The sequence below is a fragment of the Amycolatopsis sp. NPDC004772 genome, assembly GCF_053601215.1.
This window is the reverse complement of sequence record NZ_JBSGBK010000075.1, coordinates 1-43,745: the sequence shown is the minus strand read 5'-3', so window position 1 is coordinate 43,745 and position 43,745 is coordinate 1. Positions and strand designations below refer to the sequence as shown.

Below are 43,745 nucleotides of genomic sequence, written 5' to 3'. Positions count from 1 at the left end.
GTGTTGATCACACCCCACCGAACGCCACATTGGGTGCGTCCAGCGCACCCAACGCCACATTGGGGCGCTTCTAGGCTTGTTGTGCCCGGGTGACGAACGGCGCCGGATCCGCCAGGACGCGGTGGATGACGCGGCCGGCCGCGCCGAGCGTGGCCGCGTCGCCGCCGAGGCGGGAGGCGGTCAGGTACGGGGGCGTGCCGCGCAGGCCGCCGAGGCGCTTGGCCAGGACCTCCGACACCGGCCCGGACAACCACGGGTACAGCTGCGTGAACACCCCGCCCAGCACGATGCGGTCAAGGTCCAGCAGGTTCACCGCCGAAGTCAAGGCGATGCCGAGCGCTCGCCCGGCCGCCGCGCACGCCGCCAGCGCCGTCTCGTCGCCGCGCTCGAGAGCGGCCAGCAACGCCGGGACCGAGGCCGCCTTCCCCGCCGCCAGCAAGGCTTCCTGCCCGGCGTAGGTCTCCAGGCAGCCACTGCCGCCACACCGGCACGGCGCTCCCTCCGGGGCGACCACCACGTGCCCCAGCTCGCCGGCCAGGCCCGTCGCGCCCGAATACAGCGTGCCGCCGACCACCAAGCCCGCGCCGATGCCGATTTCCCCGGACACGTAGAGGAAGTCGCGTTCGCCGTCGCCGTACCAGAGCTCGCCCAGCGCCGCGAGGTTCGCCTCGTTGTCGAGCTCGACCGGGATCGGCAGGCGCAGCAGGTCGGCCGGGCGGACGTCCTGCCAGCCGAGGTTGGGCGCGCTGAACAGCACGCCGTCGCCGACCGGGCCGGACACCGCCAGCACCGCGCCCGCCGCCTCCAGCCCCAGCCGGTGTGCCTCGGCGAGGGCCTCCGAAGCCAGCTCCTGCAGCTCTCCCAGCACCTTCTTGGGCCGTGCGCCACGGTTGTCGCGATCGCGGCGGACGGCGACCCGGACCGCGCCGGTCAGGTCGAGCACGCGCACCGCGAGGTAGTCGACGTTGATCTCCAGCCCCAGCGACGCCACCCGCGCCCCGCTCAGCACGACCTCGACGCCGGGCCGGCCGCGTTCGCCCGCCCGCGCGGGGCCCGTCTCGGCGAGCAGGCCGGCCTCCACCAGGTCGCCGACCAGCTTCGAGACGGTCGACTTGGTCAGGCCGGTGACCTCGGCGAGCGCGGCCCGGGTGAGCGGGCCCCCGCGGCCGACCGCGCCGAGCACGACCTCGAGGTTGCGGGCGCGCATCTCCTCGTGCCGCACGGCCTGCGTCATCGTGTCCTCCCGCGAAGCACTGTAACCCCGGCCTCTTGACGCCGGGGACCCCCGCGGCGCATATTTAGTCTACAACGTGAACTAAATGAAGGGACAGTCATGAGCGACTACGCTCCCCAGCCGGCCGACAAGTTCACCTTCGGCCTCTGGACCGTGGGCTGGCCCGCCAACGACCCGTTCGGCGTCGCGACGCGGGCGCCGCTGGACCCGGTCGAGAGCGTGCACCGGCTCGCCGAGCTGGGCGCCTACGGCGTGACCTTCCACGACGACGACCTGCTGGCCACCGAGCCGGACCGCGACAAGGCGATCGAGCGCTTCCGCAAGGCGCTCGCCGAGACCGGCCTCAAGGTCCCGATGGCCACCACGAACCTGTTCACCCACCCGGTGTTCAAGGACGGCGGCCTGACCAGCAACGACCGGGACGTCCGCCGGTACGCGCTGCGGAAGGTGCGCCGCAACCTCGACCTGGCGGCCGAGCTGGGCGCCGAGACCTACGTCGTCTGGGGCGGCCGCGAAGGCGCCGAGTCCGACGCGGCGAAGGACGTCCGCGCGGCGCTGGACCGCTACAAGGAAGGCCTCGACCTGCTCGCCGACTACGTCGTCGAAAGGGGCTACAACCTGCGGTTCGCCCTGGAGCCCAAGCCGAACGAGCCGCGCGGTGACATCCTGCTGCCGACGATCGGGCACGCGCTGGGCTTCATCTCGCAGCTCGCGCGGCCGGAGCTGTTCGGGCTCAACCCGGAGGTCGGCCACGAGCAGATGGCCGGGCTGAACTTCGTGCACGGCATCTCGCAGGCGCTGTGGCAGGGCAAGCTGTTCCACATCGACCTCAACGGCCAGCACGGCCCGAAGTACGACCAGGACCTGATCTTCGGCCACGGCGACCTGAAGAGCGCGTTCTTCCTGGTCGACCTGCTGGAGAACGGCGGCTACGAGGGCCCGCGGCACTTCGACTACAAGCCGCTGCGCACCGAGGACGCCGCGGACGTCTGGGTGTCCGCGGCCGCGAACATGCGGACGTACCTGATCCTCAAGGAGAAGTCGGCGGCGTTCCGGGCCGACCCGGAGGTCGTCGAGGCCCTCGCCGCGTCGCGGGTCCCGGACCTCTCGACGCCGACGCTCGCCCCGGGCGAGACGTTCGACGACGTCCTGAACGACGAGTTCGACCTCGACGCGGCGGCCGCGCGCGGCTACCACTTCACCCGGCTCAACCAGCTCGCCCTGGAGCACCTGCTCGGCGTGCGCTGACCGGCCGCTACGCCGCGGGAAGCACTCCCGCGGCGTAGCGGATCGCGCCCAGCAGGAGGGCGCGGAACGCCGGATCGGCGTACGACTCGCTCGTGTGGCCGAGTCCGGTGTAGAACGCCCGGCCCCGCCCCTGCGGGTGACACCAGGTGATCGGGTGGTCCGCGCCCATCCCGCCACCGGTGTAGCTGGACTCGTCCAGCGTCTGCAGGACGTGCACCCGGCCACGCGGGTTGGTGCGGAAGTCGTACAGCTCGTCGGTCCGGGTCCACACCGGCGGCAGGTGGGCGGTCGCCGGGTGGGTGCCGTCTTCGGTGACGAACCGGGCCTGCTGGATCTCCGGGTGCGTCTCGAACCAGGCGCCCACCAGCTCCCCGTACCAGGGCCAGTCGTAACCCGTGTCGGCCGCCGCGTGGACACCGACGTATCCGCCCCCGCCCTCTACATAGGACTCGAACACGGTCCGCTGCGCCGCGTCCAGGACTTCCCCGCTGGTCGAGAGGAACACCACCACGTCGTGCGCGGCCGGGGTGAACGCGTCCTCGGTCGCCGTGACGTCGAAGCCGTGCGCCGAGCCCAGGTCCCGGATCGCCCGGATCCCGGCCGGGATCGAGTCGTGGCGATACGTCATCGTCTTGGAGAACACCAGCACCTGCACAGGGAACCTCTTCACTCGGCGGGAACGGCGGCGGCCAGCAGGAGGTCCTTGACCTCGGTGGCGTGGATCTTCTCGCGGGCGAACGCCGGGTCCGAGCACAGCAGCACGGGCCCGTCCTCGGGCGCGTCGGGCAGCCGCCCGTGGCTGCCGCGCACCGGAGCCGGATCGAGCGGCACGACCTGCATCGAGTACCGCAGGCCCAGCTTCTTGCGGGCCAGCGCGGCCGCCGCCTTCAGCTTGACCTTCGGGTCGCGCGGGTCGAAGAACAGCTCGGCCGGGTCGTAGCCGGGCTTGCGGTGGATCTCGACGGTCTTCGCGAAGTCCGGCGCGCGGTCGTCGCTGAGCCAGTAGTAGTAGGTGAACCACGCGTCCGGCTCGGCGATCGCGACCAGCTCGCCCGCGCGTTCGTGGTCGACGCCGAACCCGGCCTGGCCTTCCCGGTCCAGTACGACGTCCACCCCGGACAGCCCGGCGACGATGTCCCGCACCCGCGCGAGGTCCGCCGGATCGGTGACGTAGACGTGCGCGACCTGGTGGTCGGCGACCGCGAACGCCCGGGACGTCCACGGGTCCAGGTACTCCATGCCCGCCTGGACGTACACGGAGAGCAGGCCTTCGCGCCGCAGCGCCCGGTTGACGTCGACCGGCCGGCTCGCGTTCGTGATGCCGTATTCCGACAGCGCGACGACGGTGTGCCCGCCCGCGGCCGCTTGGTCGAGCAGCGGCTGCAGGGCCGTGTCGAGCTCCCGGGCCGCCGCCGCGGCCTCGGGTGCGTCGGGGCCGAAGCGCTGCAGGTCGTAGTCGAGGTGCGGGAGGTAGACGAGCGTGGTGTCCGGCTTGTCCTCGGCCACGATCTTCTGCGCCGCGGCGATGATCCACCGCGACGACGTGATCGACGCCGTCGGGCCCCAGTAGGTGAAGAGCGGGAACTCGCCGAGGGTTCCGACCAGGCGGTCGTGCAGCTGCGGCGGGTGCGTGTAGCAGTCCGGGGACTTCTTGCCGTCGGCGTGGTAGATCGGCCGCGGGGTCACCGTGAGGTCGGTGGCCGCGCCCATCGCGTACCACCAGCAGACGTTCGCGACCCGGTGGCCGGGCTGCGCGCGGCGGGCCGCGTCCCAGAGCTTGTCCCCCTGCACCAGCTTGTTGTGCTGGCGCCACAGGAACACCTCGCCGAGTTCGCGGAAGTACCAGCCGTTGCCGACGATCCCGTGCCCGGCCGGGGTGCGCCCGGTGAGGAACGTCGACTGCACCGGGCAGGTGACCGCCGGGAACACCGTGTCCAGCTGCGCGGTGAAGCCCGGCTCGGCCGCCTTGCGCAGGTTCGGCATGTGCGGGAGCAGCCGCGGGGTGAGCCCGACGACGTCGAGGACGAGCAAACTCATGCGGACACCTCTTCCAGGCCCAGGGTGGTCAGTTCCCGCCGGGTCCAGTCCAGCTCGGCCGCGATGCCCGCGACCAGCCCGGCGTCGTCGGCGGGTGCGTCCGGGAGCACCTGCCAGGTGTAGGTCTCGGCTTCGACGTGGTCGGTGCGCGCGGCCGCGCCGCCGAACAGCTCGGCCAGGGTGGCCGCCAGCATCGGCCGGGTGGACGTCAGCGGCGGCGCCGGGTCGGCGTGCAGCGGAACGTGGAAGTGCACCCGCCACGGCCGCTTTCCGGGTAGCGCGCCGGCCAGCGCGAGGTCGAGGTCGTCGGCTCCGGGTGGCGCTCCTTCGGTGCTCTGGTGCAGGAACCGGGGCTCCACGAACGAGGCCAACGCCGTCCGCGTGACGGGATCGGCCGGATCCGGAGCCTCCAGCGCGGCCGACGCCTGCAGCTTGACGACGTCCAGCCCGGCCGCCTCCAGCCGTCCCAGAGCGGCGGCCGGGTCTTCGAAACCGACCGCGAGGTGGCAGGTGTCGAGGCAGACGCCGAGCCGGTCCTTGTCCACTTCGGACAGCAGTGACGCGGCCTGCGCGGTCGTCTCGATGATGCAGCCGGGTTCCGGCTCGAACGCCACCCGCACCGGCCGGTCCTGCGCGGCGAGCCCCTTGGCGAGGGCATCGAGCTGCCCGTCGTCGCCCCGCCACTCCGTGCGCCAGCCGAGCGGCAGGGTCGACACGCTACCGCGCACGGCGTCGTCCGGCATCAGCTCGCCGAGCAGCCGCGCGAGGTCCAGGGTGTACCGGGTCCGCTCGGGCGTCGACCAGTCCGGGCGGTACACCTTGTGCTTGACGACCGGGTCGTGGAAGCCCTGGTAGGGGAACCCGTTGAAGGTGACGACCTCCAGGCCGCGCGCCGCCAGCTCGCGTCGCAGGCGGGCCACCGCGCCCGGGTCGGCGGCCAGCTCGGTGGCCACCGGCCGGGCCAGCCACAGGCCGAGCCCGAGCCGGGCCACACCCAGGCGCTCGCGGACCGGCTCGCCGAAGCGGGCCAGCTGGGCGAGCACGCCGTCGAGGTCTTCGGCCTGGTGGACGTTGGTGCAGTAGGCGAGGTGGACCAGCGTGCCGTCCCGGTGGCGGAACCTCACTTGCGCGCCCCCCGCAGGATCGAGTTGCCCGCGAACTCGGCTTCCGGAGGCACTTCGTCCAGCGACAGCCGCCCGCTCTGGCCGTAGAACTCGACGGGGTTGCGCCACAGCACCCGGTCGACGTCGTCCTCGGTGAACCCGGCGGCCAGCATCGCGTCGCCGGTTTTGCGGGTCTTGAGCGGGTCGCTCTTGCCCCAGTCGGCGGCCGAGTTCACCAGCACGCGCTCGGTGCCGTACTCCTGCAGGATCGCGACCATCCGATCCTCGTCCATCTTCGTGTCCGGGTAGATGGAGAAGCCCAGCCAGCAGCCGGAGTCCTTGGCCATCGCCACGGTCAGCTCGTTGAGGTGGTCGAGCACCACGCGCTCCGGCGCGATCCCCGACTCGCGGACGACGGCGATGCTCCGCTCGGTCCCGGCCGCCTTGTCGCGGTGCGGGGTGTGGACCAGGGCCGGCAGGTCGTGGGCGATCGCCAGGGCGAGCTGCGCGGCGAACGCCTTGTCCTCCTCCGCGGTCATCGAGTCGTAGCCGATCTCGCCGACCGCGACCACGCCGTCCTTCTCCAGGTACCGCGGCAGGAGTTCGAGCACCGGGACGCAGCGCGGGTCGTTGGCCTCCTTGGGGTTGAGCGCGATCGTGCAGTGGTGGGCGATGCCGAACTGGCTCGCGCGGAACGGCTCCCAGCCGACCAGGGCGTCGAAGTAGTCGGTGAAGCTGCCGACGCCGGTGCGCGGCTGGCCCAGCCAGAACGCCGGTTCGACCAGCGCCCGGACGCCGGCGGCGTGCATGGCCGCGTAGTCGTCGGTGGTCCGCGAGCTCATGTGGATGTGGGGGTCGAAGATGCGCATCAGCCGTCCTGTTCGTTCAGCAGGGTGCGGAGATCGGCGGGGACTTCGCGGCCGGCCGCGGTGCGTTCGGCGGCGAAGGCCCGCAGCATGCGGAGCAGTTCTTCGTCGGTCCGGCGCTCCAGGCCGGCCACGGCGGCCAGGGGGATGCCCATGAAGACGCACTTGAGGACGCCGTGGCGGTAGGCGGCGTCGCCGAGGTGGGTGGCGGCGTACTCGCCCATCGCCGCGGCCACCAGGCGGGTGTCGTTGGTGCGCAGCGCGTCCGCGACCAGCTCGATCCCGGCGTCTCCCGTGTCCACAACGGACAGTCCATCGAGGACCGCGCGCTTTTCGGCCGCGTCGCCGTATCGGTAGAGCTCGGGCATCTGCGCGGCGGCGCCGGGTGCCGCCTTGAGCAGCTCCACCCGGGCCGTGTCCGCCGCCGTCCGGCCGACCCGGCGCCCGACGGCGGGGAACACCGTCTGCAACGCCTTCGCGTCGGCGGCGACGTCGGAAAGCGCCTTTTCCAGCCAGGCGTTCACGCGGTCACCGCCTTCCGCAGGAACTCCAGGGACTCGCGGGCGATCCTCGGGGCCGCGTGGCTGTCCCGCGGCAGTTCGACGGCGACGAGGCCGGAGTACGGCTCGAGGGCGGCCAGGACCGGCGGGAAGTCGATCTCGCCGCGCCCGAACTCCAGGTGCTCGTGCGTGCCGCGGCGCATGTCGTCGATCTGGACGTTCACCAGCCGCGGCAGCGCCCGGCGGACGCAGTCGGGCACGGACGCGGACTCGGTGCACCGGCAGTGCCCGATGTCCAGCGTCAGCCCGAACCGGTCCGGGTCGCCGAGCCTTGCCGACAGCTCGAAGTACCCGTCGAGATCCTCGACGAGCATGCCGGGCTCGGGTTCGAAGCCGAGCCGGACGTCGTGCTCGTCGGCGGCCTTCAGCACCTCGGCGCACCCGTCGACCAGGTACGCCCAGGCCTGCTCGCGTTCGAGGTCCGCCGGTTTGTTGCCGCTCCAGAAGGAGACCGCGTCGGCACCGAGGTCCGCGGCGATCTTCACCGCCCGCGTCAGGAACTCGACGCGGCGCGCGCGGTCGGGGTCGAGGAACGTCGGCGAGTGCTTGCGCCAGGGGTCCAGCAGGAACCGCGCGCCGGTCTCGATGACGACGGCGAGGCCGAGCCGGTCCAGGTCGGCGGCGACGTCGGCGACCCGGCGGGCGAGGTCCGGCCCGAACGGGTCCAGGTGCTGGTGGTCGAGGGTGAGCGCGACGCCGTCGTACCCGAGGTCGGCCAGCACGCGCAGGGCGTCGGGGAGGCGGTGGTTGGCGAAGCCGTTGGTGCCGTACCCGAACCTCATGTCGGCGACACCTTCCGGCCCAGCACCCGCGCGACCGGGAACGCGGCGGCCACGGCGAGCGCCGACCGCCACGCGCCGGCGCGGGCGATCAACCCGGCCTGCAGCGGGATCATGCCGTGGATACCGGCCCCGACCGCCCGCCGGATCTTGCGCCCGGCCGGGTCGCGGACGGCGTCGTACTGCGCGCCGCCGGTGGTCACGGCGTACGTCCCGAGCAGCGCCGAGGACAGCAGGCCACCCCGGCCGGCGGCGACCCCCACGCCGGCCGTCGCGACCAGGGTGGCCGCGGGCAGCGCGGGCCCGGCACCGTCCACTTCGGACCGTGACAGCGTTGTCACGGCGTAGGTGTGCGCGCCGACGGTCAACGCCGCGGGCAGCGCGGGTCTGCTCCCGCCCGCGCCGAGCAGGACGTCGAGGGTGCGGGCGGCGGCCATCGCGGCCGGGCCCAGCACGGTGTTCTTGAGCGCGAAGTCGTAGGCCCACACGGTCGCGGCCAGCGGCAGGGCGACCCGCAGGGCCCGCCGTCCCCCGGCGGCCGCGGCGATGGCCAGCCCGCCCGCGGTCAGCCCGGTGGCGACGCCCAGCGCGGTCCCCGGCGCGACCCGGCCCGACGGGATCGGCCGCTCGGGCCGTTCGACGGCGTCGAGATCGCGGTCGGCGTAGTCGTTGAGCGCCATGCCCGCCCAGTAGAGGCAGACCGAAGCACCGGTCAGGGCGAGCGTGCGGCGGCCGAACGGCCAGCCCGCCGCGGCGGCCCCGGCGACGGCGTCCCCGGGAACGGTCAGCGCGGCGGGTGCGCGGACGAGCTCGACCAGCGCCTTCACCGGTGCGCCCAGTCGCGCAGGGCGGCGTACTGCGACGCCAGGTCGTGCGGGCCGTCGCCGACGGGATCCTTGAAGAAGAAGCCGAACTCGGTGACCGGCCCGGCCACGCCGTCACGGCACGCCTTGCCGGTCAGCCGGGCGAGGTCGAGCACCAGCGGCGCGGCGAGCGCCGAGTCGCAGCCTTGCCAGGTCAATTGCAGCGTCATGCGCGCGCCGAGGAAGCCTTCGAACAGCACGTGGTCCCAGGCGGTCTTCCAGTCGCCGAGGGCCGGGACGTAGTCGATGTGCACCTCGCCGTCGACCGGGTGCCCGAGGTTCTGCGCCAGCACCTGCTGTTTGGACGCGTTCTTGCTCGCCGCGGCCGCGGGGTCGGCCAGCGTGGCGCCGTCCCCGCCGCCGAGCAGGTTCGTGCCCGACCAGGCGAGGACGTTCAGCCCGCGCTGCGCGAACATCGGCGCGAGGACGGACCGCAGCAGCGTCTCACCGGTCTTGCCGTCCCGGCCCGCGTACGGCTGCCCGGTGGCGCGGGCGAGTTCGTCGAGGGCCGGCAGCCGCGCACCGGTGGACGGGGTGAAGTCGACAAAGCCACAACCCGCGCGGAAGGCGGCGTAGGCGTAGAGCGCACTCGGCGGCAGCGTGTCGAGCTCGGTCTCGAGGGCGGCCAGGGAAGCGTGCGCGGGCTGCGGTGGACACGGCGGTTCAGTGGAGGCGACGTTGAGGACGACGACGTGGTCCAGCCCCCGGCGGAACTCGGTCAGGTCGGCGACCACCTGCTCGACCGCGTCGCGCCCGCCCCCGGACGGCGCGGGCCGCAGCCGGGCCTCGGCCACGTCGAGCTCGGCGGCGACGGCACCGGGCAGAGCGGCCGGCAGCACCCCGGCGGAGGCCAGGTGTTCGGACCGTTTGAGCAGCGGCGTGTCCACCACGTCGTGGCCCCCGAAGACGAGGTCCCCCAGGCCGGGTAGCGCGGCCCCGGCGAAGTCCGGCAGGTCGGTCACGCAGCCGGCGCGCGACGCGAGCCCCGCCCGCAGCGCGGCGGCCCCGGCGACGGCGGTGGTGGCCACCGAGCCGCGGGCCCCGATCAGCCAGACACCGAGCTTCCCCATGGTTCCTCCAGTTCCCGGTCCAGCCCGCACCGGTCCTGGCGCGGGTCCACAGCGAGATCACGCGCCGGCCATGTCCCCGGCCGGCGCGGCGGTACTGGGTTTCCTTGAGCGACAAGAACTTCACGGCTCGACGCCGTCAGCCCCCATTTGCACGATACCGGCAGAAACGCCCATACCGGCCGCGCCGCACGGACAACATGGCGGACAGAGCGCCCCCATCCGGGCGAATTGCGGGTGAGCCGGATCGGTTCCGCCGCAGCGGTTAGGCCATTCGAGATCACCGCCAGGCGGAAGCAGGACTCGCAGAACCGGGCGCCTTTCAGCGCGATACCGCCCGTCGGGCGAGCACCGCCACTCGGGCTCGCCGCGGGCGAGCCTTATCAGTTCCGCTACAGCGTTACGCCATTCGAGATCACCGCCAGGCGGAAGCACGTCTCGCAGAAACCGAGCGCCTTCCAGCGCGTAGCGTGCGTCTAGCGCGTGCCACCGCCGCAACCCCGTACCGACCCGAGTCCGCGGACAACATGACGGACAGAGTGCCGCCGACCAGGCTCACCGCGGGCGAGCCTTATCAGTTCCGCTACAGCGGTTACGCCATTCGAGATCACCGCCAGGCGGAAGCACGTCTCGCAGAGACCGAGCGCCTTCCAGCGCGTGGCGTGCGTCGGGCGCGCGCCACCGCCGCAACGCCCATCACGGGCGAGCCCCGTCAGGCCGAGGCGGCCCCGCGGAAACTCAACGCGCCGAGCGCCCCCACCAGCGGAGCCAGCTCCGGCCGTGTCTCCGCCTCCCCGAGCGCCTCCGCCAGCGCCGCGTCGTGCGTCGGACGCGCCGCCGTCAGCAGCGCCTGGCCCGCCGGCGTCACCTCCGTGTAGATCCCCCGGCGGTCGTCCGCGCACAGGTACCGCGCCAGCAACCCGCGCCCCTCGAGCCGGGCCACCAGCCGCGTCGTTGCGGACTGGCTGAGGACCACCGCGTTCGCCAGCTGATTCATCCTCAGGTGGAAGCCGTCCTGGCGGGCCAGGACGTCCAAGACCGTGTACTCGCTCACCGACAGCTCGTGGTCGCGCTCGAGCGCGCGCTGCAGGCGGTCCTCGATGCGCGCGTGGAGCGCGGCCAGCGTTCGCCAGCCCTGCGCGCGTGCTTCGACGGCGTCGTCGTCCAGTGACACGGTTCACCCCTTCCCGGCTTGCGCAGACTGGCCGGCAAGTCGCAAGCTTGTGCAATAACCCGCGTGTGCAACTATCTCGGACGCTTGTAGTTGCCAACGCTCTCAGTCTACTCCGGGAAGAAGGAAGTTCCATGCCCGCCGCTCTGCTCGCACTGGCGATCAGCGCTTTCGGGATCGGCACCACCGAGTTCGTGATCATGGGCCTGCTGCCCGAGGTCGCGGCCGATTTCGGCGTCTCGATCCCGTCCGCAGGCCTGCTCATCTCCGGCTACGCGCTCGGCGTCGTCGTCGGTGCTCCCCTGCTCACCGCGCTGGCCTCGCGCGTGCCGCGCAAGACCGTGCTGGTCGCCCTGATGGGCCTGTTCATCGCCGGCAACGTGCTCTCCGCACTCGCCCCGAGTTACGGCCTGCTGATGACCGGCCGGGTCGTCGCCGCGCTGAGCCATGGTGCGTTCTTCGGCGTCGGCTCGGTCGTCGCCGCATCGCTGGTCGCCCCGGCCAAGCAGGCCGGCGCCATCGCGCTGATGTTCACCGGGCTGACCGTGGCGAACGTCCTCGGCGTGCCCGCCGGCACCGCGCTCGGCCAGGCCTTCGGCTGGCGCTCGACGTTCTGGGTGGTCAGCGCGCTCGGCGTCGCCGGCGCGATCGGCATTCTGACGCTGGTGCCGCACCAGGAACCCGAGCCCGGCGCCGGCCTGCGCGGCGAGCTGGCCGTGTTCCGCCGCCCGCAGGTGTGGCTCGCGCTGGTGATGACCGCGCTCGGCTTCGCCGGGGTGTTCGCGTCCTTCACCTACATCGCCCCGATGATGACCGAGGTCGCGGGCTTCTCCGGCGGCGCCGTCACCTGGCTGCTCGTGCTCTTCGGCGCCGGCCTGTTCGCCGGCAACCTGCTCGGCGGCAGGGCCGCGGACCGCAAGCTGATGCCCAGCCTCTACGTCATCCTCACCGCCCTGGCGCTCGTGCTGGTCGCGTTCGTGTTCACCGCGCACGCGAAGGTGCCCGCGGCGATCACGATCGCGCTGTTCGGCGCGGCCGGCTTCGCCACCGTGCCGCCGCTGCAGGCCCGCGTGCTGGCCAAGGCCGAGGGCGCCCCGGCACTGGCGTCGGCGGCGAACATCGCCGCGTTCAACCTCGGCAACGCCGGTGGCGCGTGGCTCGGCGGCCAGGCCATCGACGCCGGTCTCGGCTATACCGCCCCCAACTGGATCGGCGCCGGGCTCGCCGCGGCGGGCCTCGCCGTGGCGCTCGTCTCCGGACTGCTCGACCGCCGGAATCCGGCTAGTTTCGCAGCCGGGGAACGGGTACTCGCCCGATGAACCACCCACCGAAAGGACCCCTCGTGACCAGCGTGCCCGTCATCGAACTCACCAACGGCGTGCGGATGCCGCAGCTCGGCTACGGCGTGTTCCAGGTCCCGGACGACGAGACCGCCACCGCCGTCAAGGCCGCCCTCGACGCGGGCTACCGCAGCATCGACACCGCGGCCGTCTACGGCAACGAAAAGGGTGTCGGCCAGGCGATCGCCGAGTCCGGCCTCGCCCGCGACGAACTGTTCGTCACCACCAAGCTGTGGAACTCGGCCCAGGGCTACGACTCGACGCTCAAGGCGTTCGACGAGAGCATGACCAAACTCGGCCTGGAGCAGCTGGACCTCTACCTGATCCACTGGCCGACCCCGGCGCGCGACAAGTACCTCGACACCTGGAAGGCGTTCGAGAAGCTGCACGCCGACGGCCGGGTCCGCGCGATCGGCGTCTCCAACTTCCAGCCGGCGCACCTGCAGCGCCTGCTCGACGCCGCCGACGTCGCTCCCGCGGTCAACCAGGTCGAGCTGCACCCGTACCTGCAGCAGCGCGAGCTCCGCGAGTTCGACGCGAAGCACGGCATCGCGACCGAGGCGTGGAGCCCGCTCGCCAAGGGCGGCAGCCTGCTCGGCGACCCGGTGATCGCGGAACTCGCGGTGAAGCACAGCCGGACACCCGCGCAGATCGTGCTGCGCTGGCACCTGCAGCTGGGCAACGTCGTGATCCCGAAGTCGGTGACGCCATCCCGCATCGAGGAGAACTTCGACCTGTTCGGGTTCACCCTCACGGAGGAGGAGATGGAGTCGCTGACCCCGCTGGACCGCGGCGAGCGCACCGGCCCGGACCCCGACACCTTCAACGCCGCCTGACCCGTGCGGCCGCCTCGGGGAACACGTCCCCGAGGCGGCCGGCCACGGCGGTTACCGCACGACGGCCCACAGTTCCCACGACCAGGTCGTGGGCCGGCACTCGAACCGGACGAACCCGCCGGTCTGCACGTACCACTGGCCGTCGGCGTAGCACTCGTACTCGTAGGCCGCGCCGTAGCTCCACTGGTACTTCAGGATCTGGCTGTCCCCCGCGCTGGCCGGCGGCGCGAACACGACCGTCGACGCCAGCGCGCCCATGACGGCGGCGGCTGCGAGCTTCTTCTTCACTTGTCTGTCCCCCGGTTCTCTCTGAACACGTACGAGGGACAAACAATCATGAACCGGGCACGTTTGTCCGCCGAACGGGGGAATTGGTCACTGCTTGCGGGCGACCCCGCCCAGCGTCAGGAAGTTGAGTTCGCCCAGCGGGTGCAGCCGCGGGCCGTCCGGCCACCATTCGTGCAGGTAGACCAGCCCGGGCCGGAGCAGCTCGGTGCCTTCGAAGAAGCCCGCGATCTGGTCCCGGTTGCGGTAGACGCTGCCCAGGCCGGTGCCCTGGAAGCTGGTCTCCAGCAGCCGCGCGAGCTCCTGGCGCGGGGAGTCCTCTTCCGGGTCGAAGTTGTGCGTGAGCAGCAGGAACGACCCGGGCGCGAGCGCGGCCACGTACTCCGCGACGATCGACTTCGCGCGGTCGTAGTCGTCGATGTGGTGCACGATCGAGGTGAGGATCAGCGCCACCGGCCGGGTGAAGTCGAGGTACTCCTTGACGACCTCGTCGGCGAGGGTCTCGGCCGGCCGCGTCAGGTCGGCGCCGGTCACATGGGTCAGGTAGTTCTCTTCGAGCAGCGCCCGGCCGTGCACCTGCACGACCGGGTCGTTGTCGACGTACACCACCTGCGCGTCCGGGTTGTACCGCTGCGCCACCTCGTGGGTGTTTTCCGCGGTCGGCATGCCGGAACCCAGGTCGAGGAACTGGTCGATGCCGCGTTTGCCGGCCAGGAACCGCACCGCGCGCACCAGCCAGTCCCGGTGTTCCTTCGCCATCGCCCGCGCGCCGGGCGCGATGGCCAGCAGCCGCCGCATGGCCTCGCGGTCCACTTCGTAGTGGTCGTGCCCGCCGAGGAGCGCGTCGGACAACCGGGCCAGGCTCGCCTTGCTGAAATCGAGGGCGGCCGCACCGCCCTCGGTTCCGGACCGCAGGTCGCCAGGCGTCATCGGCTGCTCTCCCACTCTGCGCGTGGTGGCGGCACCCCTGCCCGGGCTTCGCTCACCGTGTCCGGCAACGGACAGTGCTCAGATTACGACATGGGGTGCACCAAGTGAACCGGGCACAAGGGCCTTGCCTGCCAGGGACAACGACCCGATCGGGGGGCCACCCGGCCCGGAGATCGTTACGGGAAACGCAGTTCCCGCCACGTGCGTCCCCCATCCGTGGTCCGGTACACCGCGGCCCCGCCGAAGGCGTCCGGCTGCCCGTCGACGACGACTCCCGTGCCGCCGCCGGTGAAGTCGAGATCGGTCAACGCGAAGCCCCGGTCCGGCAGCTCCAGCGTCGTCCACGTCCGGCCGCCGTCCGCCGTGTGGTGCAGGAACCCCACCCCGCCGCCGATGGCCGCGACCGTCGCCGACGTCGGCGAGGCCGCCGCGAAGCCCTGGTTGATGCCCGCGAACGGCACCGCGTCGTCCCCGCTGAACCGCGCGCCCAGCTGCGGGGCGTGGCGCAGCTGCCGCTCCATCGAACCCGGCTGCGGCGAGCCCGGGCTGCCGCTGCACAACGCCACCACCCGGCGCTCGCGGACACCCGCGAGCGAGGCCACCTGCCCGTCCGGGCACGGCGGCTCCGCCGGGGTGAACCGGGCGCCGTCGCGGGAGGTCCAGTACCGCTCGGTGCCGTAGTCCGCGCCGAGCGCCACCTGCAGGCCGCCGCCGATCGCCAGGTCGCCGTAGGTGAGACCGCCGGTGACCTCGAACCCCGGCACCGGGACCAGCACCGGCGAACCGGCGGCCCCCGAGTACAACCGGGTCGAGCCGCGGCCCTCGCCGTAGCTGGTCAGCATGGCGAAGACGCGGCCGCCGGTTTCGGCGATCTTCGAGAGGTAGTACGGCTCCCGCGCCCCGGCCAGGGTGACCGGCCGCCAGCTGGCCCCGCCGTCGCGGGTCGCGAGCACGTGGACGCCGTCTTCGACATACGCGACGCGGTCACCGAAGAACCGCAGCGCCACGTGGTTGTGGTTGTCCGGCAGCGACATCGGCGGCGCGCCCAGCCGCCGCCAGTGCCGCCCGGCGTCGCTCGTGCCCAGCAGCACCGGGCACCACGCCTGCGCGCACGGCGAGTACCCCAGGACGTACCCGGTGTCCGGCCCGGTCCAGCTCGTCGAGGCCGGTTGGAATCCGGACGGGATCACCGGTTCCGCGCTCGCGGGCGAGGCGAACGCGGTCAGGAGGGCGAGGACGGACACCAGCAGCGCACATCTCATGATCACCTGACGCCCCGCGCCCGGCGATGGTTGCCCAGCACGGGACGGTTGCGCCGCCCGGCTCAGCGCCGTGCGGCCAGCCGGGCGTCGAGCTCGGCGAGGTCGGCCACGAACCAGACGTCCTTGCCGCGGTTCGATTCCCGCACGACGTCGCGGAACGCGGTGCTCGCTTCGACGTGCGAGCGGACATCGCCGAGGAGCACCAGCCGGTAGCCGTACTGGACGATCTTGGAGAAGAAGTGCCCGATGAGCTTTTCGTGCATGTCGAAGAACCGGGCCGGGAACCGCTCGACCGGCACGACGAGGACGTCGGCACCGCGGCCGTAGGTGGCGCCGATCAGGTCGAGGGCGTCCTGCTCGGTGCTCAGCTCGGGTCCTTCGGCGGGCTCGAACCACACCCCGGCGATCACGATCGCTTCCCTTCCAAGAACGTGGTGGCAAGGGCGGCCCAGCCCGGCAGGAAGTGCCCGGCGTCCTCGGCCAGCCGGACGTCGGCGTCCGGGAGGGCCTGCCGCAGGTTCGCCGCCGCGTCCCGCTGGTCGAGGAGGACGTCTCGTGCCCCGAACTGCGCCTGCACCGGCATCACCAGTTCCCGCAGGCGGTCGACCGGGAACACCGGGATCGCCCCCAGCCGCGGCTTGAAGTGCTCGAACGTCGCCAGGGTGAACTCGCCGACCGCGCGCCGCCCCGGGTCGGGCGGGCTGCCCTGGGCGACCATGGCGAGCGACCGGCGGCGGCCCCAGTCGCCGAGAAGGCTGTAGGCGGCGAACTTCAGCAGCGGCGCGGTCCGGCGCCGGCCGAGCCCGGACGGGTTGACCAGCGCCAGCGCGGCGACCCGCTCGGGACGGCGGAGCGCGTAGTCCAGCGCCCACCAGCCACCCAGCGAGGTGCCGAGGAACGCCGCGCGCGGCAGTGCGAGCCCGTCGAGGACGTCGTCGAGCCACTCGGCGTACGCGGGCGACCCGAGCGCGGGCCGCGCCTCGACGGTGCGGCCCGGCTCGCCGGGCGCGTCGACCGCGTACACCCGCAGCCGCCCGGCCAACGTGGCGATGTCCGGCAGCCAGTGCGCGGCGGTGCCGCCGGACCCCTGCAGCGCGACGACCGGTGGCGCGTCCACCGGACCGGACACCACGGCGAAGGTGTCCCCCAGCCGAGTGGCCGGCGTGCGGCGCTCGGACGGCACCGGCCAGCGGTCCAGCAGCGTGTCGTAGCGTTCGCGGACCGCGGCCGCCCCGGCCGCCGACCGGTAGATCGCGGTCACGTCAGGTTCTCCGCGATCGAGGCGACCCACCGCAGCAGGTCGGCCCCGGCCGCCAGGTCGCCGAGCACGATGATCTTCATGGTGGCGCGCTCCCCGTCGTAGATGGTTTCGACACGCAGAGGCCGCTCGCCCCCGTCACGCGGCCCGTTCACCGAGGCCACGACCATGGTCGCGATGCGGTCGGCACCCGCCCGGTCGACGCCGGCGAGCTCGACGACCCCCGACAGCTCCGCGACCGGGCCCGCGGCCCGCTCCGCGACCGGCAGCCCGGTGAAGGCCGCCAGGTCCTCGGCCGTGATCCGGTACTGCTTGCCGATCCGGACGGCCTTCAGCCGCCCGTCCCGTACGTAGTTCCGGACCGTCCGGACGTGCAGGCCGAGCTTCGCGGCGACCTGTTCGACGGAGTAGACGTCCCGCGCCATGACCCTCCTCGCGTTCCTCAAAATACCCTATCACCCCCTCCATAGGGAAGTTTGAGGAGTATGCGGTTCGCTCACCCGGGTGACGGGTATTCCGAGGTGTTGTTCCTGCCCACGCAGATACGTCCACATCGGACAGTCGAAGGGACGCCGACGATGCCGTATCCCCCGCCCCCGGAGCCGTACGGAACGCCGTACGAGCCCGCCCCCACCGAAGAGATCGTGGAGCGCACCCACCCGCGCCTCCGGGCCGTGCGCACGATCAACGCCCTGATCCACCTGGTCTGCGCGGTGTTCGCGCTGGTCCTGGCCGTGCACATCGTGCTGGTGCTGGGCGGGGCGAACTCGGCCAACGGCTTCGCGCACCTGATCTCGGAGTGGTCGGCGGGCGTTTCGCTCGGCCTGCGGAACCTCTTCACACCGGACTCGGAGGGGCTGCGGACGTTCCTCAACGACGGCCTCGCCGCCGTCCTCTGGCTGATCATCGGCGCCATCCTGACCGACGTCATCGCCCGGATCGGCGCGCCCGGCCCGCGGCGCGTCTGGTACCGGCGCAGCTACCGCTGAGCCACGAAGAAGGCCTCCCCGGCGTACCGGGGAGGCCTTCTTCGTGGGCTATCGGGCCTGGGGCTGGTCGGCACCGGGTTGGACCGGCTCCGGCTCGGGTGCCGGCAGGGCCTGGTCGGCGGGCTCGCCACCGCGGGGTGCGGGAACGCCCTCGGCGGCGATCGCGTCGAAGTGTTCACGGCACCAGCGGCCGTAGCGCCTTGCGTGCACAGTCATCGCGTCCACCTCCTCTCGTCGGGCGATCCTCGTCACACACCAGCGTCCTCCGCCGCGGTGCCGAAAGCCAACAGATTTAAGCGGGACTTAAGACACGGACGGGTGAACGTCCACAGAGGACGCTGGCCTCAGCCCGCGAACTCCCGCACGACCGTCCGGCAGAAGGCCGGCAGGTCGTCCGGGTTACGGCTGGAGACCAGTCCGCCGTCCACCACCACCTCTTCGTCGACCACGGTGGCACCGGCGTTACGCAGGTCCGTCCGGATGCTCGGGTACGACGTCAGCGTGCGGCCACGCACGACATCCGCTTCGACGAGCGTCCACGGACCGTGGCAGATCACCCCGACCGGCTTGCCGGCCCGCACGAAGTCGCCGACGAACTTCACCGCCGCGGCGTCCGTGCGGAGGTTGTCCGGGTTCATCGTGCCGCCGGGCAGCAGCAGGGCGTCGAAGTCGCCGATTCCGACGTCGGCGACCTTCCGGTCCACCGCGAACCGGTCACCCTTGTCGATGTCGCCGTTCATCGCCTGGATCTCCCCGGTGTCCAGGGAAACCAGCTCGACCGTCGCGCCCTCGTCGAGGACGGCCTGGCGCGGCTGCTCCAGCTCGACCTGTTCGACGCCGTCCGCGGCCAGGATCGCGACCCGGCGGCCTTGCAATGCGTTCGCCATGGGGCTCCTCCGTCGGAAAAACTGAGTGCACCGAGGTAATTACCCCCTCGCCCAGGCGTCAAACCAAGTCCATTGAGGACAGTGCGGTGACATTCGGGGCTTCGCCCCGAGCCGGGGGCTCCGCCACCCGGACCCCCGCAAGAAGGGGGTCAGTCCCCACATTCGATGGCAAGCACGGCGATATCGTCATGTGCGGAGCTCCCGAGCCAGTCCCGGACCGACTGGCGCAGCTGCCGCACGACCTCCCGGGCGGGCTCCCCGGCCGCCGCCGTGAGCACGGCGCGCAACCGGTCGTCTCCGAAGAGTTCCGTCTGGTCGTGCCGGTTGCGGGCTTCGGTGATGCCGTCGGTGTACAGCAGACAGACGTCGCCGCGCTCCAACCGCACCTCCGCCTCGGCGAAGCGGGCCTGCGGCGAAATGCCGACCAGCGTGCCCGGCACCGTGACCTCCTCGACCACGCCCGAGCGCCGGACGATCAGCGGCGCCGGGTGGCCGCCGGAGGCCAGCGTGAGGCCGACCCCGCCGTCGGACGGCCGGGCCGAGCCGAGCACCAGGGTGGCGAACCGGCTGCTGCCGCCGGCGATGAGCAGCTCGTTGAGCAGCCGCAGCAGCGTGCGGCCGTCGCGCTCGACCATGGCGAGCGCGGTCAGGGCGTGCCGGACCCGGCCGGTCAGCGCGGCGGCCTCGGGGCCCTTGCCGCAGACGTCGCCGAGCACCAGGAACGCGCTGCCGTCGTCGCGGGGCAGGACGTCGAAGAAGTCGCCGCCGACGGTGAGGACTCCGCCGGCCGGCTCGTACCAGGTCTCGAACCGGGCGCCGTCGAGCTCCGGCGGGTCGGCCGGGCGCAGCGTCGTCTCCAGGCCGCGGGTCGCCTCCTCCTGCCGGGCGTAGCGCTGGGCGTTGGCCAGCGCCGTCCCGGCCGCCACGGCGAACTCCGCCACCGCACGGGACTGCTCGGCACCGAACTCGGCGTCGCCGCGGCGGCCCAGCAGCAGGGCCCCGGTGACGCCGGCGCTCGCGTTCGGCCCGAGCGAGACAACCGAGACGTCGGCGTGCCCCGCGAACCGGTCGGCGACCACCGACGGCAGCGTGGCGACCTCGGGCTCGGGCACCGGCGCCTGCTGGGGCGGCCCGATGGCCCCGAACGTCGCCGCCAGCACCGGCGCGGCCTGGGCCGGCACCCGCCGGATCCGGCCGTGGCCCTGCGCGGCCGGCCGCTCGCAGCTCCACCACTCCCACCGGCCACGGGTGGTCGGCAGCAGCACGAAGACGGTCTCGGCCAGCGCGGACGCGGCCAGTTCGGCGATCACCCGGGCGGTGCCGTGCCGCCCGCGCGCGGCGGCCAGCCGCGGACCGGCCTCGGCCAGGAAGTCACCGACGTGCCGCCGCGGGACGTCGTCCGCGAGGACGGTCCAGGAGTGCCATCCGCCGGGCAGGGCCCGGATCCGCGCCGGACGCCGGTGCCCGGCCGATTCGACGTGCCCGGAGGTCTCGGTGACCGCGTGCAGCTGCGGCTCGGCGGCCCCGGTCAGGGCCCGCGCCGCCGGGTTCGCCCAGCGCACCACGCCGGCGTCGTCCTGCAGGAACACCGCGTCCCGGACGTCTTCGAGGGCCGCTCGGGTGAAGGCGTCGATGCCCGGCGGCCCGCCGTCACCGGTCATCGGCGGCAGGGCCGCCGAAGCCGGGGCCGGACGTGACACCATGCACGGACCTCCTGCCTCCGGACTGCTGTCGCACGGCTACCGCGTGAGCGGGCGGGCTGGCTCGAAGTGTAGGGCGAAGCATGGCACGCTGGGTCGACGACCATGGCTGGCGCATGCGTGGTGGAGAGGGTCGGCACACATGACAACGGAATCCCAGAGCGAGGCGGCCGCGCTGGAGCGGGTGCTGGTCGCGGTGCGGGATCTCGGGGACGGCAACTTCCGCCGGCGGCTCGTCCCGCACGGCGACGGCATCTCGGCGCAGCTCGCCGTCGCGTTCAACGACATCGCCGAGCGCAACCAGCGGCTGGTCAGCGAGCTGCTGCGGGTCCGCGCGGCCGTCGGGCAGGAGGGCCGGCTCAGCGAGCGGCTCGAAGGCCAGGTCGGCACCGGTGGCTGGACCACCGCCGTCGACGCGGTGAACGGCCTGGTCGAGGACCTCACCCGGCCGGCGATCGAGCTGGAGCGGGTGCTCGGCGGGGTCGCCGACGGCGACCTGTCCCAGCCGATGACGCTGACCCTCGACGGGCGCCCGCTGCAGGGCGCGTACGCCACGCTGGCGAAGACGGTCAACGGCCTCATCGCGCAGCTGTCGCGCTTCGCCGCCGAAGTGACGAGGCTCTCCCGTGAGATCGCGGGTGAGGGACGTCTCGGCGGCCAGGCCGTCGTCCCGGGCGTGTCGGGCACCTGGCGCGACCTCACCGACTCGGTCAACTTCATGGCCGACAACCTCACCGAGCAGGTCCGCAACATCGCCCAGGTCACCACGGCCGTCGCGCGCGGCGACCTGACCCAGAAGATCAACGTCGACGCCCGCGGCGAGATCCTCGAGCTCAAGAACACCATCAACACGATGGTCGACCAGCTCTCGGCGTTCGCCGACGAGGTCACCCGCGTCTCCCGCGAGGTCGGCTCGGACGGCAAGCTCGGCGGCCAGGCCCAGGTGCCGGGTGTCGCCGGGACGTGGCGCGACCTCACCGACTCGGTCAACCTGATGGCCGACAACCTGACCGACCAGGTCCGCGGGATCTCCCAGGTGGCGACCGCGGTGGCCAGCGGCGACCTGACGAAGAAGATCGACGTCGACGCCCGCGGCGAGATCCTGCAGCTGAAGACCACGCTGAACACGATGGTCGACCAGCTCTCGGCGTTCGCCGGCGAAGTCACCCGCGTGGCGCGCGAGGTCGGCAGCGAGGGCAAGCTGGGCGGGCAGGCGGAGGTGCCCGGCGCGGCCGGGACGTGGCGCAGCCTCACCGACTCGGTCAACCAGATGGCCGACAACCTGACCGACCAGGTCCGCAACATCTCGCACGTGACCACGGCGGTGGCGAAGGGCGACCTGACGCAGAAGATCACCGTCGACGCCCGCGGCGAGTTCTTCGAGCTCAAGACGACCATGAACACCATGGTGGACCAGCTGTCCGCCTTCGCCGACGAAGTCACCCGAGTGGCGCGCGAGGTCGGTACCGAGGGCCAGTTGGGCGGGCAGGCGCAGGTCCCGGGGGTCGCGGGCACGTGGCGCGACCTGACCGGGTCCGTGAACTTCATGGCGAACAACCTGACCACCCAGGTCCGCAACATCGCCCAGGTCGCGACGGCCGTCGCGCGCGGCGACCTGACCCAGAAGATCGCGGTCGACGCCCGCGGCGAGATCCTGGAACTGAAGACCACGCTGAACACGATGGTGGACCAGCTGTCCGCCTTCGCGGACGAAGTCACCCGGGTGGCGCGGGAGGTCGGCACCGAGGGGAAGCTCGGCGGCCAGGCCACCGTGCCCGGCGTCGCCGGCACCTGGAAGGACCTCACCGACAACGTCAACTCGATGGCGAACAACCTGACCGACCAGGTCCGGAACATCGCCACGGTGACGGCGGCGGTGGCGAAGGGCGACCTGACGCAGAAGATCACCGTCGACGCCCGCGGCGAGATCCTCGAACTCAAGACCACGCTGAACACGATGGTCGACCAGCTGTCCGCCTTCGCCGACGAAGTCACCCGGGTGGCGCGCGAAGTCGGCACCGAAGGCATCCTCGGTGGTCAGGCGCGGGTCCGCGGCGTCGCGGGCACCTGGAAGGACCTCACCGACAACGTCAACGTCATGGCCGACAACCTGACCGACCAGGTCCGCAACATCGCCACCGTGGCGAGCGCGGTGGCCAACGGCGACCTGTCGAAGAAGATCCGGATCGAGGCCCAGGGCGAGGTCGCGGCGCTGGCCGAGACGCTGAACGGGATGGTCGAGACGCTGCGCGCGTTCGCCGACGAGGTCACCCGGGTCGCCCGCGAGGTCGGCACGGAAGGCATCCTCGGCGGCCAGGCCAGGGTCCCCGGCGTCGCCGGGACGTGGAAGGACCTGACCGAGAACGTCAACTTCATGGCGCACAACCTGACCAGCCAGGTGCGCAACATCTCGCAGGTCACGACAGCGGTCGCGAAGGGCGACCTGACGAAGAAGATCGACGTCGACGCCCGCGGCGAGATCCTCGAGCTCAAGACCACGATGAACACGATGGTCGACCAGCTTTCGGCGTTCGCCTCGGAAGTCACGCGCGTGGCGCGCGAGGTCGGCACCGAGGGCAAGCTGGGCGGCCAGGCCGAGGTCGGCGGCGTGTCGGGCACCTGGCAGCGGCTCACCGAGAGCGTGAACCAGCTGGCCGGGAACCTGACCACCCAGGTCCGCGCGATCGGCCAGGTGGCCACCGCGGTGACCGCGGGCGACCTGACCCGGCACATCACCGTGGACGCCTCCGGCGAGCTGGCGGACCTCAAGGACAACATCAACCAGATGATCGCGAACCTCAAGGAGACGACGAGGACCAACCGCGAGCAGGACTGGCTGAAGACGAACCTCGCGCAGCTGTCGGGCCGGATGCAGGGGCACCGCGACCTGGTCTCGGTCGCGGCGCTGATCCTGTCCGAACTCGCCCCGCTGGTCCGGGCGCAGCAGGGCGCGTTCTTCCTGGCCCGCGAGGACGACCGGGACGGCACGGTGCTCGAGTGCATCGCGGCGTACGGGCTCGCGGAGTCGCGCGCGGGGCTGCGGTTCGCGATGGGCGAGTCGCTGATCGGGCAGGCCGCGGTCGACCAGCGCACGGTGTTGGTGCACAACGCGCCGCCGGAGTACGCGCTGATCTCGTCCGGGCTCGGCTCGGTTGCGCCGGTGAACCTGATCGTGCTGCCGGTGCTGTTCCAGGGCGAGGTGCTCGGGGTGCTGGAGCTGGCCTCGGTGAACGAGTTCAGCACGGTCCACCAGGACCTGCTGGAGCAGCTGCGGCACACGATCGGCGTCAACGTGAACACGATCCTGTCGAACTCGCGGACCGAGGCGCTGCTGACCGAGTCGCAGCGGCTGGCCCAGGAGCTGCGGGCCCGGTCGGAGCAGCTGCAGGCCCAGCAGGGCGAGCTGCGGCGGTCCAACACCGAGCTGGCCGAGAAGGCGGCGCTGCTGGCCCAGCAGAACCGCGACATCGAGGTCAAGAACAGCGAGATCGAGCAAGCGCGGCAGGAGCTCGAGGAGCGGGCCGGGCAGCTGACGGTGGCCTCGCAGTACAAGACCGAGTTCATGGCGAACATGTCGCACGAGCTGCGGACGCCGTTGAACAGCGCGTTGATCCTGGCGAAGCTGCTGTCGGAGAACCCGGAAGGGAACCTGACGGAGAAGCAGATCCAGTTCGCGAAGACGATCTACGCGGCTGGGTCGGACCTGCAACAGCTGATCAACGACATCCTGGACCTGGCCAAGGTCGAGGCCGGCCGGCTGGACATGCAGATGTCCGACATCACGCTGCCGGAGCTGGTGGACTACGTCGAGTCCCTGTGCCGCCCGCTGACCGCGGACAAGGGCCTGGAGTTCGCCGTCCACATCGACCCGCCGGTGCCCGGCAGCGTCCACACCGACGAGCACCGCCTCCAGCAGATCCTCCGGAACCTGCTGTCGAACGCGGCGAAGTTCACCAACGAGGGCGGCGTCCGGTTGCACATCCGCGCGGCGGACCCGGCGGAGGTGGAGCAGGAGTCCCTGAAGAACGCGCCGGGCATCATCGCGTTCGCGGTCGAGGACACCGGCATCGGTATCCCCGAGGAGAAGCTGGCGGTCATCTTCGAGGCGTTCCGCCAGGCGGACGGCACGACGAGCCGCAAGTACGGCGGCACGGGCCTGGGGCTGAACATCAGCCAGCAGCTCACCGAGCTCCTGGGCGGCGAGCTGCGCGTGGTGAGCGAGCCGGGCGTGGGCTCGACGTTCACCCTGTACCTCCCGGTGGCGGCGGCCAACCTGGTGGACCCGGCCCTGACGGCGCTGTCCTCCCCACGGCTGCCGTCGGTGCCCAGCACGGTGCTGGTGGCGGCCCCGGACGTGACCCCCAAGCGCTTCCACGGCGAGAAGGTCCTGATCGTCGACGACGACCTGCGCAACGTGTTCGCCCTGGCGGCGGTCCTGGAGCAGGCGGGCCTGGACGTGATCTACGCGGAGACGGGCGTCGACGGCATCCGCGCCCTGGAGCGCAACGAGGACACGGCCCTGGTCCTGATGGACGTGATGATGCCGGAACTGGACGGCAACGCCACGATCGCGGCCATCAGGGCGGAGGCGGCCAACGCGGACCTGCCGGTGATCGCGGTCACAGCCAAGGCAACAGCGGAGGACCGAGCCCGAACGCTGGCCAGCGGCGCGGACGACTACATCACGAAGCCGGTGGACACGGACAAGCTGCTGGACGTGATCGCGGCATCCTTGGAGGCGGACGCCGCGTCAACGCGCGACGCCGCCTCTTACGACGGTGGAGCGGGTGACGGGAATCGAACCCGCGTAGCTAGTTTGGAAGACTAGGGCTCTACCATTGAGCTACACCCGCGTGCCCCCGGAGGTACCCGGGTGCGCGGCCAGCTTAGCGTGACCCGCTAGGCTGATCACACACCCCCCTGGGGGTGGACCCGGGATGTGGCGCAGCTTGGTAGCGCATCCGCTTTGGGAGCGGAGGGTCGCAGGTTCAAATCCTGTCATCCCGACCAGATGGATCGACGGCTTGACCGGCGGAGACGCCGGTCAAGCCGGGTTCGGGGCCAGGCGGTCCTGCAGCGTCGCGTGGCGGAACTGGTACGCCGGGCCGATGGAGCGGAGCAGGTGACGCTCGCGGGCGTCCTCGAGGAAGCGGCCGAGGCGCAGCGGGGTCCGGTAGCGGATCGCCAGGTAGGCCTGGGCGACCATGGTCATCCAGGCCTGGGACACCATCAGCCCCGCGAGCAAGCCCATGCCCGTCCACGTCATGAGCGACCAGAAAATCTCACTGCCCGTGTTCCACGCCAGCCGATCGAGCTGATCGGCAGCACCCAAAAGCGGAAGCCACACGACAAAACCGACGGTTTTCAGCAGGACATCGTTTCGCCACAGATCAACCGAACTCAGTCCGGTCGATCCATCCGACAGATAGTACGCAGAAACAAATAAACTCAACAACGAACCGACTACTCCCGAGGCAATTCCGGGGAGCAGCCCCGAAAATACGCCGGAAAGCACGGCGAAGAACACTCCTGCCACCGCCGCGGTGACGAGCGCTTCCGACTTCAGCAACTGGCGGGTGAAAATTTTGTCGATGACGACCGGGCGAACGCCGCCGACCAGGCCGGACGCAACGCCACCCAGAAGTCCGGGCGCGAGAGAGATCCCCAGGATGAGCAGCCATTCACTCTCGAAAGTCCTCAGCCTCCCCAGGAAGACGATTGTCAGAACGACACCAGAGAAGACCGCACCCAAAGAGGCACTGAGCGTCACACGAACACGCACGGGCAACCAGCCGGGGATTCTCCACCGCTCGAGCTCACGCGTGTTCTCGTCCCTCAGTCGTTCGGCAACCAGTGTGAGCGTGCGCAAGGCGACAGCGGGAGAATAGCGAGAGCGCCGATGCGGGGAATACGCAGCCTCGATGGCCTGGTCGAGCAGGTACTCGGTCACCGTCCGCGCGTCCGGGAACCGCTCCACATCGAGCAGCTCATCGATCGCGCCCACCGGAGAACCCTCGACCGGGCGAGGCGGGTAAATGTCCCGGATCAGCGAGATCGTCAACGGACTCGCCAACGCCCGGGCCACCGGGCTCTCCGGGCTCCCATTGAGCGCCCCGACCAGCTTCACCCATGGCCGCGGTGCCGGTTCGGTGATCCCCTGCAGCAGGTACGTCGCCGCGTCGGCCGGCGTCGGTGGCTTCAGCTCGAGGGCGACCGCCCCGGCCAGGACACCGTGCTGGACCGTGTCGAGAAGTTCTTGGGTCCGGAACAGCAGGACCAGCCGGACGCTCGTCTGCCGGCCGAGCTCTCGCAGCACCGCCGGGCGGATCGCCGCCGGGATTTCGTCGAGACCGTCGAGGAACACCGCGATGCGGCCGTCGCGGAGGAGGTTCGACACCTGGCGGCGGCCGCGGCGACCGGGCAACGCCGCCGACTCCGCCAGCTTTGTCGCCACCCAGTCCGGGAACGACGTGCGGTCCGGGTCCCAGCCGTGGAGCGTGAACATCACCGGGACCGGGATCCGGGCGCGTTGATCAGGCGATGTCTGCGCACGACGGTAGTGCAGCGCGTCCAGGAGCAGCAGCACCGCGGCCGAGCTCTTGCCCGCTCCCGGACCGCCGACCAGGATCAGGCGACCCGAGGCGAGGCCGCCGTAGATCCGGTGCACCGTCCGGTGCGTGCCTTCCCGAAGCTGGGCGGCCGTGACGTGGTCGATGCCCGGCAGCGGGTCGAACGCGCGTGGCCTGGTCGCCGCCGACACGGGGCCGGCGACCGGCTCCGGACAGCGGCGCCAGCGGATCGGCAACGGCACCGGCTGGAGCAGACCCCGTTCCGCGGCGGCAGCCTCCCACTGCGACCGCATGGCCGCCGCGAGGTTGTCGACGAGCCGGTCGACGTCCGCGCCGCTGATCTTCCGGCGGCTGCCGAGGAGCTGCCACAACGCGATCAGCGTGCCGAGCGCGGCGAGGACGAACTGGCCGTAACCACTGGCGTTGCCGCGTTCGGCGGGCTCCAGCAAGGTCACCTGGAAGACCCACCACCCCAGCCCGGCCGCCACCAAGCCGATCGCGAAGCCCCACCACCGCCGACGCACCATGCCGATTCAGTCGCTCGTCCCCGACGTCGGGTTACGACAGGAGGCCCGCCAGCCAGGCCGACAACGTCTCCGCCAAGGCCGCCGGCTGATCCTCGGGCGTGTGGTGTCCCGCCTTCTCCGGACGCCGCACCACTTCCAAAGCCGCGAACGTCGACGCGCACCACTCCACCATCGGCGGCGTCAGCATCGTGTCGTAACCCGGCTCGAACGTCACCAGCAGCTTGGGAATCGACGGAGAAGTCCGCAGTCACCGGCCGAACGCCTCGATCCGCGCAACCACCGCGGCCGGCGAGCCACCCAACGGCATCGAGCGGGTCCACTGCAAAACCGGGCGGCGGTCCTGGAACGCGTACTCCGGCGGCAGGAAGTCCTCGACGAGCGACTCGCCCACGCCCGGCGTCTTGAGCGCGCGGAACAACTCGGCGCCCGCGGGCGGGAACTCCTCCCAGGTCATCGGCTTCAGCACCGCTTCCGTGAACGCCAGTGCCCGGACTCGCGAGGGATGCCGGGACGCCCAGTCCGCCGCCAGCGCGCCACCCCAGTCGTGGCCGATCAGGACCACGTCGTCCAGCGACAGGGCGTCGAACCACGCGTCCAGATAGCGGGCGTGGTCGTCGAAGGTGTACGCGATGTCCGGCCGCGGGGACGAACCCATGCCGATCAGGTCCGGTGCCAGCAGACGGCCCGGCAGGGACGGCATGACGTTGCGCCACAAGTGCGACGACGTCGGGTTGCCGTGCAGGAGCACCACCGGAGCACCGGTGCCCGACGAACGGTAAGCCAGCTCCGTCACTTGAACGCCCCCGCGAAGCGCGACGCCCAGTCGGCGAACGGATTCGCCGGGCGGCCCAGCACCCGCTCGACGTCCGGGCTCACCTCCTGCTCCGCGGGCGTCGGCGAGCCGAGGATGTCCAAAGTGGAGTCCGCGACCTCCGGTGGCATGAAGCCCAGCATGAGGGAGCGCGCCTCCTCGCGCGTCTGCGAAACGAACCGCACCGGCTCGCCTACCGCGTCCGCCAGCGCCGCCGCCTGTTCGCGCGGGGTGATCGCCGCCGGGCCCGTCAACACGTACGCCTGGCCCGCGTGGCCCTGCGAACGCAATGCCTCCGCCGCTACCGCGGCGATGTCCGACGGGTCGACCACCGGCAGGGCCACGTCCGCGAACGGGGCCGCCACCTCCCGCGAGGAGCGGACGCTTTCCGCCCACTGCAACGCGTTCGACGCGAACGCTCCCGGCCGGAGCAACGTCCACTCCAGACCCGAACGGCGCACGGAGTCCTCCAGCACCGCCGGGTGGCGGCCGGTCGCCACGCCCTGGGACGACAGCGCCACCACTCGCCGGACGCCCGCCGCCTTCGCGCGGGCCAGGACGTCGTCCAACGGCACGAACGCACCCGGCACCATCACGAACACCGCCGACACCCCGGCGAACGACACCGAAGCCAGCTCTCCTTGCCGCACCACCACTCCCGGCGGCGCCGACGTGATCCGGCGGGACACCGCCGTCACCTCTTCGCCCGCCTCCGCCAGCATCCGCACCAGCGGCGCTCCGACATTTCCCGTCGCTCCCACAACCATGATCATGGGATCGACGGTACATTCGGAGTGATAGTAGGTACCTAGAGGAAAGTATTGGCCGAAGGCGCCAGAAGTGACCGAGACCACACCCGAGCAGGCCTGCCCGATCGCCCCGGTCGTCGACATCGTCTTCAGCCGCTGGACGACGCCGATCCTGTGGGCGCTCAACGAGTACGGGCGCCAGCGGTTCGTCGAGCTCGAACGCCGCATCGCCACGATCACCCCGAAGGTGCTCACCCAGCGGCTGCGGCAGCTGGAGCGCGACGGCCTCGTCGTCCGCACCTACCACGCCGAGGTCCCGCCACGCGTCGAGTACGAGATCAGCGAGCTCGGCCGCAGCCTCGGCCCGCTGTTCGCGTCGCTCTCCGAGTGGTCGGGCAACCTCGGCAAGGTCGAAGCGGCTCGCCGGTCCTACGACGAACGCCACTCCACCAGGTAGGCCAGCTACGGCGAAACGTCCAGGTAGTCGAGGTTGGCCGGGCCGTCGGCGGTCGTCGCGGTCAGGCGGACCGTGTGCGCGCCCGCCGGCAGCGACAACGCCTTCCCCACCGTGCTCCACGTCGTCCACGCACCCGTCGTCGGGAACGGCACGCCCGCGGCCACCACCGTGCCGTCGACCGAGATGTCCACCGGGCGCGCGGCCGTCGTGCCGTTCGCGTAGCCGAACGTCAGGGTCGAGGCCGGGCCCGTGACCTGCCATTCGACGTAGCTGCCGACCGCATTGGCGCCGTTCGCGAAGCCGGTACCGGAGAAGCCCGCGTGGTTCGAATCCACCGTGCCGCCGGTCGAAAGCACGGCCGACTCGGCCTCGTAGCGCGTCGAGGAACCGCTGGCGCGCGACACCCGGTACAGCACCGTCGCGTGCGAAGGCACCGAAGCGCTGATCGCCCCCGAAGTGCTCCGCACCGCCTTGCTCCACAAGTCCTTGAGCGTGTATGAGGACGCGCTGCCGATCCCGGTCGCGGACGCCGTCGTGCTGATCGTCGCCGTCGCGCCCGTTTCGTTGGACAGCGCCACCGCGCGGTCGCCGTTCGAGAGGACTTTGCTGTAGACGACGAGGCCGGCGTTCGCGCTCAGCACGGTCGCCTGCTTGCCCAGCGGGTCCTGGTCGAGCGCGATGACGTCGGTGTTCTTCAGGATCGAGAAGTTGTCGTCCGACACCTTGCGCAGGTCGCTGCCGATCAGCAGCGGCGCCGCCATCATCGCCCACAGGCTGAAGTGCGTGCGGTACTCCGTCGCGGTCATCCCGCCGTTGCCGACCTCGAGCATGTCGGGGTCGTTCCAGTGGCCGGGGCCGGCGTACTGGGCGAGGCCGCGGTTGGTCTGCGCCTTGCCGATCATGCTCGACCACTTGTCGGAGATGTCACCGGTGGTGCGCCACAGGTTCCCGACCGGCGCGGCCCAGGTCCACGGCTTGTTCTGCCCCCACTCGCAGATCGAGTACGCGATCGGGCGGCCGGACTTCGCGAGCGCGTCCCGCATCGCCTTATAGCGCTGCTGCGCGTCGGCACCCTGGTTGTTGCAGTTGTCGTACTTCAGGTAGTCGACGCCCCATGAGGCGAACAGGTTCGCGTCCTGCTGTTCGTGGCCCAGCGCGCCCGGGAAGCCCGCGGTGTTGCAGGTCTTCGTGCCGGCGCTGGTGTAGATGCCGAACTTCAGGCCCTTGGCGTGCACGTAGTCGGCGAGCGCCTTGATGCCGCCGGGGAACCGCGCCGGATCGGGCACCAGGTTCCCGGCCGAGTTGCGCGACGGCAGCGCCCAGCAGTCGTCGATGTTGACGTAGGTGTAGCCGGCGTCCTTCAGGCCTTTGCTGACGAAGATGTCCGCGATGCCCTTGATCATCGTCTCGTTGAACTCGGCGCGGCACTGCGTCGAATTCCAGTTGTTGAAGCCCATCGGCGGCGTGCGCAGCAGGCCGTTTTCCAGGGCCGACGCCGTGGGCGAGCCCAGGACGAGACCGCTGGCCGCGATCGCGAACGCGGCGGCCGCGCTCGCGATGCGCCGGAGTGAAGACATGCGTGCTCCCGGAGGTGAGGTGGAGGACCTCCGGTTAGTAAAAGTTCCTTCCAATCAGGGAGTCAAGGTCTGGTGCACGAAACATCAGATATGACGCCGGATCATCCCGGTCATCGGCACGCGGCGGGCAGCTCCTCCACCAGCCAGGTGTGGATCTGCCGGGCCGCGTCCGCCACGTCCTCCCCCGTTTTCAGGGTGAGGACCGGGACCCGCGGCTCGGCGACGGCGGTCCCGAACAGCCGCAGGTAGGCACCGACGGCCGTCAGTTCGGCATCCGTCGCCGTCTCGGGCACTTCGTCGAATTCGACGTCCGCCGGGTCGGCGAGCACGACACCGGTCGCGCCGGCGGCGTCGGCCACGACGGCGGCGAGCAGCGCCCCCGAACCGGACCCGAGCACGACGAACGGTTCGCCGTCCGCCTGAGCGCGGATGGCTTCGGCGGCCGTCGTGACCAGCGTGTCCAGGTCGGCGGGCGCCGGCGTCTCGCCGTCGAAGCCCGGTGCGGGCAGCAGCCACGACTCCCGGACGCCGTCGAAGCGCGCGGTGACGTCCTCGCTCCAGCGGGTCGAGCCGGTCAGCGTGCCGAACGCGAACAGCAGCGGCCGGGACGCGCCCGTCGTCGCCCGCCGGAGCCGGGGTGTCCACGGCGACCCGGGCAGGAACTGCGCGGCCGCGCCGAGGAACGTCCGGAACTCGGCCGCGCGGCCGGTATCCCGCGCTGTCCGGAGCAACGTCCCCAGCGAGCCGCCCGGCTCGGCCGACAGCGAGACGTTGGCCAGCAGGTGCCCGGCCAGCTCCCCGACCGTCGGGTAGTCCCAGACCAGCGCGGCGGGCAGTTCGAGGCCGGTCGCCGCGCTGATCCGGTTGCGCAGCTCGACGACGCCGAGCGAGGTGAACCCCAGTTCGGCGAACGCGGACTCCGGTTCGACCGCCTCGACGGACGAGTGCCCGAGCGTCGCCGCGACCTCCGCCCGAACCCACGCCAGGAGCCACGCCGGGCGGTCGGCGGCCGGGAGCTCCGCGAGACGTCCGGTGATCGGCTCGGTTTCCAGCGCGTCGCTCGCTTCAGGGGCCGCCGTCTCCGGCAGCACCAGGTCCAGCCAGTAGCGCCGCCGCTGGAAGGCGTAGGTGGGCAGGTCAACCCGGGCAGCGCCGGGAAAGAACGGCGTCCAGTCGACGTCGACCCTGTGGACGTGAGCAGTGCTCAACGACGAGAGCAGTGCTCTCTCTTCAGAGCGGTCGCGTCGCAACGCCGGAACAGCGACGCAATCTTCGCCGAGGATGTCCTTGACCATCGGGCTGAGCACGCCGTCGGGCCCCAGCTCCAGGAACGTCGTCACGCCTTCGGCTTCGAGGGCGCGAACGGCATCGGCGAACCGAACGGTCTCACGCACGTGCCGCACCCAGTAGTCGGCGGTGAACGGCGAAGCGAGAGCACCGCTCACATTCGAGAGCACCGGTATTTCCGCAGAGTGGTACGTCAAGGACTCCGCGACCGCGCGGAACTCCGCCAGCATCGGGTCCATCAGCGGGGAGTGGAACGCGTGGCTCACCGCGAGCCGCTTGGTCTTCGGGAACCGAGCCGCGATTTCCAGCACCGCGGCTTCCTCGCCCGAGATGACCACCGACGCCGGGCCGTTCACGGCCGCGATGGAAACGCCCTCGGCCACCTCGATCTCGGACTCCGGGGCGGCGATCGACACCATCGCCCCACCGGCGGGCAGGGCCTGCATCAGCGACGCCCGGGCGGCGACCAGCGTGCAGGCGTCGGACAGCGACAGCACGCCGGCCACGTGCGCCGCGGCGATCTCGCCGATCGAGTGCCCGGCCAGGAAATCCGGGCGGACGCCGAACGACTCGACCAGCCGGTACAGGGCGACCTCGACCGCGAACAGCGCGGGCTGGGTGAACTCCGTGCGGTTCAGCAGCTCGGCATCGTCGAAGGGCAGGTTCGGGAAGTGCGCGCAGACCTCGTCGAACGCCGACGCGTACACCGGGAACCGCTCGTACAGCGAACGACCCATTCCGGCCCGCTGCGCACCCTGGCCGGTGAACAGCACCGCCAGCCGGCCAGGCCGTTCGCGGCCCACGACGACGTTCGGCGCCGACCGGCCACCCACCAGCGCGGCCAGCCCGCTCGAAAGCTCGTCGGCGCTGCTGCCGTGGACCACGGCCCGGTGGGAGAACCGGCCGCGCGACGACAACGACAGCCCGACGTCGGCCGGATGCCCGGCGACGTCCAGCAGCCGAGCGGCCTGCGCTCGCAGGGCAGGTTCCCCACGACCGGACACCACCCACGGCAGGACACCGGTTTCGGCGCGCTCGGGCACCACCGGCGGCCTGGCAGGCGCTTGTTCGAGGATCGCGTGCGCGTTCGTCCCGCTGACGCCGAACGACGACACCCCCGCCCGCCGCGGCCGGTCGGAAACCCAGGAGCGCGCCTCGGTCAGCAGTTCCACCGCACCGGCCGTCCAGTCCACATGGGACGAAGGGGCATCGACGTGCAGCGTCGGCGGCAGCACGCCGTGCCGCATCGCCATGATCATCTTGATCACGCCCGCCACCCCGGCCGCCGCCTGCGTGTGCCCGATGTTCGACTTCAGCGAGCCGAGCCACAGCGGCGTCGACCGGTCCTGGCCGTAGGTCGCCAGGATCGCCTGCGCCTCGATCGGGTCGCCCAGCGTGGTGCCGGTGCCGTGGCCCTCGACGACGTCCACTTCGGACGGTTGCAGGCCGGCCCCGGCCAGCGCCGCGCGGATCACCCGCTGTTGCGACGGGCCGTTCGGCGCGGTCAGGCCGTTCGACGCGCCGTCGGAGTTCACCGCCGTGCCGCGGACCACTGCGAGCACCGGGTGCCCGAGCCGCCGCGCGTCGGAAAGCCGTTCCACCGCCAGGATTCCGGCGCCCTCGCCCCAGCCGGTGCCGTCGGCCGCGTCGGCGAACGACTTGCACCGGCCGTCGGCGGCGAGCCCGCGCTGACGGCTGAAGTCGATGAACACGCCCGGCGTCGAGAGCACCGTCACGCCGCCCGCCAGCGCGAGGTCGCACTCGCCCTGCCGCAGCGCCTGGCACGCCAGGTGCAGCGCCACCAGTGACGACGAACACGCCGTGTCCACGGTGATCGCCGGGCCTTCCAGGCCGAAGGTGTACGCGATGCGGCCGGACACCACGCTCGCCGAGCTGCCGGTGCCGAGGAAGCCCTCGACGCCCTCGGGCACGGCGAGCGGCCGGGACGCGTAGTCGGAGTACATCACGCCGGTGAACACCCCGGTCCGGCTGCCGCGCAACGACTCCGGGTCGATACCCGCGCGCTCCAGGGCCTCCCAGGACGTCTCCAGCAGCAGCCGTTGCTGCGGGTCCATGGCGAGCGCCTCGCGGGGCGAGATGCCGAAGAAGCCCGCGTCGAAGTCGGCGGCGTCGTAGAGGAACGCGCCTTCCTTGGCGTAGCTGGTGCCGGGGTGGTCCGGGTCGGGGTCGTAGAGCGCGTCGGCGTCCCAGCCGCGGTCGTCCGGGAGGCCGCCGACCGCGTCACGGCCCGCGGCGACGAGGTCCCACAGGTCCTCCGGGCTCCGGACCCCGCCGGGGTAGCGGCAGCCGATGCCGACGACGACGATTCGGTCGCCGTCCACCCGGCGCTCCCGCACCACCACGGGCGCGGCCTCGCCGGACACCCGCTCGACGACGTACCGGGTGAGCGCCTGCGGGGTCGGGTGGTCGAAGACGAGCGTCGCCGGCAGCCGCAGCCCGGTCTCGGCGGCCAGGCGGTTGCGCAGTTCCAGGGCGGTCAGCGAGTCGAAGCCGAGTTCCTTGAACGCGCGCGCCGGTTCGACCGCGCTGCCCGAGGCGTACCCGAGCACCCCCGCGACGAGCCCGCGGACGAGGTCGAGGACCTGCCGGACGCGGTCGTCCGCGCCGAGCCCGGCCAGCCGCTCGGCAAACGACGACTTCGCGGCCGCCGCCGTGACCTGCCGCCGGGCCGGGGGCAGCAGGCCGTGGAGCAGGGCGGGTGTCCCCTCCTGACGGCGCAGCGCCGCGAGTTCGAGCCGGACCGGCGCGAGCACGGCCCGGTCCGCGGCGACGGCCCGGTCGAACAACGCCAGGCCGAGGTCGGTGTCCAGGGGGGTCATGCCCGCGCCGGCCATCCGGTGGCGGTCGCCGTCGGCGAGGTGGCCGGTCATCGAGCTGGCTTCGGCCCAGAGCCCCCAGGCCAGCGAGACGGCGGGCAGGCCGTGGGCGCGGCGGTGCTGGGCGAGCGCGTCGAGAAAGGCGTTCGCGGCGGCGTAATTGGCCTGACCCGCGCCGCCCATGGTGGCGGCGAAGGAGGAGAACAGGACGAACGCGGAGAGGTCCGAGGTGAGTTCGTGGAGGTTGAGCGCCGCCTCGGCCTTGGGCCGCAGGACCGCTTCGAGGCGCTCCGGGGTGAGGGATTCGACGACGCCGTCGTCCAGCACCCCGGCCGCGTGCACGACCGCCGACACGGGGTGCTCGGCCAGGACCGCCGCCAGGTGCGCGCGGTCGGCGACGTCGCAGGCGACGGCCGTGGCGGTGGCCCCGAGCGCGGTGAGTTCGCCGGCGAGCCGTGTGGGTTCGCGGCGGGACAGCAGCAGGAGCCGCCGGACGCCGTGGTGGGTGACCAGGTGCCGGGCGACGAGGCCGCCGAGCAGGCCGGACGCGCCGGTGATCAGCACCGCGCCGTCACCCCAGTCCGGCGTTCCGTCCGAAGTGGACGCTCGAGCCAGCCGGGGCACGTGCCACGTCCCCGCGCGCAGGGCCAGCTGGGGCTCGCCGGCCGGCAGTTCGGCCGGGACGTCGTCGGCCTCGACGAGCACGAACCGGCCGGGGTTCTCGGCCTGGGCCGAGCGCACCAGACCGGTCACGGCCGCGGCGGCGAGGCCGGTGACGTCTTCGCCGCCGACCGAGACGGCGCCCGTGGTGTGCAGGACCAGGAGTCCTTCGGCGTCGAGCCACTCCTGGAGCCGTTCGAGGACCGTCGCGGTCACGTCCCGCACCGGGCCGTCCGGGACCCGGAACACGGTGAACTCGCCGGTCAGCTCGGTGGTGGGGAGCTCGGGCCAGGTGACCTCGAAGAGCGCGTCCGGGGTGGTGCCGGTCCGGGCCGGGGTCCGCAGGGCCAGCGAACGGACCACACCGACCGGCGCGCCGCTTTCGTCGGCCAGGGTCAGCGCAACGGCGTCGCCGGCCACCGAAGTCAGCGCCACCCGCAGGACGGTCGCGCCGGTCGCGGTCAGGGAAACGCCGCTCCACGCGAACGGCAACCGCGGCGCGTCCGCTGCGGCCAGGGCGCCGAACCCGGCCGCGTGCAGGGCCGCGTCGAGCAGCGCCGGGTGCAGCCCGAACCGGCCCGCCTCGGCCCGCAGCGCTTCGGGCAGTTCGACCTCGGCGAAGACGTCGGAGCCGCGGGTCCACACCGCGCGCAGGCCGCGGAAGGCGGGGCCGTAGTCGACGCCGGTGGCGGCCATGGCCGGGTAGAAGCCGGCGAGGTCGGCCGGCGAGGCTCCGGCGGGCGGCCAGGCGTCGAGCGGCTCGACGGCGGGAGCGGCGTCGGCCAGGAGGCCGGTCGCGTGCCGGGTCCACGGGGTGAACTCGTCCGGGCGGGAGTGGATCGCGAGGTCGCCGTCCTCCCCCACCGTGACCTGGACGTGCACGCCGCCCTGCGCGGGCAGGACCAGCGGCGTCTCCAGGGTCAGCTCGTCGAGGGTGCGGCGGCCGGCCTGGTCGCCGGCGCGCAGGGCGAGCTCGACGAACGCCGTGCCCGGGAGCAGGACTTCCCCGCCCACGCGGTGGTCGGCCAGCCACGGCAGGCTCGACAGCGCGAGCTTGCCGGTGAGGACCGTGCCGCCCGAGCCGGCGAGGGACACGACCGCGCCGAGCAGCGGGTGCCCGGCCGGGGCCAGGCCGAGGCCGCTCGCGTCGCCGCCGGGGACCAGCCGCGGCCAGTAGCGTTCGTGCTGGAAGGCGTAGGCCGGCAGTTCGGTGCGGCGGGCGCCGGGGAACGCGTCGTCCCAGCGGACGTCGACGCCGTGCACCCAGGCCTCGGCCAGCGAGGTGTGGAACCGGGCGAGGCCGCCTTCGTCGCGGCGCAGCGAGCCGAGCGCGGTCACCTCGTCGCCGCCGATCGCCATGGTCAGCACCGGATGCGGCGACGCTTCGACGAAGGTGCGGAAGCCCTGGTCCGTCAGCGCGGCCACGGCGGCGTCGAGCCGGACCGGACGGCGGAGGTTGGTGTACCAGTATCCGGCGTCCAGCTCGGTGCCGTCGAGCCACGCCCCGGTGACCGTGGAGAAGAACCCGGTCGTGGCGGGTCGCGGCCGGACCGGGGCCAGGACGTCGAGGAGTCGCTCGCGGATCCGTTCCACCTGCGGGGAATGGGACGCGTAGTCGACGGGAACCCGCTTCGCGCGGACGTCGGTGCAGGACACGATCAGCTCGTCGAGTGCGTCCGGTGTCCCGGAGACGACCACCGCGGACGGGCCGTTGATCGCGGCGATCGACAACCGCTCGCCCCACGGCGCGATCCGGGCGGCCACGGCGTCGGCGGATTCGGCGATCGACACCATGCCGCCCTCGCCGGCCAGGGCCAGAATCGCCTGGCTGCGCAACGCAACCACGCGAGCACCATCCTCAAGGGACAGTGCGCCCGAGACGACGGCGGCGGCGATCTCACCTTGCGAGTGCCCGACGACGGCGGCGGGCTCGACCCCGTACGAGCGCCAGAGTTCGGCGAGCGAAACCATCACCGCGAACAACGCGGGCTGCACGACGTCGACGCGCTCCAGCAACACGGCGTCCCGGATGACGTCGGTCAAGTCCCAGTCCACAAAGGACCTCAGCGCGTCCGCGCATTCGGCCATCCGCGCGGCGAACACCGGAGCCTCGGCGAGGAGGTCGACGGCCATCCCGGCCCACTGGGAGCCTTGGCCGGGGAACACCATCGCGACCTTGCCCGCCGCGGCCGTCCCCTTGACGACGGCGGGAGCCGGGACGTCGCCGGCCAGCGCCGCGAGCCCGGCGGACAGGCCGTCGCGGTCGCCGACGACCACCGCGCGGTGGTCGAACGCGGACCGCGTGGTCGCCAGGGACAGCCCGACGTCGCCGATCGGCGCCTTGACGTCGGTGAGCACGGCGGCCTGCGCGCGCAGGGCTTCCGGGGACCGGGCCGACAGCGCCCAGGGCACGATCCGGCCGGGCTCGTCGGGTCCGGCGGCCGGAAGGTCCTCGGCCTGTTCCAGGATGGTGTGCACGTTGGTGCCGCTCATGCCGAACGCGGAGACGGCGGCCCGGCGCGGCCGGTCCGACGGCCAGGCGCGGCGCTCGGTGAGCAGCTCGACCGACCCCGCCGACCAGTTCACCCGCGACGACGGCTCGCCGACGTGCAGGGTCGGCGGCAGGACGCCGTGGCGCATCGCCATGACCATCTTGATCACCCCGGCCACACCGGCCGCCGCCTGGGTGTGGCCGATGTTCGACTTCACCGAGCCCAGCCACAACGGCGTTTCCCGGTCCTGGCCGTACGTCGCGAGCAGCGCCTGGGCTTCGATCGGGTCGCCCAGCGTCGTGCCGGTGCCGTGCGCTTCGACCACGTCGACGTCCGAAGTGGACAGACCGGCGTCAGCCAGTGCCGCCCGGATCACCCGTTGCTGCGAAGGACCGTTGGGCGCGGTCAAGCCGTTCGACGCGCCATCGGAGTTCACCGCCGAACCGCGCACGACGGCCAGGACCGGGTGGCCGTGGCGGCGCGCGTCCGACAGCCGTTCCACGACGACCACGCCGCTGCCCTCGCCCCACGAGGTGCCGTCGGCGGATTCGGCGAACGCCTTGCAGCGGCCGTCCGGGGCCAGGCCGCGCAGCCGGCTGAACGCGATGAACGACCCCGGCGTCGGCAGCACGGTGACGCCGCCGGCGAGCGCGAGGTCGCATTCCCCCTGCCGCAGCGCCTGCACGGCCAGGTGCAGCGCGACCAGCGACGACGAGCACGCCGTGTCGACGGTGAGCGTCGGCCCCTCCAGCCCGAACGCGTAGGCGACGCGTCCGGAAAGGACACTCGCGGCGCTGCTCGTCGCGAGGTGGCCTTCGAGGGCCTCGGCCGAGCCGAGCATGAGGGTGCCGTAGTCCTGGCCGTTGGAGCCGACGAAGACCCCCGTCCGGCTGCCTTTCAGCGACGGCGGCCGGATGCCCGCGTGTTCCAGGGCCTCCCAGGACGTCTCCAGCAGCAGCCGCTGCTGGGGGTCCATGGCCAGGGCTTCGCGCGGGGAGATGCCGAAGAAGCCGGCGTCGAAGTCCGCGACGCCGTCGAGGAAGCCGCCTTCGCGCACGTACGACGTCCCGGGCGCCTCCGGGTCCGGGTCGTAGAGCGAGCCGAGGTCCCAGCCGCGGTCCTCGGGGAAGCCGGAGATCGCGTCGCGGCCGCCTTCGACCAGGTCCCACAGCTGCGCCGGGGTGCGGACGCCGCCCGGGAACCGGCAGCCGAGGCCGACGATCGCGACCGGCTCGGTGGCCTGCGCCTCCTCGAGCCGGCGGCGGGTGTCCTGCAGATCGGCCGTGACCCGCTTGAGGAAGTAGCGGAGCTTCTCCTCGTTGTCCATGGTCTTCTCACTCCGTAGGTCGCGGGCGCCGGGTCAGGAGATGCCGAACTCTTTGCCGAGGAGGTCGAACATCTCCTCGTCGCTGGCGGATTCGAGGCTCGGGGCGGCCGATTCGCCCGCCCAGCCCGCGGTGAGCAGCCGCAGCCGTTCCGCGACGCGCGCCCGGTCGGCCTCGCCGAGGGCGGCGCCGACGCGGCTCAGTTCGTCGAGCAGGCCGTCGACGCCGGGCTCGTCCTCCCGCAGTTCGGCGGTCAGGTGCCGGGCCAGCGCGGACGGTGACGGGTGGTCGAAGACAAGCGTCGCGGGCAGGTTCAGCCCGGTGAGGCGGTCCAGGCGGTTCCGCAGTTCGACCGCGGTCAGGGACGTGAAGCCGGTTTCGCTGAACGCCCGGTCCGGGGCGACGTCGCCGGCCCGGCCGTGGCCGAGCACCGCGGCGACGTGCTCGCGGACGATCTCGAGGACCAGGCCACCGGCGTCGGCCGCCGGCATCCCGGCCAGGCGGTCGCCGAGGTTTTCGGGCCGCGCGGCCACGACCGGAGCCGCCGGGGCCAGCTCGGCGAAGAACGGCCGGGTCGCGGGATAGGTGTCCCAGTCGACGTCGGCGACGACCTGCGACCGCGCGATCCGGCCGAGCACCGCCGCGGCACCGCCCGCGGGCAGCGGGGTGACCCCGGCGCGCCGCATCCGGTCCGCGTTTTCGGCGGCCATGCCCTCGCCCGCCCACGGGCCCCAGGCGATCGACACGCCTGCGCGGCCGGTCGCCCGGCGACGCTGGGCGAGCGCGTCCAGTTCGGCGTTGGCGGCCGCGTAGTTGGCCTGCCCCGCGGCGCCGACCGTGCCGGCGAGCGACGAGAACAGGACGAAAGCGTCGAGGTCGCCGGTCAGCTCGTCGAGGATCCGGGCGCCGGTCACCTTGGCCCGCAGGACCTCGGCGAACCGGTCGCCGGTCAGGGTGTCGACGACGCCGTCGTCGAGGACGCCCGCCGCGTGCACCACCGCCGTCACCGGGTGCTCGGCCAGGAGGGCGGCGACCGCGTCCCGGTCGGCGACGTCGCAGGCGACCACCGTCACGCGGTCGTCCGGCGCTTCGCCGCCGCGACGGCCGGCCACGACGACGTGCTCGGCGCCGTGGTCCAGGAGCCACCGGGTGACGTGCCCGCCGAGGGCCCCGGTGCCGCCGGTGACGAGGACCGTGCCGCTCGGTGTCCACTGTAGATTCGCGCCGGTGTCGCGGACGAGACGGCGGGCGAAGACTCTTCCGGTTCTGACGGCGACTTCGTCTTCGCCGCCGGCGGCGAGAACCGCGCACAGCCGCTCGCCGTCCTCGGTGGTCAGGGTTTCCGGCAGGTCGACCAGGCCGCCCCAGCGGTTGGGGTGTTCCACCGCGACCGTCCGGCCGAAGCCCCAGAACTGGGCCTGGGCCGGGTCCGCGACGGGCTCGCTGTCCGCCGTCGCGACCGCGCCGCGGGTGGCGCACCACAGCGGCGCGGTGACGCCGGCGTCGCCGAGCCCTTGGACGAGGGCTAAGGTTTGCGGGAGCCCGGCCGCCACCGCCGACGCCGGCGCGCCGGTCGCGAACGCGAGCAGGGACAGCGCGCCCACCGGCGTCGAGGCTTCTTCCGCGAGCTTGGCTTCGACCAGTTTGGCGACCGTGATGCGGTCGGCGTCCTCGGGGACGCGGACGACCAGGGGCCGCGCCCCGGACGTCGCGAAGGCACCCGCGACCGCCGTCACCGTGGTCGGGTCGTCGAGGGTTTCCGGCAGGACGAACAGCCAGTCGCCGGAGACCGCCGCGCCTTCCTCACGCAGCTTGCGCCAGACGACGCGGTAGCGCCACGAGTCCGCGGCCGCGCCTGTTTCCCGCCGCCAGCCGGACAACGCCGGGAGGGCGGAGGCGATGGCGGCACGCTGGTCGCCGTCCAAGCCGAGCAGCGTCCCCAGGGATTCCAGGTCCTCGCCTTCGACGGCCTTCCAGAACTCGGCGTCCACTTCGGACACCGGCGCGGCGGCCGGCCCGGTCTCCGGCCAGAACCGCTGCCGCCGGAAGGGATACGTGGGGAGGTCGACCGGGCGGGCCGGCGGGAAGAACGCGGCCCAGTCGACGTCCACCCCGCGGACGTGAGCAGTGCTCACCGCTGTGAGCAGTGCTCTCGTTTCAGAGCGGTCGCGTCGCAACGCGGGGATCGCCGTGCCGCCGACCATCGCGCTCAGCACCGCGTCGGGTCCCAGCTCGAGGAAAACCGTCGCGCCCGCGGCTTCGAGGGTCGCGATGCCGTCGGCGAACCGGACGGTTTCGCGCACGTGCCGCACCCAGTAGCCGGCGGTGAACGGTTCGGCGAGAGCACCGCTCACATTCGAGAGCACCGGTATCTCCGCCGGGTGGTACGTGAGGGTCTCCGCCACCGCGCGGAACTCGTCGAGCATCGGATCCAGCAACGGCGAGTGGAACGCGTGGCTCACGGTCAGCCGCTTGGTCTTCGGGAATCGGGCGGCGATTTCGAGGACCGCGGTCTCGTCACCGGAGATCACGACCGACTCGGGACCGTTCACCGCCGCGATGGCGACGCGCTCGTCGAGGGGGATGTCGGCCTCGGGCGCGGCGATCGAGACCATCGCCCCACCGGCGGGCAGGGCCTGCATCAGCGACGCCCGGGCGGCGACCAGCGTGCAGGCGTCTTCGAGTGTCAGGACACCGGCCACGTGGGCGGCGACGAGTTCGCCGATCGAGTGTCCCGCGACGAAGTCCGGGCGCACGCCCCACGCCGTCACGAGCCGGTACAGCGCGACCTCGACGGCGAACAACGCGGGCTGCGTGTAGCCGGTCCGGTCGAGGCGGTCGCCACCGTCGAAGACGATCTCGCGCAGGGGTGCGTCGAGCAGGGCGTCGAACTCGGCGCACACGGCGTCGAAGGCGTCGGCGAACACCGGGAAGCGGTCGTAGAGCTCGCGGCCCATCCCGGCGCGCTGGGCGCCCTGGCCAGTGAACAGCACGGCCAGCCGGCCGCCGGGGACGGCGGTGCCGCGCACGGCGTTGTCCAGGTCCGCCAGCCCGGCCAGGAGCTGGTCGCGGTCGCCGACGACGACGGCCCGGTGTTCCAGGGCCGCCCGGCCGGTGGCCAGGGTGCGACCGACCTCGCCCGCCGAAGCGTCGTCGGCGACCGCGGCGCGGAGGCGTCGGGCCTGCTCGTGCAAGGTTTGCTCGTCCTTCGCCGACAGCGGCCAGACGGTGAGTTCCCGCGACGCCGAGGACGCCGGCTCGGGCTCGCCCGCTTCGAGGACCACGTGGGCGTTGGTGCCGCTGACGCCGAACGCCGACACGCCCGCCCGGCGCGGCCGGTCGGCCACCCACTCGCGCGGCTCGGTGAGCAGCTCCACCGCGCCCGCCGACCAGTCCACTTGGGACGAAGGAGCGTCGATGTGCAGGGTCCGCGGGAGAACGCCGTGCTGCATGGCCAGGACCATCTTGATGACCCCGGCGATGCCCGCGGCGGCCTGGGTGTGGCCGATGTTGGACTTCACCGAACCCAGCCACAGCGGCGTTTCACGGTTCTGACCGTAGGTGGCGAGCAGGGCCTGAGCCTCGATCGGGTCGCCCAGTTTGGTGCCCGTGCCGTGCGCCTCGACCGCGTCGACGTCCGAAGTGGACAGACCGGCGTCGGCCAGCGCGGCGCGGATGACCCGCTGCTGGGACGGACCGTTCGGCGCGGTCAGGCCGTTGGAGGCGCCGTCGGAGTTCACGGCCGAGCCGCGGACGAGCGCGAGGACCCGGTGACCGTTGCGGCGGGCGTCCGACAGCCGCTCCAGGAGCACGAGCCCGGCGCCCTCGCCCCAGCCGGTGCCGTCGGCCGCGTCGGCGAACGCCTTGCACCGGCCGTCGGAGGCCAGGCCGCGCTGCCGGCTGAACTCGACGAAGGTCGCCGGGGTGGACATCACGGTCGCGCCGCCGGCGAGCGCGAGGTCGCACTCCCCCCGGCGCCCCGCCCGCCCGGCGCGGGGGGTGGCGGCGCGGGGCGCCGCGCACGCCCGGGCGACCGGCA

At 72.3% G+C, this 43,745-nt stretch carries 32 protein-coding genes and 2 tRNA genes; 7 read left to right on the top strand and 27 right to left on the bottom strand.

Annotation, left to right across the window (positions count from 1 at the left end):
• Positions 1 to 70 precede the first annotated feature (70 nt).
• Positions 71 to 1,234 carry an ROK family transcriptional regulator gene (locus ACWEF6_RS33000; RefSeq protein WP_449686513.1) on the bottom strand — a complete coding sequence of 388 codons (1,164 nt, stop codon included), beginning with the start codon at positions 1,232 to 1,234 and terminating at the stop codon, positions 71 to 73.
• 99 nt (positions 1,235 to 1,333) lie between these two features.
• Here ACWEF6_RS33000 and xylA point away from each other — a divergent pair, with 99 nt between their 5' ends.
• Complete coding sequence (gene xylA, locus ACWEF6_RS32995; protein ID WP_449686512.1) at positions 1,334 to 2,482, top strand: xylose isomerase; 1,149 nt, start codon at positions 1,334 to 1,336, stop codon at positions 2,480 to 2,482.
• A 7-nt stretch (positions 2,483 to 2,489) separates the two neighbouring features.
• On the opposite strand, the gene ACWEF6_RS32990 is transcribed toward xylA, so the two are convergent.
• The 9 genes from ACWEF6_RS32990 to ACWEF6_RS32950 all read right to left on the bottom strand — a co-directional run bounded on the left by ACWEF6_RS32990 (position 2,490) and on the right by ACWEF6_RS32950 (position 10,931).
• Positions 2,490 to 3,137: a ThuA domain-containing protein gene (locus ACWEF6_RS32990; RefSeq protein ID WP_449686511.1), complete on the bottom strand. Its 648-nt coding sequence runs from the start codon at positions 3,135 to 3,137 to the stop codon at positions 2,490 to 2,492.
• Positions 3,138 to 3,148: 11 nt separating this feature from the next.
• A complete protein-coding gene (locus ACWEF6_RS32985; RefSeq protein ID WP_449686510.1) occupies positions 3,149 to 4,519 on the bottom strand; it encodes an alkaline phosphatase family protein in 1,371 nt (456 codons plus the stop codon).
• Positions 4,516 to 5,643: a metabolite traffic protein EboE gene (eboE, locus tag ACWEF6_RS32980; RefSeq protein ID WP_449686509.1), complete on the bottom strand. Its 1,128-nt coding sequence runs from the start codon at positions 5,641 to 5,643 to the stop codon at positions 4,516 to 4,518. Before eboE ends, ACWEF6_RS32985 begins: the two co-directional genes overlap by 4 nt.
• Positions 5,640 to 6,491, bottom strand: a complete 852-nt coding sequence (locus ACWEF6_RS32975) for a TatD family hydrolase (RefSeq protein ID WP_449686508.1) — start codon at positions 6,489 to 6,491, stop codon at positions 5,640 to 5,642. Before ACWEF6_RS32975 ends, eboE begins: the two co-directional genes overlap by 4 nt.
• A complete protein-coding gene (locus tag ACWEF6_RS32970) occupies positions 6,491 to 7,012 on the bottom strand; it encodes an EboA domain-containing protein (RefSeq protein ID WP_449686507.1) in 522 nt (173 codons plus the stop codon). The genes ACWEF6_RS32975 and ACWEF6_RS32970 overlap by 1 nt, the downstream gene beginning before the upstream one ends.
• Complete coding sequence (locus ACWEF6_RS32965) at positions 7,009 to 7,830, bottom strand: sugar phosphate isomerase/epimerase family protein (protein ID WP_449686506.1); 822 nt, start codon at positions 7,828 to 7,830, stop codon at positions 7,009 to 7,011. The genes ACWEF6_RS32970 and ACWEF6_RS32965 overlap by 4 nt, the downstream gene beginning before the upstream one ends.
• Positions 7,827 to 8,654: an SCO3242 family prenyltransferase gene (locus tag ACWEF6_RS32960; protein WP_449686505.1), complete on the bottom strand. Its 828-nt coding sequence runs from the start codon at positions 8,652 to 8,654 to the stop codon at positions 7,827 to 7,829. The genes ACWEF6_RS32965 and ACWEF6_RS32960 overlap by 4 nt, the downstream gene beginning before the upstream one ends.
• Positions 8,651 to 9,760, bottom strand: coding sequence for an inositol-3-phosphate synthase (locus ACWEF6_RS32955; RefSeq protein WP_449686504.1), 1,110 nt, complete (start codon positions 9,758 to 9,760; stop codon positions 8,651 to 8,653). Before ACWEF6_RS32955 ends, ACWEF6_RS32960 begins: the two co-directional genes overlap by 4 nt.
• A gap of 709 nt (positions 9,761 to 10,469) precedes the next feature.
• Complete coding sequence (locus ACWEF6_RS32950) at positions 10,470 to 10,931, bottom strand: MarR family winged helix-turn-helix transcriptional regulator (protein ID WP_449686503.1); 462 nt, start codon at positions 10,929 to 10,931, stop codon at positions 10,470 to 10,472.
• 131 nt (positions 10,932 to 11,062) lie between these two features.
• Between ACWEF6_RS32950 and ACWEF6_RS32945 the strand changes: the two genes are divergently transcribed.
• Entirely contained in the window at positions 11,063 to 12,247 is a 1,185-nt protein-coding gene (locus ACWEF6_RS32945; protein WP_449686502.1) for an MFS transporter, read from the top strand.
• A gap of 23 nt (positions 12,248 to 12,270) precedes the next feature.
• Positions 12,271 to 13,104: an aldo/keto reductase gene (locus ACWEF6_RS32940; protein ID WP_449686501.1), complete on the top strand. Its 834-nt coding sequence runs from the start codon at positions 12,271 to 12,273 to the stop codon at positions 13,102 to 13,104.
• A gap of 51 nt (positions 13,105 to 13,155) precedes the next feature.
• On the opposite strand, the gene ACWEF6_RS32935 is transcribed toward ACWEF6_RS32940, so the two are convergent.
• The 6 genes from ACWEF6_RS32935 to ACWEF6_RS32910 all read right to left on the bottom strand — a co-directional run bounded on the left by ACWEF6_RS32935 (position 13,156) and on the right by ACWEF6_RS32910 (position 17,264).
• Positions 13,156 to 13,392 (bottom strand): hypothetical protein, encoded by a 237-nt coding sequence (locus ACWEF6_RS32935; protein WP_449686500.1) that lies wholly within the window; start codon positions 13,390 to 13,392, stop codon positions 13,156 to 13,158.
• Positions 13,393 to 13,479: 87 nt separating this feature from the next.
• The gene (locus tag ACWEF6_RS32930; protein ID WP_310972204.1) at positions 13,480 to 14,319 is read right to left on the bottom strand and encodes an SAM-dependent methyltransferase; all 840 of its coding nucleotides are present in this window, start codon (positions 14,317 to 14,319) and stop codon (positions 13,480 to 13,482) included.
• A gap of 176 nt (positions 14,320 to 14,495) precedes the next feature.
• Positions 14,496 to 15,581 carry a hypothetical protein gene (locus ACWEF6_RS32925; RefSeq protein WP_449686515.1) on the bottom strand — a complete coding sequence of 362 codons (1,086 nt, stop codon included), beginning with the start codon at positions 15,579 to 15,581 and terminating at the stop codon, positions 14,496 to 14,498.
• Between the two features lie 62 nt (positions 15,582 to 15,643).
• The gene (locus tag ACWEF6_RS32920) at positions 15,644 to 15,991 is read right to left on the bottom strand and encodes a DUF4180 domain-containing protein (protein ID WP_449686499.1); all 348 of its coding nucleotides are present in this window, start codon (positions 15,989 to 15,991) and stop codon (positions 15,644 to 15,646) included.
• Positions 15,988 to 16,842: an alpha/beta fold hydrolase gene (locus ACWEF6_RS32915; RefSeq protein WP_449686498.1), complete on the bottom strand. Its 855-nt coding sequence runs from the start codon at positions 16,840 to 16,842 to the stop codon at positions 15,988 to 15,990. The genes ACWEF6_RS32920 and ACWEF6_RS32915 overlap by 4 nt, the downstream gene beginning before the upstream one ends.
• Positions 16,839 to 17,264, bottom strand: a complete 426-nt coding sequence (locus ACWEF6_RS32910) for a helix-turn-helix domain-containing protein (RefSeq protein ID WP_449686497.1) — start codon at positions 17,262 to 17,264, stop codon at positions 16,839 to 16,841. The genes ACWEF6_RS32915 and ACWEF6_RS32910 overlap by 4 nt, the downstream gene beginning before the upstream one ends.
• A gap of 153 nt (positions 17,265 to 17,417) precedes the next feature.
• Between ACWEF6_RS32910 and ACWEF6_RS32905 the strand changes: the two genes are divergently transcribed.
• A complete protein-coding gene (locus ACWEF6_RS32905; protein ID WP_449686496.1) occupies positions 17,418 to 17,828 on the top strand; it encodes a hypothetical protein in 411 nt (136 codons plus the stop codon).
• Positions 17,829 to 17,876: 48 nt separating this feature from the next.
• Here ACWEF6_RS32905 and ACWEF6_RS32900 read toward each other — a convergent pair whose 3' ends face one another.
• The 3 genes from ACWEF6_RS32900 to ACWEF6_RS32890 form a co-directional block, all read right to left on the bottom strand.
• Entirely contained in the window at positions 17,877 to 18,044 is a 168-nt protein-coding gene (locus ACWEF6_RS32900; protein WP_449686495.1) for a hypothetical protein, read from the bottom strand.
• 128 nt (positions 18,045 to 18,172) lie between these two features.
• A complete protein-coding gene (locus ACWEF6_RS32895) occupies positions 18,173 to 18,715 on the bottom strand; it encodes a type 1 glutamine amidotransferase domain-containing protein (protein WP_449686494.1) in 543 nt (180 codons plus the stop codon).
• Between the two features lie 149 nt (positions 18,716 to 18,864).
• Positions 18,865 to 20,418, bottom strand: coding sequence for a SpoIIE family protein phosphatase (locus ACWEF6_RS32890; RefSeq protein ID WP_449686493.1), 1,554 nt, complete (start codon positions 20,416 to 20,418; stop codon positions 18,865 to 18,867).
• A gap of 139 nt (positions 20,419 to 20,557) precedes the next feature.
• On the opposite strand from ACWEF6_RS32890, the gene ACWEF6_RS32885 reads away from it, so the two are divergent.
• The gene (locus ACWEF6_RS32885; protein ID WP_449686514.1) at positions 20,558 to 25,243 is read left to right on the top strand and encodes a HAMP domain-containing protein; all 4,686 of its coding nucleotides are present in this window, start codon (positions 20,558 to 20,560) and stop codon (positions 25,241 to 25,243) included.
• On the opposite strand, the gene ACWEF6_RS32880 is transcribed toward ACWEF6_RS32885, so the two are convergent.
• Positions 25,195 to 25,268, bottom strand: a tRNA-Gly gene (locus tag ACWEF6_RS32880). The genes ACWEF6_RS32885 and ACWEF6_RS32880 overlap by 49 nt on opposite strands.
• An 80-nt stretch (positions 25,269 to 25,348) precedes the next feature.
• Between ACWEF6_RS32880 and ACWEF6_RS32875 the strand changes: the two genes are divergently transcribed.
• Positions 25,349 to 25,425: transfer RNA gene (locus tag ACWEF6_RS32875), tRNA-Pro, on the top strand.
• A 34-nt stretch (positions 25,426 to 25,459) separates the two neighbouring features.
• On the opposite strand, the gene ACWEF6_RS32870 is transcribed toward ACWEF6_RS32875, so the two are convergent.
• From ACWEF6_RS32870 to ACWEF6_RS32855, 4 genes are read right to left on the bottom strand one after another with little or no spacing between them, the layout of a single operon-like run.
• Entirely contained in the window at positions 25,460 to 27,511 is a 2,052-nt protein-coding gene (locus ACWEF6_RS32870; RefSeq protein WP_449686492.1) for a hypothetical protein, read from the bottom strand.
• 31 nt (positions 27,512 to 27,542) lie between these two features.
• Positions 27,543 to 27,725, bottom strand: a complete 183-nt coding sequence (locus ACWEF6_RS32865) for a hypothetical protein (protein ID WP_449686491.1) — start codon at positions 27,723 to 27,725, stop codon at positions 27,543 to 27,545.
• 33 nt (positions 27,726 to 27,758) lie between these two features.
• Positions 27,759 to 28,304 (bottom strand): alpha/beta fold hydrolase, encoded by a 546-nt coding sequence (locus ACWEF6_RS32860; RefSeq protein WP_449686490.1) that lies wholly within the window; start codon positions 28,302 to 28,304, stop codon positions 27,759 to 27,761.
• Positions 28,301 to 29,095, bottom strand: coding sequence for an NAD(P)H-binding protein (locus ACWEF6_RS32855; RefSeq protein ID WP_449686489.1), 795 nt, complete (start codon positions 29,093 to 29,095; stop codon positions 28,301 to 28,303). The genes ACWEF6_RS32860 and ACWEF6_RS32855 overlap by 4 nt, the downstream gene beginning before the upstream one ends.
• Before the next feature lie 67 nt (positions 29,096 to 29,162).
• On the opposite strand from ACWEF6_RS32855, the gene ACWEF6_RS32850 reads away from it, so the two are divergent.
• Positions 29,163 to 29,528, top strand: a complete 366-nt coding sequence (locus ACWEF6_RS32850) for a winged helix-turn-helix transcriptional regulator (RefSeq protein WP_449686488.1) — start codon at positions 29,163 to 29,165, stop codon at positions 29,526 to 29,528.
• A 5-nt stretch (positions 29,529 to 29,533) separates the two neighbouring features.
• Here ACWEF6_RS32850 and ACWEF6_RS32845 read toward each other — a convergent pair whose 3' ends face one another.
• The 3 genes from ACWEF6_RS32845 to ACWEF6_RS32835 all read right to left on the bottom strand — a co-directional run.
• The gene (locus ACWEF6_RS32845) at positions 29,534 to 31,105 is read right to left on the bottom strand and encodes a carbohydrate-binding protein (protein WP_449686487.1); all 1,572 of its coding nucleotides are present in this window, start codon (positions 31,103 to 31,105) and stop codon (positions 29,534 to 29,536) included.
• Positions 31,106 to 31,215: 110 nt separating this feature from the next.
• Positions 31,216 to 39,708 carry an SDR family NAD(P)-dependent oxidoreductase gene (locus tag ACWEF6_RS32840; RefSeq protein WP_449686486.1) on the bottom strand — a complete coding sequence of 2,831 codons (8,493 nt, stop codon included), beginning with the start codon at positions 39,706 to 39,708 and terminating at the stop codon, positions 31,216 to 31,218.
• 33 nt (positions 39,709 to 39,741) lie between these two features.
• A partial coding sequence (locus ACWEF6_RS32835) for a type I polyketide synthase (RefSeq protein ID WP_449686485.1) occupies positions 39,742 to 43,745 on the bottom strand: 4,004 nt, incomplete at its 5' end.

Coding starts and splice junctions, on each gene's coding strand:
- xylA (WP_449686512.1), top strand. CDS start 1,334: ATGAGCGACTACGCTCCCCAGCCGGCCGACAAGTTCACCTTCGGCCTC.
- ACWEF6_RS32855 (WP_449686489.1), bottom strand. CDS start 29,095: ATGATCATGGTTGTGGGAGCGACGGGAAATGTCGGAGCGCCGCTGGTG.
- ACWEF6_RS32975 (WP_449686508.1), bottom strand. CDS start 6,491: ATGCGCATCTTCGACCCCCACATCCACATGAGCTCGCGGACCACCGAC.
- ACWEF6_RS32955 (WP_449686504.1), bottom strand. CDS start 9,760: ATGGGGAAGCTCGGTGTCTGGCTGATCGGGGCCCGCGGCTCGGTGGCC.
- ACWEF6_RS32965 (WP_449686506.1), bottom strand. CDS start 7,830: ATGAGGTTCGGGTACGGCACCAACGGCTTCGCCAACCACCGCCTCCCC.
- ACWEF6_RS32890 (WP_449686493.1), bottom strand. CDS start 20,418: ATGGTGTCACGTCCGGCCCCGGCTTCGGCGGCCCTGCCGCCGATGACC.
- ACWEF6_RS32840 (WP_449686486.1), bottom strand. CDS start 39,708: ATGGACAACGAGGAGAAGCTCCGCTACTTCCTCAAGCGGGTCACGGCC.
- ACWEF6_RS33000 (WP_449686513.1), bottom strand. CDS start 1,234: ATGACGCAGGCCGTGCGGCACGAGGAGATGCGCGCCCGCAACCTCGAG.
- ACWEF6_RS32985 (WP_449686510.1), bottom strand. CDS start 4,519: ATGAGTTTGCTCGTCCTCGACGTCGTCGGGCTCACCCCGCGGCTGCTC.
- ACWEF6_RS32900 (WP_449686495.1), bottom strand. CDS start 18,044: ATGACTGTGCACGCAAGGCGCTACGGCCGCTGGTGCCGTGAACACTTC.
- ACWEF6_RS32925 (WP_449686515.1), bottom strand. CDS start 15,581: ATGAGATGTGCGCTGCTGGTGTCCGTCCTCGCCCTCCTGACCGCGTTC.
- ACWEF6_RS32845 (WP_449686487.1), bottom strand. CDS start 31,105: ATGTCTTCACTCCGGCGCATCGCGAGCGCGGCCGCCGCGTTCGCGATC.
- ACWEF6_RS32905 (WP_449686496.1), top strand. CDS start 17,418: ATGCCGTATCCCCCGCCCCCGGAGCCGTACGGAACGCCGTACGAGCCC.
- ACWEF6_RS32930 (WP_310972204.1), bottom strand. CDS start 14,319: ATGACGCCTGGCGACCTGCGGTCCGGAACCGAGGGCGGTGCGGCCGCC.
- ACWEF6_RS32885 (WP_449686514.1), top strand. CDS start 20,558: ATGACAACGGAATCCCAGAGCGAGGCGGCCGCGCTGGAGCGGGTGCTG.
- ACWEF6_RS32910 (WP_449686497.1), bottom strand. CDS start 17,264: ATGGCGCGGGACGTCTACTCCGTCGAACAGGTCGCCGCGAAGCTCGGC.
- ACWEF6_RS32895 (WP_449686494.1), bottom strand. CDS start 18,715: ATGGCGAACGCATTGCAAGGCCGCCGGGTCGCGATCCTGGCCGCGGAC.
- ACWEF6_RS32870 (WP_449686492.1), bottom strand. CDS start 27,511: ATGGTGCGTCGGCGGTGGTGGGGCTTCGCGATCGGCTTGGTGGCGGCC.
- ACWEF6_RS32945 (WP_449686502.1), top strand. CDS start 11,063: ATGCCCGCCGCTCTGCTCGCACTGGCGATCAGCGCTTTCGGGATCGGC.